This window comes from Halomonas binhaiensis, assembly GCF_008329985.2.
Lineage (GTDB): Bacteria > Pseudomonadota > Gammaproteobacteria > Pseudomonadales > Halomonadaceae > Halomonas > Halomonas binhaiensis.
Map to the genome: position 1 here is coordinate 2,878,672 of NZ_CP038437.2, position 56,906 is coordinate 2,935,577.

At 58.3% G+C, this 56,906-nt stretch carries 57 protein-coding genes and 1 riboswitch (2 of these 58 only partly in view); of the genes, 21 read left to right on the forward strand and 36 right to left on the reverse strand.

Annotation, left to right across the window (positions count from 1 at the left end; all coding sequences use genetic code 11):
* The 4 genes from E4T21_RS12640 to E4T21_RS12655 form a co-directional block, all read right to left on the reverse strand.
* On the reverse strand, positions 1-536 hold the 5' end (the start) of the coding sequence (locus E4T21_RS12640; protein ID WP_187774993.1) for an aminotransferase-like domain-containing protein. The gene continues 580 nt to the left of window position 1, outside the view; only the first 536 of its 1,116 coding nucleotides appear in the window; the start codon lies at positions 534-536; its stop codon lies off the left edge, out of view.
* A gap of 147 nt (positions 537-683) precedes the next feature.
* Entirely contained in the window at positions 684-2,588 is a 1,905-nt protein-coding gene (locus E4T21_RS12645) for an SLC13 family permease (RefSeq protein ID WP_149285376.1), read from the reverse strand.
* A gap of 182 nt (positions 2,589-2,770) precedes the next feature.
* On the reverse strand, positions 2,771-3,337 hold the full coding sequence (locus E4T21_RS12650; RefSeq protein WP_149285378.1) for a carboxymuconolactone decarboxylase family protein: 567 nt from the start codon (positions 3,335-3,337) through the stop codon (positions 2,771-2,773).
* Positions 3,338-3,380: 43 nt separating this feature from the next.
* Positions 3,381-4,706 carry an aspartate aminotransferase family protein gene (locus E4T21_RS12655; protein WP_149285380.1) on the reverse strand — a complete coding sequence of 442 codons (1,326 nt, stop codon included), beginning with the start codon at positions 4,704-4,706 and terminating at the stop codon, positions 3,381-3,383.
* A gap of 176 nt (positions 4,707-4,882) precedes the next feature.
* On the opposite strand from E4T21_RS12655, the gene E4T21_RS12660 reads away from it, so the two are divergent.
* Positions 4,883-5,779 carry a MurR/RpiR family transcriptional regulator gene (locus tag E4T21_RS12660; protein WP_149285382.1) on the forward strand — a complete coding sequence of 299 codons (897 nt, stop codon included), beginning with the start codon at positions 4,883-4,885 and terminating at the stop codon, positions 5,777-5,779.
* A gap of 110 nt (positions 5,780-5,889) precedes the next feature.
* Positions 5,890-6,519: a LysE family translocator gene (locus tag E4T21_RS12665; RefSeq protein ID WP_149285384.1), complete on the forward strand. Its 630-nt coding sequence runs from the start codon at positions 5,890-5,892 to the stop codon at positions 6,517-6,519.
* Between the two features lie 91 nt (positions 6,520-6,610).
* On the opposite strand, the gene E4T21_RS12670 is transcribed toward E4T21_RS12665, so the two are convergent.
* Positions 6,611-7,603 carry an NADPH:quinone reductase gene (locus E4T21_RS12670; RefSeq protein WP_240349129.1) on the reverse strand — a complete coding sequence of 331 codons (993 nt, stop codon included), beginning with the start codon at positions 7,601-7,603 and terminating at the stop codon, positions 6,611-6,613.
* Between the two features lie 224 nt (positions 7,604-7,827).
* Between E4T21_RS12670 and azu the strand changes: the two genes are divergently transcribed.
* Positions 7,828-8,328, forward strand: coding sequence for an azurin (gene azu / locus E4T21_RS12675; RefSeq protein WP_149285386.1), 501 nt, complete (start codon positions 7,828-7,830; stop codon positions 8,326-8,328).
* Positions 8,329-8,503: 175 nt separating this feature from the next.
* On the opposite strand, the gene E4T21_RS12680 is transcribed toward azu, so the two are convergent.
* The gene (locus tag E4T21_RS12680) at positions 8,504-9,118 is read right to left on the reverse strand and encodes a hypothetical protein (RefSeq protein WP_149285388.1); all 615 of its coding nucleotides are present in this window, start codon (positions 9,116-9,118) and stop codon (positions 8,504-8,506) included.
* Between the two features lie 156 nt (positions 9,119-9,274).
* Here E4T21_RS12680 and E4T21_RS12685 point away from each other — a divergent pair, with 156 nt between their 5' ends.
* The gene (locus tag E4T21_RS12685; RefSeq protein ID WP_149285390.1) at positions 9,275-10,015 is read left to right on the forward strand and encodes a glycerophosphodiester phosphodiesterase family protein; all 741 of its coding nucleotides are present in this window, start codon (positions 9,275-9,277) and stop codon (positions 10,013-10,015) included.
* A gap of 69 nt (positions 10,016-10,084) precedes the next feature.
* Here E4T21_RS12685 and E4T21_RS12690 read toward each other — a convergent pair whose 3' ends face one another.
* From E4T21_RS12690 to cobT, 13 genes are all read right to left on the reverse strand, one after another.
* Complete coding sequence (locus E4T21_RS12690) at positions 10,085-11,542, reverse strand: cobyric acid synthase (RefSeq protein ID WP_149285392.1); 1,458 nt, start codon at positions 11,540-11,542, stop codon at positions 10,085-10,087.
* 1 nt (position 11,543) lies between these two features.
* A complete protein-coding gene (gene cobO, locus E4T21_RS12695; RefSeq protein WP_149285395.1) occupies positions 11,544-12,155 on the reverse strand; it encodes a cob(I)yrinic acid a,c-diamide adenosyltransferase in 612 nt (203 codons plus the stop codon).
* Between the two features lie 57 nt (positions 12,156-12,212).
* A complete protein-coding gene (locus E4T21_RS12700) occupies positions 12,213-12,986 on the reverse strand; it encodes an ABC transporter ATP-binding protein (RefSeq protein ID WP_149285398.1) in 774 nt (257 codons plus the stop codon).
* A gap of 18 nt (positions 12,987-13,004) precedes the next feature.
* The gene (locus E4T21_RS12705) at positions 13,005-13,991 is read right to left on the reverse strand and encodes a FecCD family ABC transporter permease (RefSeq protein ID WP_205423528.1); all 987 of its coding nucleotides are present in this window, start codon (positions 13,989-13,991) and stop codon (positions 13,005-13,007) included.
* 1 nt (position 13,992) lies between these two features.
* On the reverse strand, positions 13,993-15,018 hold the full coding sequence (locus E4T21_RS12710) for a cobalamin-binding protein (RefSeq protein ID WP_240349130.1): 1,026 nt from the start codon (positions 15,016-15,018) through the stop codon (positions 13,993-13,995).
* Positions 15,015-16,856, reverse strand: a complete 1,842-nt coding sequence (locus E4T21_RS12715) for a TonB-dependent receptor domain-containing protein (RefSeq protein WP_149285400.1) — start codon at positions 16,854-16,856, stop codon at positions 15,015-15,017. The genes E4T21_RS12710 and E4T21_RS12715 overlap by 4 nt, the downstream gene beginning before the upstream one ends.
* 117 nt (positions 16,857-16,973) lie before the next feature.
* A riboswitch (cobalamin riboswitch) is annotated at positions 16,974-17,240 on the reverse strand.
* Between the two features lie 103 nt (positions 17,241-17,343).
* A complete protein-coding gene (locus tag E4T21_RS12720; protein ID WP_149285402.1) occupies positions 17,344-17,775 on the reverse strand; it encodes a bifunctional adenosylcobinamide kinase/adenosylcobinamide-phosphate guanylyltransferase in 432 nt (143 codons plus the stop codon).
* Positions 17,727-18,452, reverse strand: a complete 726-nt coding sequence (locus E4T21_RS12725) for a histidine phosphatase family protein (protein WP_149285404.1) — start codon at positions 18,450-18,452, stop codon at positions 17,727-17,729. The genes E4T21_RS12720 and E4T21_RS12725 overlap by 49 nt, the downstream gene beginning before the upstream one ends.
* Positions 18,404-19,237 carry an adenosylcobinamide-GDP ribazoletransferase gene (gene cobS, locus E4T21_RS12730; protein ID WP_149285406.1) on the reverse strand — a complete coding sequence of 278 codons (834 nt, stop codon included), beginning with the start codon at positions 19,235-19,237 and terminating at the stop codon, positions 18,404-18,406. The genes E4T21_RS12725 and cobS overlap by 49 nt, the downstream gene beginning before the upstream one ends.
* Positions 19,234-19,875, reverse strand: coding sequence for a bifunctional adenosylcobinamide kinase/adenosylcobinamide-phosphate guanylyltransferase (locus E4T21_RS12735; RefSeq protein ID WP_149285408.1), 642 nt, complete (start codon positions 19,873-19,875; stop codon positions 19,234-19,236). Before E4T21_RS12735 ends, cobS begins: the two co-directional genes overlap by 4 nt.
* Entirely contained in the window at positions 19,872-20,972 is a 1,101-nt protein-coding gene (cobD, locus tag E4T21_RS12740; RefSeq protein WP_240349131.1) for a threonine-phosphate decarboxylase CobD, read from the reverse strand. The genes E4T21_RS12735 and cobD overlap by 4 nt, the downstream gene beginning before the upstream one ends.
* Positions 20,969-22,018 (reverse strand): adenosylcobinamide-phosphate synthase CbiB, encoded by a 1,050-nt coding sequence (cbiB, locus tag E4T21_RS12745; RefSeq protein ID WP_149285413.1) that lies wholly within the window; start codon positions 22,016-22,018, stop codon positions 20,969-20,971. The genes cobD and cbiB overlap by 4 nt, the downstream gene beginning before the upstream one ends.
* 3 nt (positions 22,019-22,021) lie before the next feature.
* Complete coding sequence (gene cobT / locus E4T21_RS12750; RefSeq protein WP_149285415.1) at positions 22,022-23,203, reverse strand: nicotinate-nucleotide--dimethylbenzimidazole phosphoribosyltransferase; 1,182 nt, start codon at positions 23,201-23,203, stop codon at positions 22,022-22,024.
* 194 nt (positions 23,204-23,397) lie between these two features.
* Between cobT and E4T21_RS12755 the strand changes: the two genes are divergently transcribed.
* From E4T21_RS12755 to E4T21_RS12765, 3 genes are all read left to right on the forward strand, one after another.
* The gene (locus E4T21_RS12755; RefSeq protein WP_149285417.1) at positions 23,398-24,465 is read left to right on the forward strand and encodes a PA0069 family radical SAM protein; all 1,068 of its coding nucleotides are present in this window, start codon (positions 23,398-23,400) and stop codon (positions 24,463-24,465) included.
* A 201-nt stretch (positions 24,466-24,666) separates the two neighbouring features.
* Entirely contained in the window at positions 24,667-25,302 is a 636-nt protein-coding gene (locus E4T21_RS12760) for a DUF1326 domain-containing protein (protein WP_149285419.1), read from the forward strand.
* Positions 25,303-25,308: 6 nt separating this feature from the next.
* Positions 25,309-26,172, forward strand: coding sequence for a DUF2182 domain-containing protein (locus tag E4T21_RS12765; RefSeq protein WP_149285421.1), 864 nt, complete (start codon positions 25,309-25,311; stop codon positions 26,170-26,172).
* Between the two features lie 58 nt (positions 26,173-26,230).
* Here the strand turns inward: E4T21_RS12765 and E4T21_RS12770 are convergent, their stop codons facing one another.
* From E4T21_RS12770 to E4T21_RS12790, 5 genes are all read right to left on the reverse strand, one after another.
* A complete protein-coding gene (locus tag E4T21_RS12770) occupies positions 26,231-26,485 on the reverse strand; it encodes a formate dehydrogenase subunit delta (RefSeq protein ID WP_149285423.1) in 255 nt (84 codons plus the stop codon).
* Positions 26,486-26,646: 161 nt separating this feature from the next.
* A complete protein-coding gene (gene fdhD, locus E4T21_RS12775; protein WP_149285425.1) occupies positions 26,647-27,462 on the reverse strand; it encodes a formate dehydrogenase accessory sulfurtransferase FdhD in 816 nt (271 codons plus the stop codon).
* A complete protein-coding gene (fdhF, locus tag E4T21_RS12780; protein WP_149285426.1) occupies positions 27,459-30,338 on the reverse strand; it encodes a formate dehydrogenase subunit alpha in 2,880 nt (959 codons plus the stop codon). Before fdhF ends, fdhD begins: the two co-directional genes overlap by 4 nt.
* Positions 30,335-31,903 (reverse strand): formate dehydrogenase beta subunit, encoded by a 1,569-nt coding sequence (locus E4T21_RS12785; protein WP_149285428.1) that lies wholly within the window; start codon positions 31,901-31,903, stop codon positions 30,335-30,337. Before E4T21_RS12785 ends, fdhF begins: the two co-directional genes overlap by 4 nt.
* The gene (locus E4T21_RS12790) at positions 31,900-32,394 is read right to left on the reverse strand and encodes a formate dehydrogenase subunit gamma (protein WP_149285430.1); all 495 of its coding nucleotides are present in this window, start codon (positions 32,392-32,394) and stop codon (positions 31,900-31,902) included. Before E4T21_RS12790 ends, E4T21_RS12785 begins: the two co-directional genes overlap by 4 nt.
* Positions 32,395-32,579: 185 nt before the next feature.
* Between E4T21_RS12790 and E4T21_RS12795 the strand changes: the two genes are divergently transcribed.
* The 8 genes from E4T21_RS12795 to E4T21_RS12830 all read left to right on the forward strand — a co-directional run bounded on the left by E4T21_RS12795 (position 32,580) and on the right by E4T21_RS12830 (position 40,938).
* Positions 32,580-33,650, forward strand: a complete 1,071-nt coding sequence (locus E4T21_RS12795; protein WP_149285432.1) for a substrate-binding domain-containing protein — start codon at positions 32,580-32,582, stop codon at positions 33,648-33,650.
* 335 nt (positions 33,651-33,985) lie between these two features.
* A complete protein-coding gene (locus E4T21_RS12800; protein WP_149285434.1) occupies positions 33,986-34,981 on the forward strand; it encodes a TRAP transporter substrate-binding protein in 996 nt (331 codons plus the stop codon).
* Positions 34,982-35,121: 140 nt separating this feature from the next.
* Complete coding sequence (locus E4T21_RS12805) at positions 35,122-35,658, forward strand: TRAP transporter small permease (protein ID WP_149285437.1); 537 nt, start codon at positions 35,122-35,124, stop codon at positions 35,656-35,658.
* A gap of 2 nt (positions 35,659-35,660) precedes the next feature.
* Positions 35,661-36,932: a TRAP transporter large permease gene (locus tag E4T21_RS12810; RefSeq protein WP_149285439.1), complete on the forward strand. Its 1,272-nt coding sequence runs from the start codon at positions 35,661-35,663 to the stop codon at positions 36,930-36,932.
* Positions 36,933-37,029: 97 nt separating this feature from the next.
* Entirely contained in the window at positions 37,030-37,803 is a 774-nt protein-coding gene (locus E4T21_RS12815) for an SDR family oxidoreductase (RefSeq protein WP_149285441.1), read from the forward strand.
* A 34-nt stretch (positions 37,804-37,837) separates the two neighbouring features.
* Positions 37,838-38,767, forward strand: coding sequence for a 3-hydroxyacyl-CoA dehydrogenase (locus tag E4T21_RS12820; protein WP_149285443.1), 930 nt, complete (start codon positions 37,838-37,840; stop codon positions 38,765-38,767).
* Positions 38,768-38,875: 108 nt separating this feature from the next.
* The gene (gene kce, locus E4T21_RS12825) at positions 38,876-39,808 is read left to right on the forward strand and encodes a 3,5-dioxohexanoate:acetyl-CoA acetone transferase (RefSeq protein ID WP_149285445.1); all 933 of its coding nucleotides are present in this window, start codon (positions 38,876-38,878) and stop codon (positions 39,806-39,808) included.
* A 116-nt stretch (positions 39,809-39,924) separates the two neighbouring features.
* Positions 39,925-40,938 (forward strand): LacI family DNA-binding transcriptional regulator, encoded by a 1,014-nt coding sequence (locus tag E4T21_RS12830; RefSeq protein ID WP_149285447.1) that lies wholly within the window; start codon positions 39,925-39,927, stop codon positions 40,936-40,938.
* A 136-nt stretch (positions 40,939-41,074) separates the two neighbouring features.
* On the opposite strand, the gene E4T21_RS12835 is transcribed toward E4T21_RS12830, so the two are convergent.
* Positions 41,075-41,773, reverse strand: a complete 699-nt coding sequence (locus tag E4T21_RS12835) for a glutathione S-transferase family protein (protein WP_149285448.1) — start codon at positions 41,771-41,773, stop codon at positions 41,075-41,077.
* 211 nt (positions 41,774-41,984) lie between these two features.
* On the opposite strand from E4T21_RS12835, the gene E4T21_RS12840 reads away from it, so the two are divergent.
* The gene (locus E4T21_RS12840; RefSeq protein ID WP_149285449.1) at positions 41,985-43,313 is read left to right on the forward strand and encodes a sulfite oxidase; all 1,329 of its coding nucleotides are present in this window, start codon (positions 41,985-41,987) and stop codon (positions 43,311-43,313) included.
* Positions 43,314-43,324: 11 nt separating this feature from the next.
* The gene (locus E4T21_RS12845) at positions 43,325-43,741 is read left to right on the forward strand and encodes a hypothetical protein (protein WP_205423386.1); all 417 of its coding nucleotides are present in this window, start codon (positions 43,325-43,327) and stop codon (positions 43,739-43,741) included.
* 91 nt (positions 43,742-43,832) lie between these two features.
* Here E4T21_RS12845 and gltS read toward each other — a convergent pair whose 3' ends face one another.
* From gltS to E4T21_RS12895, 10 genes are all read right to left on the reverse strand, one after another.
* Positions 43,833-45,038 carry a sodium/glutamate symporter gene (gltS, locus tag E4T21_RS12850; protein ID WP_205423387.1) on the reverse strand — a complete coding sequence of 402 codons (1,206 nt, stop codon included), beginning with the start codon at positions 45,036-45,038 and terminating at the stop codon, positions 43,833-43,835.
* Positions 45,039-45,121: 83 nt separating this feature from the next.
* Complete coding sequence (hutG, locus tag E4T21_RS12855) at positions 45,122-46,072, reverse strand: formimidoylglutamase (RefSeq protein ID WP_149285451.1); 951 nt, start codon at positions 46,070-46,072, stop codon at positions 45,122-45,124.
* A complete protein-coding gene (locus E4T21_RS12860) occupies positions 46,069-46,779 on the reverse strand; it encodes an IclR family transcriptional regulator (RefSeq protein WP_149285452.1) in 711 nt (236 codons plus the stop codon). Before E4T21_RS12860 ends, hutG begins: the two co-directional genes overlap by 4 nt.
* 397 nt (positions 46,780-47,176) lie before the next feature.
* On the reverse strand, positions 47,177-48,013 hold the full coding sequence (locus E4T21_RS12865) for a DUF2797 domain-containing protein (protein WP_420827708.1): 837 nt from the start codon (positions 48,011-48,013) through the stop codon (positions 47,177-47,179).
* On the reverse strand, positions 47,997-48,281 hold the full coding sequence (locus E4T21_RS12870; protein ID WP_149285453.1) for a YeaC family protein: 285 nt from the start codon (positions 48,279-48,281) through the stop codon (positions 47,997-47,999). Before E4T21_RS12870 ends, E4T21_RS12865 begins: the two co-directional genes overlap by 17 nt.
* A 13-nt stretch (positions 48,282-48,294) precedes the next feature.
* Complete coding sequence (locus E4T21_RS12875) at positions 48,295-49,137, reverse strand: rhomboid family intramembrane serine protease (RefSeq protein ID WP_149285454.1); 843 nt, start codon at positions 49,135-49,137, stop codon at positions 48,295-48,297.
* 229 nt (positions 49,138-49,366) lie between these two features.
* On the reverse strand, positions 49,367-50,368 hold the full coding sequence (locus E4T21_RS12880; RefSeq protein WP_149287203.1) for a metallophosphoesterase: 1,002 nt from the start codon (positions 50,366-50,368) through the stop codon (positions 49,367-49,369).
* A 16-nt stretch (positions 50,369-50,384) separates the two neighbouring features.
* Positions 50,385-51,266 carry an NAD(+) kinase gene (locus tag E4T21_RS12885; RefSeq protein WP_149285455.1) on the reverse strand — a complete coding sequence of 294 codons (882 nt, stop codon included), beginning with the start codon at positions 51,264-51,266 and terminating at the stop codon, positions 50,385-50,387.
* A gap of 124 nt (positions 51,267-51,390) precedes the next feature.
* Positions 51,391-52,263 (reverse strand): carboxylate/amino acid/amine transporter, encoded by an 873-nt coding sequence (locus tag E4T21_RS12890; protein ID WP_149285456.1) that lies wholly within the window; start codon positions 52,261-52,263, stop codon positions 51,391-51,393.
* A 163-nt stretch (positions 52,264-52,426) separates the two neighbouring features.
* Positions 52,427-53,020, reverse strand: a complete 594-nt coding sequence (locus tag E4T21_RS12895) for a YqaE/Pmp3 family membrane protein (protein ID WP_149285457.1) — start codon at positions 53,018-53,020, stop codon at positions 52,427-52,429.
* A gap of 421 nt (positions 53,021-53,441) precedes the next feature.
* On the opposite strand from E4T21_RS12895, the gene E4T21_RS12900 reads away from it, so the two are divergent.
* Positions 53,442-53,864, forward strand: coding sequence for a CBS domain-containing protein (locus tag E4T21_RS12900; protein WP_149285458.1), 423 nt, complete (start codon positions 53,442-53,444; stop codon positions 53,862-53,864).
* 413 nt (positions 53,865-54,277) lie between these two features.
* Here the strand turns inward: E4T21_RS12900 and nfsA are convergent, their stop codons facing one another.
* Positions 54,278-55,012, reverse strand: coding sequence for an oxygen-insensitive NADPH nitroreductase (nfsA, locus tag E4T21_RS12905; protein ID WP_149285459.1), 735 nt, complete (start codon positions 55,010-55,012; stop codon positions 54,278-54,280).
* Positions 55,013-55,517: 505 nt separating this feature from the next.
* Between nfsA and E4T21_RS12910 the strand changes: the two genes are divergently transcribed.
* The 3 genes in view from E4T21_RS12910 to E4T21_RS12920 are tightly spaced (each overlapping or abutting the next) and all read left to right on the forward strand, a layout consistent with a single transcriptional unit that may run on beyond the window.
* A complete protein-coding gene (locus E4T21_RS12910) occupies positions 55,518-56,051 on the forward strand; it encodes a helix-turn-helix domain-containing protein (RefSeq protein ID WP_149285460.1) in 534 nt (177 codons plus the stop codon).
* Positions 56,048-56,767 carry an AzlC family ABC transporter permease gene (locus tag E4T21_RS12915; protein WP_149285461.1) on the forward strand — a complete coding sequence of 240 codons (720 nt, stop codon included), beginning with the start codon at positions 56,048-56,050 and terminating at the stop codon, positions 56,765-56,767. Before E4T21_RS12910 ends, E4T21_RS12915 begins: the two co-directional genes overlap by 4 nt.
* Positions 56,764-56,906: the start of an AzlD domain-containing protein gene (locus E4T21_RS12920; RefSeq protein ID WP_149285462.1), read on the forward strand. 199 nt of this gene lie beyond the right edge of the window; the window shows 143 of its 342 coding nt (coding positions 1-143); the start codon lies at positions 56,764-56,766; its stop codon lies beyond the right edge, outside the window. Before E4T21_RS12915 ends, E4T21_RS12920 begins: the two co-directional genes overlap by 4 nt.

Here is a 56,906-nt window from a genome sequence, read left to right on the forward strand (position 1 = left end):
CCATAAGGGTTATCTTCGATGATATAAAAACCATACTTTTCAGACAGTTCAATAAGGGCTCTACGCCGTTCCAGTGCCATGACCCGCCCAGTTGGATTGGCGAAGTCCGGCACGACATACACCGCACCGACCTTCGAAGATCGAGCCAGGTCCTCGACTTCATCAAGCGCTATTCCATCCTCGTCGCCACCAGCACTTGCCATCTCGATGCCTGCAATATCCAGGATCTGCAAGGCGGCAAGGTAGGTCGGGCGCTCAACAATGACTTTCTCTCCAGGCGCAACAGCAACATGGAACGCCAGCTCAAGTCCTTGTTGAGATCCCGTCGTTATCAGCACGTCATCGATGTCCACCCCTTGGTCATAGGAGAGAAACCGATCACTTATCATTTGCCTGAGCGAAGGTTCTCCTTCTGTCAGGCTGTACTGATAACGAGACTTCGCTGGCGAATCGGACAACCAGGTCCGGCAGGCTGCATCCAATCCCTCGATATCCATCAAATCGCTATTCGGCATGCCGCCCGCCAGCGATATCATGCCCTCCTTTCTGGCCACTTCCAGGAGGTCACGAACCGGGGATGACCTCAAACGAGGTGACTTAGTTATCTCTTGCATGATCCTCACACTCCTTCATCGTCTCGCTCCTTGTTCCCTGTGACGGGTTAAGCTGCACGCAACCGAAAGTCATAGCGGCCAGACCCACAGAATCATCGGAATAGACACTGCCAGCACCAGCAGCTCCAGTGGCAACCCCATGCGCCAGTAATCGCCAAAGCGATAGCCACCCGGCCCCATGACCAGCGTGTTGGACTGATGTCCAATCGGTGTCAGGAAGGCGCAGGAGGCGCTGATGGCCACCACCATCAGAAAGGGGTCCATGGATACGCCAAAACCGCTGGCCAGACTGACCGCAATGGGCGCCATCAGTACGGCTGCAGCGGCATTGTTGATCACATCCGAAAGCATCATGGTGATCACGAACAATGCCACCAACGTGACCACTGGCGGCCATTGGCTACCCAATGTCAGCATCCACTCGGCTACCATGGCCGCCCCGCCACTGCTCTCCAGAGCTTGCCCCACGGGCAACATGGCGGCAAGCAGCACGATGATCGGCCCATCAATGGCCTTGTAGGCGTCACGCAATGGCAGTACCCCGATCAACAGGGACACCACTGCGGCCGCGGACAATGCAACCGCCGACGACATGAAGTCGAGCAGCATGGCCACGATGGCAAGTACGAAAATGCCAATCGACATCAGCAACAATCGAGGTTGCCCAATCGTCAGGTCTCGGCTGGCCAGGGGCAGACAGTCCAGTGCAGACAGGCTCTCGGCAATGTCGCCTTCATCCCCTTGCAGCAGCAGGACATCTCCTGGCTGGAAACGAATGTCACGTAGGCGTTGCTTGAGACGCCCCCCGTCGCGGGCCACCGCCACCAGATGCAGCCCATGTTGATTCTGCAGACGCAACTGACCGACAGTCCGGTTGACCATCACCGAGTCATTGCGAATCACCGCTTCGATCAGCTGCAGCCCCTCGGTATCAATCTTGTTCTTGTCTTGCTTGTTCTTGTCTTGCTTGTTCTTGTCTTGCTTTCTGGCCTGCTTATCATCGCTGTCACTGCTATTGCCTGGCGTTCTTCCTGACTCGCCCTCATCTTCGCTGGCCACCGCATCGACCTCCTCTTCATCACGGCGCCCCAGCTTCAGGCCGGCCTTGTCAGCCAGAAGCTTCATCTCGTCAGGACCAACTTCCATCAGCAGGACATCTCCTTCCTGCAAAGCCCCCATGAAGGCATGTCCTGGCCGCCGCTTGTCATCACGGATGACACCCAGGATCGGCATCGGCTCCTCAAGTGACTGACGAAGTTCACGCAATGACCAGCCATTAGCCTTGGAATCTTCGTCGACACGCAATTCCACCAGATATTCCGAGGTCTCGAACATGGCCTCGGTGCTCGCCTTGCTGGCTCTCTGGGGCACCAGGCGCCACCCCAGCAGAATGATGAAGGCCAGGCCCGCAACGCCCACGACAGCACCCACCGGGGAAAAGGAGAACATGCCGAAAGCTTCCCCCGTCTGGGTAGCGCGGAAGCTGGCGATGATGATGTTGGGTGGTGTGCCGATCAGGGTCATCAACCCTCCCAGCAGTGATGCAAAGGCCAACGGCATCAACAATATCGACGGCGAGATGTTGTGCTCTCTGGCCATGCGCAGAGCAACCGGCAGCAGCAGTGCCAGTGCTCCGACATTGTTCATCACCGCCGACAACACCATCACCACACCGGTCAGGACCAGCAGTTGCAGTGTCAATTGACTACCGACCTTCAAGGCCTGCTCAGCGATCACATCGACCAGCCCCGAGCGCTCGAAGCCCTTGCTCAACACCAGTACGGCCGCCACCGTGATGACTGCAGGGTGGCCAAACCCCATGAAAGCTTCATCGGCAGGAACCAGCCCGAGCACTACCGATACCAGCAGCGCACTGATGGCCACCAGGTCATAACGAAAACGCCCCCAGATGAACGCTGCCAGCGTCAATCCGAGGACGATGAAGATTTGCGTGCTGTCCGATAACCCCGCCATGCTGCACCTCCCTGTGTCGTCACTTCAGCATAGTTGCTGAATGACTCAGGCAGTGCCGCTACACGCCCCACTTAGCGAAAAAACGGCAAAAAAGCAGCCACAAGACAGCAGGAAATGACAGCAGGAAATGACAGCACGGAAGGACAGCAAGAAGACTGTCGGAGATGAAAGTGCTGTTCAGATCACGCTGCCGGCTCGGAAAATGGCAAAGGCGCTTCCCCCCGCCGCACTTCAAATACATTAAGCGTCATGGCAACCAGGGCGTAATATCCCAGTACGCCGACCAGCTCGACGACAGCCACCTCACCAAGGCCATCCACGGCGTCACGATACAACTCATCACTGACCCGACGAGTGTCATACAGCTCACGCGCCACCCGATAGACCAGGGACTCATCCGCAGCACTGAAATCAGGCGCCTTGCCAGTTCTCAGCGACTCGATGATATCCGCGGAAACACCAGCTTCGCGGGCAATGGGCTCATGTATCTGCCATTCCGCCTGGGAGCGCCACCATGATGCCGTCGCCAGAATGGCCAATTCCGTCAGCCGCAAGGACAACTGCGTGTGATAACGGCAGAAGGCCCCGAGACGCTGCGCATGGTCAGCCAATTCCGGGCTATGGATCCAGGCAAGGAAGGGGCCATCGAGGTTTCCCCGGGGGCCACTGAGAATGTCCTTGAGCACCGCGCGCTGAGCGTCACTCATCTGCTCATCATCGAGCGAAGTAAGACGAGACTGAATTTTCATGAAAGCTCCTTGAGAGGTCCTTGAAAGCTCCTTGGTGACTATCTCAACGGGAAAGCACTTGATCGATGGCCGTCCCCAGTTTGTCGACGACTTCATCGAGGTGCTGCTCTTCGAGAATGAAAGGTGGTGCCAGCAGGATGTGATCGCCCTGGCGGCCATCCACCGTACCGCCAGCGGGATAGCACATCAGGCCAGCCTGCATGGCCGCGGCCTTGATGCGTCCATTGATACCGCGCCCTGCATCGAAGGGCGCCTTGGTCTCACGATTCTCGACCAGTTCCAGCCCCCAGAAGAGCCCGCGCCCTCGGATATCACCGACATGAGGATGCTCGGCAAAGCGATCGCGCAGACGTTGCTCCAGTCCTTCTCCCAACCCTCTTACCCGTGCCAGCAGGTTGCGCTCTTCAATCACCTGCTGCACGGCAAGGGCTGCCGCACAAGCGGTGGCATGACCGATATAGGTGTGGCCATGCTGGAAAAAGCCGGAACCAGCAGCGATGGCGTCGCGAATCCTGCCACTGACCAAGGTGGCGCCAATCGGTTGGTAGCCCGCCCCCAGGCCTTTGGCCACGGTCGTCAGGTCTGCAGCGATGCCTTCCTGCTCAGCGGCAAACAAGGTACCCGTGCGGCCCATGCCACACATCACCTCATCGAGAATCAACAAAATGCCATAGCGATCGCAGATCTCGCGCACCCGACGAAAATATCCCGGAACTGCTGGTACCGCACCAAGCGTCGCTCCAACGACCGGCTCCGCGACGAAGGCCATGACGCTATCAGGCCCAAGACGCAGAATCTGGGCATCAAGCTCCGCCGCCAGGCGCTCTCCATAGGCCTCCGGGGTTTCCGTAGACTCCTGCCCCCGGTAGGCATAACAAGGGCTGACGTGCGTCATCTCCATCAACAACGGCTCGAACGGCCGGCGTCGCCAGGCATTACCGCCTGTGGCCAAGGCACCCAGCGTATTGCCATGGTAGCTCTGGCGCCGGGCGATGACGTGGCGTCGCTGTGGTTGGCCAATCTCGAGGAAGTACTGGCGTGCCATTTTCAGCGCAGCTTCTACGGCCTCGGACCCTCCTGATACGAAATACACCGATTCGATGCCTTCAGGCGCCCGCTCGACCAGAAAGTCCGCGAGTTGCTCCATCGGCTGCGATGTAAAGAAGGAACTGTGCGCATAGGCCATGTTCGCCACCTGTTCAGCAATGGCGTTGCGGACCTGGGGATCACTGTGGCCCAGGCAGGATACGGCCGCACCACCGCAGGCATCCAGATAACGGCGCCCTTGTGCATCGATCAGGTAAGGCCCATCACCGGCTACGGCAGTGGGATATTGGTGGTGCAGGTGACGATGGAAGACATGGCTCATGTGGGACTCCCGGTATTCGGATCGGCAAAAAGCATCCATGCACGTCAAAAGGCACTTTATGCAAATTTACAATGCATTTTTAAATACGGCAATTGAAATTTGCGCGAAAGATCGTCACGCAGCTGGCAAAATACGCTAACCTCTTGAATGTCGGCCCATACTTCACAGGACTCTCGATGACTGACGCCCCTGCCACGCTGGATGCCTTGCAAACCCGTCTCGAAGATATCCGTACCGGACACAGCGAGACACGTCTCGGCAAACGCTCTCAACGGGTTCTCGCCACCCTGCTCGACACCCCCCAGCAAAGTGCAGTATCGTCCATCAGCGACCTGGCTCAGCGCCTCAGCGTCAATGCCTCTACCCTGACCCGGCTGGCCCAGCGCTTGGGCTATGGTGGCTTTTCCGAGCTACAAGAGGTGTTTCGTCGCGAACTGACCGATGGTGGCCGACATTTCTACAGTGACCTGGCAGCAAAGCTGGCCACTGACCGTCAACAAGGAGGAGGACTCGAGCGCCTGGTACGCATGGGACGCCAGGAAAGCGCCAACTTCTCGGGTCTGCTGGCACGACTGGATGCGGATACCTACCAACGCAGTGTCGAGAAACTGGCGACAGCCAAAAGAGTGAGGGTGCATGGCCAGCGGCAATTCGCATCGCTCGCCAGTTTCCTGGCCTATGGCCTGGGGATGCTGCGTTCGGAAGTGTCCATATTGAATCCTGGCAATCATGGCACTGCCGATGCCCTGGCTCAGATGGAGCCCGATGACGTGTTGATTGCCATCAGTTGCTTTCCTTACACCACCAGCGTGGTCACCACGGCTCAGGTAGCGGCCCGTCATGGCATCAATGTCATCGCCCTGACCGATGGCGAGCATTCCCCCCTGGCCCAGGTCGCTACTGAAACCTTTCATGTGCCCAATGACAGTCTGTTCTTCTCCAACAGCATGTGTGCCTTCATGCTGCTCGCCCAGGGCCTGCTCAGCGAAGTGGCAGACACCCTGGGCGACAGAGGCCTGGAAGCGCTCAAGCAGCGCGAAAAAATGATTCAGGAACTCGGCGCAGCGTTATAGCTGTACTTAACCGCGTACAACGCGACTAAAGTCAGCTCACAGCTGATATTGTCGTCAGTCTTCTTACCGGTAGACTAAACGGCAATGAACAGGAAACAGAGGCTGGCCGAATGGATCTCCACTACTGGGTTATCTTCGTTGTAACCGTCCTAGGCGTGTCGTTGATTCCAGGACCAAGCACCCTCATCGCATTTGCGCATGGGGCTGCAAACGGAAGTGGTCCCGCCATGTTCACCGCGATTGGAAACGCTACGGCTTCAACGTTGCAGGCCATTGCGGCATCGGCCGGTCTTGGCCTCGCCATTACCAGTTCAGCCATGCTGTTCATGGTCATCAAGTATGCAGGCGCAGCTTACCTGGTCTACGTAGGCATCCAGATATGGAGAACTGCTGCGCAGCGCGTCTCGCTCAGCTCGCAAGGGAATACTCTGGAAAGTCAGCCACAACGTTTGTTCATGAGCGGCTTCACAGTGGCAATCAGCAACCCGAAAGCCATTGCATTCTTCACGGCGTTTTTTCCACAATTCCTATCGCCTGCTGGCAACAGCACCGTACAACTCGCCATCATGGTAATCCTTGTCGCGCTTTCCGCTTTCATCGTTGCACTATTCTACAGTTGCCTCGGGGCTTGGGTTCGCGGGCTAGCACTTTCCAGAACACTAATGAGACGAATCAACAAGACCACAGGAGGATTATTCGTGGCCAGCGGTTTCGGTCTTGCGATATCGAAAAGTAGTTAGGCTTCCTGTTATTCCAGTGCCCTTGGTATTTCCTCGACATGGGCCGCAATAGCCGAAATGTGGCTGCTCAGGGGAGCAGCCACATTTCGATTCAAGGCAGCAGGATCGTGGAACCCGTCGTCTGCCGACCTGCCACAGCATCCTGCGCCTTGCCGGCTTCGGCCAGGGAGAAACGCTGGCTGACATCAACCTTGAGCTTGCCACTGGCGAGCATGTCGAACAGTTCCTCGGCCATCGCCTCGAAGCGTTCCCGGGTATCGGCATAACCGGCCAGGCTGGGACGCGTGGCAAACAACGAACCCTTCTGGTTGAGAATTCCCAGGTTCACGCCTTCTACCGGGCCTGAAGCATTGCCGAAGCTGACCATCAAACCACGCTTCTTGAGGCAGTCCAGAGAAGTCAGCCAGGTATCCTTGCCGACAGAATCGTAGACGACATCCACCATCTCCCCGCCCGTCAGCTCACGAACCCGTTCCACCACATCTTCGCGGGTGTAATCGATGGTCGCCCAGGCCCCGTTACGCATGGCGATCTCGGCCTTTTCCGCGGAACTGACCGTACCGATCAACCTGACACCCAGTGCCTTGGCCCACTGGCAGGCCAACGAGCCTACGCCCCCGGCAGCGGCATGGAACAGAATGGTTTCGCCGCCCTTGAGCGGATAGGTCTGGCGCAGCAGGTACTGCACCGTAAGGCCCTTGAGCATACAGCCAGCCGCGGTATCGAAGTCGATACTGTCGGGTAATCGCACCACTTTTTCTGCGGGCATCACGTGTTGTTCTGCATAAGCCCCCAGAGGTGCCTGGGCATAAGCCACACGATCGCCTACCTTGAGATGTGTGACGCCCTCGCCAATGGCATCGACCACACCGGCACCTTCGGTACCGAGCCCAGACGGCATCACGGCAGTCGGGTACAACCCGGTACGGAAATAGATATCGATGAAGTTCAGGCCAATCGCTTGATTGGCCACCCGAACCTCACCGGCCCCAGGCTCTGGCGTCGCAACCTCGACGAGCTCGAGCACTTCAGAGCCACCCGTACGAGAGAACTGGATTTGCTTGATCTGGGTTTGCTTGACCACGGAGCATTTCCTTTAGCTGTTTAATGAAGTTAGGGTTAATCAGTCAAGCGCCGAGCGGGAATGTGGTCAAGCACCAAGTCACCAGAGACCCGCCGTCAGGAGTTGACAATCAAAACTGCATACATAAAACTCAGGAAAGTGTATACATATTGGAAGGGATAAAGTCCTCACCAATGATGCCACTTACGACAACTCGATTCAGGATGTCATACAGGAGCGACACCATGACTTCTCGCAAAACTGCTCTTAGCCTGCGCTTCGCTCTCGCTGCAGCCGCGCTGGCCGCCCTGCCTCTGATGGGTTCTTCCGTCGCCATGGCCGAAGAAGGTGAAGGTGTACCCGAAGAATGTGCCCTGACCATCTCTGGCGATGATCAGATGCAGTTCGACAAGAAAGAACTCAGCGTTCCTTCAAGCTGTGAAACCGTCAGCCTGACGCTGGAACATAGCGGCAGCATGGATGCCACTGCCATGGGTCATAACTGGGTGCTCGCTCCAACCGACGCCTATGAGGAAATCGCTCAGGCAGGCATGCAGGCGGGCCCGGATGCCGGCTATCTGCCCGAAGATGACCGCATCATTGCAGCCACTGACATCATTGGTGGTGGCGAAAGCACCACTGTCGAATTCTCCACCGCAGACCTGGCCGGCCAGGACCTGACCTTCTTCTGCTCCTTCCCGGGCCACTACTCCATGATGAACGGTACTTTCACTGTCACAGAATAAGTGGCCACAAGGTAAGTACCGTATCGGGCACACCTCACTGCTGGAGCCCCACGTCAACGGTCTCCGCAACAAAAATGCCCTCGCAGGAACTCCTGCGAGGGCATTGTCTTGTTCGCCGGCATCAGCACAGCGGCGACAGCGGGCAAACGTCATCAGGCAAGCATCATCAGACCAACTACAGCGTGGTCGGAAATGTCTCCAGTCCACGTATAAAGCGGCGCTTGTAATCCTCGAACAACGCCTTGTCGTGCTTGAAGTTGGCCACCACCGACTTCTGATCCACCGTCAATGCACGGGGCAGATCCTTGAAACCGGTCGAGGGATGCTTGGGCCCCAGCCCCACTTGCAGCCCGCCTGGCCCCTTGAGCCAGCGCTGAATGCCTGCAGCAGCAAAGCGGGCCTTGTCGGCATCGCTGACCACATCGACACGAATAGGAGCACGCAGCGCTAGTTCTGCCACCAGGCGCAACGCTGGGTTGAGTCCACGCGCCTTGGCTTTGGCGGCATCTTCGGACACCTGGTCATCGGCATCCGGATCGAGCGACACCATGTGCACGACACTCATGCTTTTCCCGGCTTCATCGCTGACCAGCAGTGCCAACGCGATAGGTCGAGACTGATCATCCACCAGCGCAAGCAGGCGTGCAGCATCCTGCTTGAACAGCACTCCGATCACGCCAGCGAATGTCGCCAGAGGAGCGATACCCGCCTGATGACCATAGACTTCGGCACACAATCGAGCCAGGCAAGCCTCACGCTGCTGTGGCTGGTTGATTTTCACGACCTTCATTGAGATTCCCCGGGAAAGCGGTTCAAACGAATCGCGGGAGACTAGCACATTATGCTGCCAAGCTCTCCCCAATACCGCACCAAAGCGTCTTGAGCCTGTCATACTGGCACCTGCATGATGCTTGCTGCTCATATTGGCTGTCACCAAGGAGATGCCATGACATCACCCTCTCCCCACCTGCCTCGACTGATTGCCCACCGCGGATTGTCTGCCCATGCTCCGGAAAACACCCGGGCTGCGGTTCGTGCAGCCCACCGTGCGGGTTTCCACTGGGTCGAGCTTGATGTGCAGCTGCTTGGAGACGGCACGCCAGTCATCTGGCATGACTCAGGCATGAAACGCTGCTCCGATGGGCGTGGAAAACTCCACAAGATGCATCTGGAACAAGCCAGGGAATACGATGTGGGTGCCTGGTTTTCCGCGGAATTTCGTGGTGAACGCATGGCCACGCTGGAAGAGATGCTGAGCCTGATCTCACGTCTGGACATGGGACTCAACCTGGAGCTCAAGGTATGTCGCGGGAGAGATCCGATAGCGCTGGCCAAGGCGGTGGTTCCCCAGTTGCTGGAAGCCCTCCCTTTCGAGCGCCGTCTACTGTCCTCGTTCAATTACCATGCCCTGAAGCAGGCACGCCACATGGCGGGTCCGGATGAGCTGGCACTGGGCGTCCTGTGCAAGAAACTGCCGCAACAGTGGCGCGAGAAGATGGATACGCTCCAGGCATACAGCCTGCATACTGACTGGAAGCAACTGAAGGAAAAGCGGGCGCGCATGGTGAAGGAAGCAGGCATTCCCCTGCTGTGCTATACCGCCAACGACCCGCTTGCTTTCGGGCCGCGCTGGGACTGGGGCGTGACCAGTGTGATCTCGGACGACCCTCAGCGCTTCATGGATTAGGCTTTCATGAACCAGCGCCTGATGCCGGAATCACCTCATCCCAGCATCAAGCCGCCATCATTGAACGGTTCAACTGATCAGTTCAATGATGGCATCCATATCCAGATGATATTCAATGCTGTCGGCCAGGCGTTCAAGCTGCTCCTCGCGATGGACATTCAGATCGATGCGCCGGGCCTCGCCTTCGTTCAATCCCAGCCAAGCCAGCAATGTCGTGCAGGCATCCGGTGTATCGAACAGACCATGCAGGTAGGTACCCATCACCTGGCCATCCTCGCTGACAGCGCCTTCGTCGCGTCCTTCCAGTGTCATCAGCGGCCGTGTCAGTGCCTCGCCCCGACTGATGCCCTGATGGATTTCGTAGCCATGGATGCTGCAGGAGCCATCAACTGTCGTGATGCGACCGCTGATGCGGCGCAACTGCTTGGTCGGGCGCAATACGGTTTCCATACGCAACAGGCCAAGTCCTGGAGCACCGCCCGGCTCACCTTCCAGGCCATCAGGATCATCGATCCAATCACCCAGCATCTGGAAACCGCCGCAGATGCCCAGCACCCGCCCGCCATAACGCAAGTGGCGCTGCAGGCGCTCCTCCCACCCCTGCTGCCGCAACCAGGCAAGGTCAGAGAGCGTGCTCTTGCTCCCTGGCAGGAGGATCACATCGGCTTCCGGCACAGGGGCACCTGGTCCGACAACATGCAAGGACACACCGGGGTGCAGGCGCAATGGATCCAGGTCGGTGTGATTGCTGATTCGAGGCAACGCCGGCACGACCACCTTGAGCACGCCGCCACCTTCGACACGTTGCTCAAGGGACAGGCTATCCTCGGCATCCAGCATCAATCCTGGCAGATAGGGCAAGACTCCCAGAACGGACTTGTTTTCTCGAGCCTCGAGCCAGCTCAAGCCCGGTTCCAGCAGGGAAATATCTCCCCGGAAGCGATTGATGATGAGGCCTTTGATGCGCAGCCACTCGCTGCTGGATACCAATCCCAGGGTGCCGCACAACTGCGCAAAGACACCTCCCCGGTCGATATCCCCCACCAGTAATACAGGGCAATCCACTGCTTCGGCAAAGCCCATATTGGCGATGTCACCCTGGCGCAGGTTGACCTCAGCCGGACTCCCGGCACCTTCTGCGATGATGACGTCATAACGGCGCGACAAGCGCTCCCAGCATGCCATCACGGTTTTCTGCGCCGTGGTCTTGTAGGCGTGATAATCCAGCGCCTTCATGCTGCCATGCACACGCCCGGCAAGGATCACCTGCGATCGCTGGTCACCTTCGGGCTTGAGCAGCACGGGATTCATGTCACTGTGTGGCTCGACGCCTGCCGCTTGAGCCTGCAAGGCCGTGGAACGCCCGATCTCGCCGCCGTCGATGGTCACCGCACTGTTGAGCGCCATGTTCTGAGGCTTGAACGGCGCCACCTTGAAGCCGCGCCGATACAACGCCCGACAAAGCCCTGCCACTACCGTGCTCTTGCCAGCATCCGACGTCGTTCCTTGAATCATCAACGTCGGCATATCACCACTCCACGCCTTTCTGGGCCTTGATACCCTGTTCCTTGAAAGCGTGCTTGACCACTCGCATTTCCGTCACCGTATCGGCCAGCTCGATCAACGCATCCGGGGCGTGACGACCGGTCACGACCACATGCTGCATCTCTGGCCTGGCCTGAAGATCATCCAGCACTCGGTCGAGCTCCAGATAACCACGACGCAAGGCAATATTCAGCTCATCCAGCAATACCATGTCGACATCGGGATCACGCAGCAGCTCCCGCGCCTTGTCCCAGGCCGCTTCGGCGGCCGCCATGTCACGCTGGATATCCTGAGTGTCCCAGCTATAGCCTTCCCCCATGACATGAAAGCTGACCCCAGGCTGGGCACGGCAGAAGGCGGCCTCGCCTGTGGCAAAGGCTCCCTTGATGAATTGCACGACGCCCACGTTCATGCCATGGCCCAGTGCCCTGGCCAGCATGCCGAAGGCCGATGAACTCTTGCCCTTGCCAGGCCCGGTGAGCACCAGCAGAACGCCCTGCTCCTTGTCGGCATTGGCGATACGTTCGCGCATGATGCGCTGCTTGTTCGCCATCCGCTGCGCATGACGCTCGGAATTAACTTGAGGACGACTCATGAAACCTCCAGGAATTTGAAACTGGCCAGAAGTGTGAAGCTAGACAGAAATGTGAAGCTAGACAGCGCTTGAAAGAGGCACAAAGACTCTCACTCCATCGATGATGGCCGAGGTCAGGGATTGGCCATAGAGTCGCTCCAGTGCCGGAATGCTGAGCATGGCATCGCGCTCGCCCCAGCAGACCTCTCCATCGGGATACAGCAGCAACAGATAATCACACCAGCGAGCCGCCATGTTCAGGTCATGCAAGCACATGACGACGGCATGCCCCGAGGTCGCCTGCTCATCGAGCAATGCCATTACTGCCATCTGATGGTGCAGGTCCAGATGGTTGGTCGGCTCATCCACCAGCCACACCGCCGGTGACTGCGTCAGCACCGTGGCAATACCCACTCTCTGCCGTTCACCGCCCGACAGGGTGGCGATGGAACGCGCGGCCAGATGATCGACCCCAAGACGAACCAGAGCCTGCTGGGCCAGTTGGATGTCTTCGGCGCTTTCGTTTTGCCAAAGGTGCAGAAAAGGATGGCGTCCGATCAAGGCTGTCTCGAGCACGCTGGCCGGAAAATCGTCCTGGTGATGCTGGAACACCATCCCCAGGTGCTGGGCAACATGACGCCGACGTAGTTGCCCCAGAGGCACCCCATCCAGGCACACCCGGCCACGACGCGGTGCCTTCAAGCCTGCCAGGGTATGCAGCAACGTTGTCTTGCCGGTGCCATTAGGGCCGAGAATTCCCCAGCGCGAGCCGGGCGGGATCGTCAGGGAAAGCGCACTGCCATCTGCGCGCTCCGGTATATCAATCACCAGTTCCTGGGTACTCAAGTGCATGTCCGTCTCCTCACCCCATCAACCACGGCTGCGATGCAGCAGGTACAGGAAACTCGGAACACCGAGCAACGCCGTAATGACACCGACGGGCAGTTGCTGGGGAGCAATGACCGTACGCGCCAGCGTATCGGCCAGAGTCAGCAGCGCCCCTCCGGCCAGCAAGGAGGCCGGCAGGATGATGCGTTGATCGGAACCCAGGCGCAGACGCAGCATATGCGGCACCATCAAACCGACGAAGCCGACGCTGCCTGCTGTCGTGACAGCAACAGCCGTAGCAAGGCTCGCTGCTGCATACAGCCCCAGTTCAACCGGACGAACCGCCACCCCCAGAGCAGCAGCCTGGAGTCCACCTCGGGCCAGCACATTGAGGCTGCGCCCGAAAGGTGCCAATGACACGGCAGCGATGGCGGCCAGGCTGAGTACCGGCCAGGGGCTTCCGGCATAGGCCATGTCCCCCATCAGCCAATACAGCATGCCGGGCAACTGCTCTACCGGACTGATGGTCAGGAGAAAAGTGATCGTCGCCCCCCAGCCGGAAGCCAGGACAATGCCGGTCAGCAGGAGCCTGGCCGGCGTCCAGCTACCGCCGCCATGGGCCAGGCCGAAAACCAGCAGTGTGGACAACAGGGCACCAGAGAAAGCCGCCAAGGAGACCAGCGCAGCCCCCAGGCCCGCCAGCATGGCGAGCAAGGCCGCCACTGCCGCCCCACCGGATAACCCCAGCACATAAGGGTCAGCCAGTGGATTGCGCAGCAGCACTTGCATCAACGCGCCGGCCAGCGCCAGCAGCGCACCGGTACCGAAAGCGGCCAGGGCTCTCGGCAGGCGCAGCTCCCAGAGCAAGGTCTGGTGCAAGGGGCTGCCATTCCCCAGCACTGTGGCCCACAGTTCCTGGGGTGACAGATTGATGCTGCCCAGTGCCAGCGCCAATAGAATAGCGGCCACGGAGATCAGCCCCAGCACACATAGCGGCGGCCAGACCCGAGGCATGTGGCGCAATGACATATCAGCGGCGCTCACGGGCGCTCTCCAGGTGACGGCATAGAGACTTGGTGCCTTCCACCAGGCGCGGAGTGGCCCTTTGCACCAGGTCGGGATTGATGAAGAACAGGTTATCGCGCTCAACCGCCTTGAGGTGCGGATAAGCCTGCCAGGCATCGAGCCAGGAAGAGTCCGCCTTGCCCATTCCCCCGGTGATGATGGCTTCAGGGTTCGCTGCCAGCACGGCCTCCTGGGAAATACGCGGTACCATGGGAGCCTCATCGGCAAACAGATTGACGCCCCCGCACAGTGCCAGTGACTGGCTGATCCAATGCTGGCCATTGATGGTCATCAGTGGTCTTTCCCAGACTTCGTAGAACACGCTCACAGGTTCGGAATCTGCATAACGCTGGGTAAGATCACGAATGTCATCACGCAGTGCCGTAGCTGCCTGTTCCGCCTTATCCTGGCTGTCGGCCAGTACACCCAGACGTTCCAGAGTCGAAGCTATCGTCTCGAAGCTTTTCGCATCGGAATGAAATACCTTGATTCCAAGCGCAGACAGTCGCTCTACCTGCTCACGGGGATTGCCGCCATCCCAGCTCACGACCAGGTCCGGCTCAAGCGCCAGCAAGGCTTCGAGGTCGATACGGTCATAGCTTCCCACCCTCGGCAGGGCTTGAGCCGCTTTTGGATAGTCGCTGAAACTCACTGCGCCGACGACCTTTTCACCGGCCCCGGCAGCGAACAACAACTCCGTCACACTGGGGGCCAGCGCGACAATGCGTTGTGCCGGTGCAGCAAGACAGACTTCGGTTCCACTGTCATCCACGACACACCGCGAGGCTTCTTCGGCGCTCACCACCGACATGCCAAGCGACAAGCTCACTGCCAGCAGTACGATGCTGCCTGCAGTCTTTATCGCCCGTGTCGGCCACTTGATGTTTATCGGGCGTTCAAGGCCCCCCATGCGCTCAGGAGCATGTTTCATGCGCTCAAGGCTGTATTCCATTGGCTCAGGGCTGTATTCCATTGGCTCAGGGCTGTTCATGGCTGGAAGCCAACGCTCAAGTAGGCTGCGCGCCCGGGGTTGATATAGTCCCAGCCGTTGAAGCTGTCCCGCGCGGTGGCATATTCGCGATCGAGGACATTCTCCAGGGTCAGGTTGGCCTTCCATTGAGGGGCGAAATTCCAGCCTGCCCGCAGGTCGATGGTGCCATAGCCTGACAAGCGTTCTTTATTGTCTGCATCGTTGTAGCGATGGTTCTGTGCCACGAAGGATGCGCCGAGATTCCAGTCGCCGATGCGTCGATCTGCATCCAGGCGTACCCCTTGGGTCGCACGGCGCACCAAGCGCTTGCCACTCTTGCGGTCTTCGGGGTCGGTGTAGGTGGCAGAGGCAGCCAGAACCCACTGGTTCCACTCCAGTCCCGTGGTCAGCTCAACACCCCGAATGCGGGCGCGATCCACATTGAACGGCGCATAATGCGAGTCCTGCACCGTATATGCCACCATGTCGTCGATATCGCTCTGGTACACGGCCACATCCCAGAATCCCCGGCCATACTGCCCACGCAGGCCAAGCTCGACACTTTCCGCTTTCTCGGGGTCGAGGTCAGGATTGCCGAAGTCGGGGAAGTACAGCTCATTGAAAGTCGGTGCCCGGAATGCCGTGGCGTAACTGGCTCGCAGGGTATAGTGGTCATCCAGGGCATAACCCAAAGCAAGGTGCCCGGTGGTCTCGCCGCCGAAGGCCTCGTTGTCGTCATGGCGCAGGCCGACCTGCAGCGAGAAGGGAGCGAAGTCCAGCAGGGTCTGAGCGAACACCGCCACATTGTCACGGCTGTCTTCCGCGTAATCGGTAGTGCTGTCGATCTTGTCCTGCTGATACTCTGCCCCGGCGACCAGTTCGTGATTGCCCATCAGCACAGAGTTGTCCCAACGCGCCGTGTGTGTCGTGGTATCGAAAGTGGTGGCGCCAAGGTCGGAAAAATCATCCAGCTCATCGCGGGCTTCGCTGATGGTCAAGCGCGAAGTCCAGTTGCTCGTGACAGGTATCTCGCCATACACCCCGGCCACTTGCTGCACATAGTCGGAATCACCGCCTTCGTACTCGGTATTGCCTGACGCACGCAACGCGGTGACGCCCATGACAGCACCATTGTCGAAGTCGTGCGCCAGCCGCACCAGGCCCGTGGTGTTGTCGTAGCCCTTGTCTTCCCCGCCCTTGCGTACTTCCGAGCCATCGCTGCTCAGGTGGCTGGCACTGAACTGGTAGCGGGTCGCATTGGCCTCCCCGCTCAGGTTGGCCTGGGCCCTGGCCGTGCCAAAAGAGCCTCCTCCCAAGGTGATGCTGGGAGTCGGTCGTTCACCTTCGGGTTCGAGGGTGAACAGTTGCACAACGCCGCCTACCGCATCGGCACCATATAGCGCACCACGCGGGCCACGCACGACTTCGATGCGTTCGAACATGCGCGGGTCGAGAAACTGCCAGGCCGGGCCGCCGTTGGTGGCCGAACGCAGGCGCATGCCATCGATCAGCAACAATGTCGATTCAGGGCCGGTACCACGCAGATAGAGACTGGTGTTCTTGCCGAACCCACCACTGGATGAAAAATCAACGCCGGCCTGGCCACGCAGGGCATCGATCAGACTGATAGGGTCGCGCTGGCGCAGCGTCTGTTCGTTGATGACACTGACCGAAGACAATGTCTCACTGGCCGTGCGTGGTGCCAGGGTCGCAGATACGACCATGGGATCGAGGTTCACACTTTCATCATCGCCAGTGCTCTGGGCACTGGCCTGGGCAACGAATGCCAGCGGCATGGCAGCAAGGCTGAGAACAGGCAGGCCTGATACCGCTCGGGCAGGAAGAAAGGAGCGCAACATGATGAAGTATCCCCTGGTACCATGCGCACCCGCACGGCACGAAGCCTTGAATGACCAAGAACGGGGAAATGAGGAAGGAAGGCGTAACAACGCGCCCAGCTTCGGGAGCCCACCGCCCCTGGCATGGAATTTCAGGCCGGTCTCCGGGCTGACGAGCGAACATCTGCATGTTCCACGCGACCACCTTCCCGTGCCGGGCAGCAAGCCCGCGTGAAAGTGCCGACGAGCCTGTTGCTCAAGTCGACAGTTCTAGATATGCACAGTGGTGTGTCAGGCCGCGCTTTACTCGATCACCGTTGCGGGGGCAGCGTCGGATTGTCACCGACTTCCCGTTTCACCCCGACGCATCACATGCGTTCAGGAACGTCATATCTCCTTGCCGCTCGCTACACAGCGAGTGATATGCCGCTCCCTCAGGGGCACCTGAGAACCCAGGTAAACTACCAATGCCGGCCATGAGCGTCAATGTGACGCTTTGTCATCAAGGTCATTTCAATGCCATGACCAAGCCATGGCGCACATGCCATACGCTGCTGCTGGCCTCTGCTGCATCCTGTGCCAACCAGCCCGCCAGATCACGTAGCTGACGCTGGAATGGCTCGACAGGCACGATCCCGCGTCCGACTTCCGGGACAATCAGCACCACTTCTGCTGACTCGCGACCGGCCCAGTCCTTGAAGGCCTGGCGCCAGCATTCACGCAGCGCATCGTTCTCCAGCTCGGCGCCATTCCTGTTGCAGCAGACCTCTTCAAGCCACTTGAGCCAGCCATGAACCACTACCTCAGCGTGGGTCTCAGCCAGACGCGGATATCGCATCCGCTCCAGCGCTTCGCTGGCCTGAATCCAGCTTGCCTGAGGAAAGCGTTCGCTCACACGTTCGCGTTTGCCGGCGCAGGCACCGCCGAGGAAGAGTTGCATGTCACACCCTCTGTGGTGGTTGTCAGATACCAGCGCCGCCCGGAGGCCTGTTCCACAACGCCGTCCCAGAACGAGACCTGTTCGAAGCCACGCCGCCATTCACGAATCACACCACCATGGGTGACTACCAGAACCTTGTATCGCGGCTCCCCAGCCACTTTTTCTACAACTTCTCCAACAACTCTTTCTTCTCCAACAACTCTTTCTTCTACAACAACGCTTTCTTCTGCAACTTCTCCAGCAGCGTCGGCAAAGATATCGTTCAATGCGGCTTCCAATCGTTCGCGCAGTTGCTGGGCGGACTCGCCACCCGTCGGAGCCAGCTCTCCGGCACTGTCGATCCAGGCACGATAGGCAGGGTCATCCTTGAGTTCTTCCCAGGTACACCCTTCGAAGTCACCAAAGTCATTTTCGCGCAGGCGGTTATCCAGGCGCGGACGGGGCCAGTCACGACCTTCCGAGATATGCGCCAGCGTCTGACGGCAACGGACCAGGTCACTGGTGACCACGGCATCGAAGCGTTCGCCTTCCAGGTAGTCGCGCAAGCGATCCATTCCCTCCAGGGCATCGGGCATCAACAGCTCGATATCACGCTGCCCCTGGTAGCGCTTTTCCAGATTCCATTGGGTCACGCCGTGGCGAACCACCACCAGCTCGAGGCCCACACCAATAGCCATAATTCTCCTCCTTCGATTGCGGCCCCCAGCAGATCGCCGCTGATACCGCCAAAGGTCCGTCTTGCTCCCGCGGCAAAGATGACAACAAACAAGGCTGTCGCCAGTCCCAATGTCAGCATGCTCCACGCTTGCCCTGAGCTCATCAGCACAAACGGCAGCACAGACAGCAACACGGGCAGTGCCGTCGCCAACACCAGGTCACGCGGCCCCAGGCTCTGTTGCCATAGATGAGCCAGCCCCTCTGGGCGTGCCGCTGGCACCCGGACCAGCAGGAACACCGCCATCCAGCGAGCCAGGGCAGGAATGGCAACCAGCCACCAGATACCCGCTTCAAGCTCGAGCAGCCACCACACCAACGCCAGCTTCCAGGCTAGATGAAATACCAGCACCACCACCGCAAAACTGCCTACCTGCGGATCCTTCATGATCGCCCAGCGCTTTTCCAGCGGGGCATTACTGCCCAGGGCGTCGGCAAGATCCATCAAGCCATCCAGATGCAACCCGCCACTCAACCCGACCCACAGGCTGACGATCAGCAATGCCTGTAGTGGCAACGGTAAGCCCAGGGCTCCACTGCCCCAACTCACCATGCCCAGCGCTACCCCGATCAAGGCGCCTACCAGCGGATATGCCCGCGCCGCCCAACGCCGCGACGCCTGGTTCCAGTCGCAGGCCACGGGCAGCGGGATACGCGTCAGGAACTGAATGGCGAGGCCCAACCCGTGAGCAGCATCACGCCTGTCACCCTGTGGCTTGTGTGTCTCCTCACGGGTCGACTGCGTCATGTATGCCTCTTTGTATCAATGCGTTTTCCGGTGTCAATGCGTTCCCCGGAGGCAATACGCTCCTCAGCGTGAAGGCGCGTTTCATCCTCAAGCGCACATGGCGTGGCCTTCCAATCGATTACCTGTCCTGCTACCACTTCCACGACCCGGTCGGCAACGCCTGCCAGATGACAATGGATGCGCTGCAGGAAGGCCAGGTAACGCCACACCATGACATCTCGAGGAGGCAACTCTTCATTGAGATCATTGGATACCACGACCAGGGCGATGCTGCGTGCCCGAGCGTCTTCCAGCAACTCAGCGAACATGGCCAAAGCCTGATCATCGTCCAGTGGGCTGTCGAACATGACCTGGCTGACCCATAAGGTCAGGCAATCAAGCAGCAAGGTATCGCCACTGTTCACCTGCTGCCAGGCAGCACCCAGATCCCAGGGCGCCTCCAGGGTCACCCAGCCATCACCGCGATCGCAACGATGGCGTGCGATGCGCTCACGCATCTCCCCATCTGCCGCCTTGGCCGTGGCCAGGTACCATAGCCTGCCGCCACATCGATCGGGCTCTTGGTGCAATGAACGAGCCAGTGACTCGGCCACGCGACTCTTGCCACTGCGCACTCCTCCGCTGACGAAGACGATCACTCGGCAGCTCCTGCAAGGGCGGCAAGCCAGGCGTCATTGGTCGCCGGAAGCCCCAGGGCCAAACGCACCCAACTGCCATCCAGACCCGCAAAGGTATGCGTATGGCGGGCAATGAAGCCATGTTTCACCAGTTGCCGCAGCATGGCTTCACCACGCGCAGGACTGGCGACGCCCCCAGGGCGGCACAGGACAAAATTGGCATGCGCCTCGGGGACGACATAACCGAGCCGTCGCAGGTTTTTGCCCACGCGAGAGCGTTCCCCGGACACCCAGTTCAACGTGCGTTCGACATAGCCTTGGTCGTTCAGCAGGTGCGGTATCAAGGCGGCAGCCAACGCATTGAGGCTCCAGGCCACTTGGTATCCCGAGATCTGTTGCACTCGCTCAGGTTGTGCCAGCAGATAGCCCAAGCGCAGCCCAGGCAAGCAGTAAAACTTGGTCAACGAACGCAGCAGCACCAACGGTGCCCCCCGTCTCACCCAATCGACGAGAGACGCCTGTTCGCCATGGAATTCAATGAAGGCTTCATCGACGACCAGCAACGTATTCGCTGCCTCGGCATGCTCCAGCAACGTCTCGATGGCCTGGCACGACACCAGGGTACCAGTGGGGTTGTTCGGGCGGCAGAGAAAGACCACATCCACTGCCACCAGCGCCTGACACAACCCATCCACATCAAGACGAAAGTCATCGCCGACAAGGGATAGACGTCGAACCTCCATGCCATTCAGTTCACAAGCCCGCGCGTACTCGCCGAAGGTCGGCTCAATGACCAATGCGCGTTTGCTACGGTATGCCTGAGCGATCAGATGGATCGCCTCTGCTCCCCCATTGGTGACACGCACCTGGGCCGCATCGAGAGCGTGATGATGCGCCAGCGCCTCACGCGCTTCCTGTTGCTGGCGGTCAGGGTAATGGGTAAGCAGAGGCAACGAACGGGCCAACCAGTCGCCAAGCCAATCCGGCGGTCCCAGTGGATTGAGGCTGGCACTCAGGTCGGTCAGGGCGTCATTGTCCGAAATCCCCAGCCGCGCCAGCAAGGCATCGCCTTCGCCACCATGTTGTGGCCACGGCTGTGGATAGCACTTCGATCTCACACTGCCCCTCCTCGCCATATGGCCAATATTGCTTCCAGCAAGGTGGTGATCATTGGTGTTGCGATCACCAGCATGACGACTACCCCCATGGTGCCAGCATGCAGGCACAAGATGGCTTCCTGGATATGCCCGGCATGTAGCGCCTGCAGTGGTCGCCCCAGGCGTGCGCGTTCGGACACCTGGCCAGCATAGACATTGCGTCCCCCCAGCTGTATCCCCAGCAGATTGGCCACCATCGCCTCGGGCCAGCCACTGTTGGGGCTGGGGTGGCGTGGTGCTTCCCGGCAAGTGGTCCGCCATGCCTCCTTCCACAGATGCATGCGAGTACGACGCCAATGACCGCTCAGCAGTACCGGAGCTGTCAGCCACATGGCAAACGCGGTGAGCCGAGCCGGCAACCAGTTGACGATGTCGTCCAGACGGGCCGATGCCCAGCCGAAATCCGTGTAGCGTTCATTGCGATAGCCGACCATGGAATCCAGGGTATTCACTGCCTTGTAGGCCATGGCCATGGGTGCCCCACCGACCAATACCCAGAATAACGGCGCGGTAATGCCATCCACGGTGTTCTCCGCCACACTCTCGACACAGGCTCGGGCAACCCCGGCTTCGTCCAGCTCGCGGGTATCACGCCCGACCAGAGCAGCAACCGCCTTTCGCGCCGCTACCAGGTCGCCCCGACGCAGTGGAATGTAGACCTCCCGCGCAGCCGCCACCAGGCCATGGGCGGCCAGGCATGTCGCCAGCAGCAGCACTTCCACCATCAGTGCCAGCCACGTGTTCACCATTGCCACCAGTGCCAGCACCAGCGCCGTCAGGCTCCAGGCAAGCACGACCACGACCAGCACCAGGGCAACCCCCTTGATGCGCTTGGCTCGCGCACGTCCATGATTCCAGAGCTTGTCCAGCAAGGCGATCAAGCGGCCCAGGGCGACAACGGGATGGGGCAGCCAACGCGGATCTCCGATCATCAGATCGAGCAGCAATGCCAGCAGAGTCAGCCACAGAATCTCACTGGCGAATGGAGCAGAAAGCGCAAATGGCATGGGTCACTTTCTCTCCATATTTACTTGCTCCATATTTACTTGCTCCATATTCACTTGCTCCAGGCTTGCCTTCTCCGCAGCAGACCCTGTAGCCTCCACCATGGCCTGCTCTTGTTCCTCGTCGCCCTTGGCGACTCCCGCATCATCGAAGGTGGCCATTTCCGCCAGCATGCGGCAAGCCGCGTCGAGCAGCGGATAGGCCAAGGCCGCACCACTGCCCTCCCCGAGACGTAGATCAAGCTGCAGCAGAGGGTTGCCGCCCACTGCTGACAGGGCATGTCCATGCCCCGCTTCCTGGGACAGATGACCAAAGATCAGATAGTCGCGCACGGCCGGACACAGGCGGCACGCCGTCAAGGCCGCCACCGTGGCAATGAAGCCATCGACCAGCACGGGCAAGCGCGCTGCTGCACCTGCCAGGAACGCCCCCACCATCGCAGCGATCTCCAGCCCACCGAGCCGCGCCAAAGTGGCCAAGGCATCATCGGCGCAGGTTCCCCTACCCAGGGCCGTGGCAATCACATCACACTTGTGCTTCAAGCCCGCATCATCGATGCCTGTACCGCGCCCGACCACCTGCTCTGGCGCAACCCCCGTGAAGGCTGCCAGCAGGGCACTGCTCGACGTGGTATTGGCGATTCCCATCTCGCCGAGGATCAGACACCGGCACCCCGCCTCTCGTGCTCGATCCACCGCGCGACTACCGACCATCAGCGCAGCCAGTGCCTGCTCTCGCGTCATGGCGTCTTCTCTGGCAATGTTGCCGCTTCCCGCCCTCACTCGATCGACGACAACCGCACCTCGATCTTCACCAGGTCGCATTTCGTATGGTGTCGCCACCCCCACATCGATGACTTCCAGACGCGCGCCCACCTGGCGAGCGAAAACATTGATGGCCGCTCCACCGTTGGCAAAATTGGTCACCATCTGTGCTGTCACTGCCTGGGGAAAAGCCGACACCCCCTCTTCCGCCACACCATGATCTGCGGCAAACACCAGTACGGCCGGGGGATCGACACGGGGCAGCCCTTCTCCACTGATGGCCGCGAGATCTGCTACCAGGTGTTCCAACCTGCCCAGGCTGCCAGGCGGCTTGGTCAACATGTCGAGACGCGCCTGCGCACGCTCCCGGGCACTTGCATCGGCTGGCTGAATTCGCTGAAGAAGGGTGTTCAAGTCACTCATGCAGGCATTCCTTTCCAGGTGGAGCTGTGAGCCATTCAGCTCAGCAATGCCGCGCAGCTTACCAGATCATCGAACGTCCCTGATAAAGCCGAAACAGAATTCCACCGTCGATATGGCAATATCGGCCAAACACCACTACTGTATATACGTACATATAAAATCATACCCATTCACTTGCCATCAGCTCATTTGCCATGACTCGCATTCACCCGATACTCAAAGGCCGAGGTACCAACAAGGCACCTGCCAACCGCTATGCGCCAACGCATGTTGAAGATGCCGACGATGGCTGGTGGCAAGAGGCATGCCCCGACACCCTGGCAACAGTCGTCACCACAGAAGCAACAAAAAGCGCCCTGTCATGGAACCGTTCGCCTGACCTGCCCTTTGACCGCTCTCTCAACCCTTATCGTGGCTGCGAGCACGGCTGCATCTACTGCTACGCCAGGCCCAGCCATGCCTATTGGGACCTGTCACCAGGTATCGACTTCGAAACCCGGCTGATTGCCCGCAGTGGATTGGTCGAGAGACTGCGCGAAGAACTGTGCAAGCCAGGTTACCAATGCCAATCGATCAACCTGTCCGGCAATACCGACTGCTATCAGCCCATTGAAGCCAGATATGGCACGACACGAGCGCTGCTGGAACTACTGCTGGAATGTCGCCATCCCGTCACCATCGTCACCAAGAGCAGCCTGATCCTGCGCGACTTGGATCTTCTGAAGGAGATGGCACAACATCGCCTGGTTCGGGTATTCATCAGCCTGACCAGTCTCGATCGTGAATTGAAAAGACATCTGGAACCCAGGGCCGCCTCCCCCGAGGCCCGTCTCAAGGTCATCTCCAGCCTGAGCCAGGCCGGCATTCCAGTGGGCACACTGCTGGCCCCCATGATTCCCGGGCTCACGGATCATGAAATGGAACGACTACTCGAAGCCGCTCGAAACGCTGGCGCTCTCAGTGCCAGCTGGATGCTGCTGCGCCTGCCCCTGGAAGTCGCACCGTTGTTTGAAGACTGGCTGGCGGATCACTACCCCGAACGGGCCGCCAAGGTCATGAGCCTGATCCGCCAATGCCGCGGCGGGTCGGATTACGACAGCCGCTTCGGTCATCGCATGCGCGGCGAAGGCGTGTTCGCGGAGCTGTTGTCACAACGCTTTCACAAGGCCTGTCGCCGCCTGGGGTTGAATGAACGCCGGGATGAGCAGCAACTGAACACGACAGACTTCCGGCCACCGCACCCTCAGGGTGAGCTGTTTTGAGGCAGGCGAACCCCCAGTGGACAGCGTGGTCATCGGGTATCCCGGGCCACGGCATAGGCGTGTTTAATTCCGGCCGGCAAAACCAACCTCACATATACTATTGAAGCAACGGAAAGCAATAAAATGTAGGGAGATGAAATGCAGGGAAATGAAATGTAGTCCAGAAAGCCTTTCACGAACCTGCTCTGGAGGAGATATGCAATGACTTATGTCGATTGGATGATCCAAGGAGCGGAGATTACTACCTGCAACTGCAATTGGGGGTGCCCTTGCCAGTTCAACGCACTGCCTTCCTATGGCAACTGCCGCGCGGCGGTGGGCATACGCATTGACGAAGGACACTTTGGCGACGTACAGCTCGACGGGCTGAAAGCAGTGGCCATAGTGGCCTGGCCCGGTGCTATCCATGAAGGACACGGCGAGGTTCTGCCCATCGTCGACGAACGTGCCACACCCGAGCAACGTGAGGCGATGTTGAAGATCCTCGGGGGTGAGGAAACCGAAGAGTTCGCCACCATCTTCAACGTGGTCAAGGCGACCACCGACACTGTTCACGAGCCGCTGTTCAAGGCAATTGAGTTCGAGTCAGATGAAGACGCGAGGATCGGGCGTTTCTCGGTAGAAGGCATCGTCGAAGCTACCGCCGAACCCATTCTCAACCCCGTTACTGGACAGCCACACCGCGCAAAAGTCGTACTACCGCAGGGTTTCGAATATTCAGAAGCAGAATACGCAAGCAGCAATACAAGGACGGCTGGCCCCATCGAGAATGAATGGAGCAATCGTCACGCGCACTTCTGCATGCTGCATCTAGGGCCTCACGGCATCATTCGGTAAGGCGCCATGGCCGCCTCCCCGCTTGAACTTGTCCTCGCCCGCGACCGCATTCTTGTCGTCGCGAGCGTGGTCGGGCTATGTCTGCTGGCCTGGCTGTTCCTGGTTCATCTGACGCTGCAGATGGAGACGATGGATGGCATAGCTGCACGCATGATGGGCATGCAGACCGACGATTCCCTGTCAGCCTTCATTGCCACCACCATGGGACCAGGTGCCGCCACACTTACCGATGCAAGCGTCAACTTCACTCTCGTCACCCTGATGTGGGCGGTGATGATGATCGGCATGATGCTGCCAAGTGCAGCACCCACCATTCTCCTGTTTGCCACACTCGAACGGAAAAGCAGGCAACATGGGATCTCAGGACGGACAGCAGCCTTCGTTGGCGGATATCTCGCTATCTGGAGTGTCTACTCCGTCGCCGCAGCAGCGGTGCAGACGCTACTCTCCCATACACACCTTTTATCAATGCAAATGGCAGCAACAAGCACCTTCCTTGCTGGCCTGGTCTTTATTGGTGCCGGACTGTATGAATTGACACCACTGAAAGACCGTTGTCTCACGCAATGCCGCTCGCCCATTGAGTGGCTTCCACGCCACATGCGTCCAGGCCGCCTGGGTGCACTGCACATGGGCATGGAGCACGGCATTTATTGCCTCGGCTGCTGCTGGGTCCTGATGCTTCTGCTCTTCGTCGGGGGAGTGATGAACCTGATCTGGGTTGCCGCCCTGGCTCTGCTGGTTCTAGCACAGAAACTTGTACCGGGCACACTTGTCCTGACCCGCATCACTGCTGCCGTTCTTGTCGCCAGCGGCATTGTGCTTCTGGTCCATCCACTGCTGCCAGCCCACCTCTTGCCCTGGCAATGAGAGCGGCGGCCATTGCATCACGCAAGACCGCCAAGCCATTGGCAAGGTGAAAAGTTGCTTACTGGGCGCTGTCCTGAGCACCGTTGCGATAGCGACCGGCCAGTTCCACCACGGCACGCTGTGCCAGCGGAGACAGCTCTGTATCATCCCTATCAAGACAAGCGACCAGGCGCTGCTTCATGGAGCGCGCCCAGAAGCTTTCCAGGTGCCTGCGGATGCCCTGCACGACCTGGTCTTCATCGCTGGCACCGCTGAGATTAGTGGCGATCTGATTGACCATACGGATCAGAGTATCATCCTGGTTGTGTGACATATTCCCTCCCGACACTTGAGGAAACGCTGAATAAATCGACGAGCATGCTCAATCACAAGGCGCCCGGAGCACAGGAACCGGAACCTATGGGGTATAGGTGAGGATTCCGCGCACCGCGTAACGCAGTGATTGAGTCGCGCAGGCATTTATGCAGCATTTCCCTAAGACGTGGCCATGGCCGACAACCCGCCGGCCTCTGGACGATGATAGACAAGGTGACGTCCCGGACGGCAGAACCCCACCAGCAACATGTTGGCTTCCCGTGCCTGCTCCACGGCCAGGGTCGTGGCTGCTGAAACCGCCACAAGCGCCCCGATGCCTGCACTGGCGCTCTTGTGGACCATTTCATAGCTGGCGCGACTGGACACCAGGACGAAGCCATCGGCAACACTCTCGCCACGGCGCGCCAGCGCCCCGATCAGCTTGTCCAGCGCGTTGTGTCGCCCCACATCTTCGCGTACCAGCTCGATGCGACCTTGAGCATTACACCAGGCTGCACCATGCGTGGCCCCGGTCATGGCCTGCAATGCCTGATGCTGGGCCAGGGACGCCTGGGCATGCTGGATGGCGCTGTCCCGGATGGTAGGTGCAGTGACCTGAGAAATGGGCCGGATGGCCTGTTCCAGGGCTTCGGTTCCACACAGGCCACAGCCGGTACGCCCCGTCAGGTTGCGCCGTTGCTGCTTGAGTACATCAAGCCGCTGGCCAGCAATCTTCATGTGCACCGCCAGCCCATGCGCTTGTTCCTGCACCTCAAGGTCGTAGCACTCATGAGGATGCATCAGGATGCCCTCGGATAGACTGAAACCGAGAGCAAAATCCTCCAGGTCCGCAGGGCTTGCCATCATCACTGCGTGGGAAATGCCGTTGTAGACCATGGCCACGGGCACTTCACTGGCCAGGGCATCCTCGGCCTGAGCCGAGATATGCCCTTGTTCCCCTCGACGTACCTCTAGCGAGTAGTGCTGGTAGGTCATGGTGCCACTGCCTTGCCCGACACCTGCTGGGCTGATGCCAGGTGGTCGCGCTGCTGCCGGTCAAAATCACTGAAGCGCTGCTGCCAGGCCGAGGGCTGACTGACCTTCTCCACCTGTACCGCCGTGACCTTGTACTCAGGACAGTTGGTGGCCCAGTCAGAATTGTCGGTGGTGATGACGTTGGCGCCACTCCCCGGATGGTGGAAGGTGGTATACACCACACCCGGCTGCATGCGTTCGCTGATACGCGCCCGCAGCACCGTCTGGCCGGCTCGGCTGGTGATACCCAGCCAATCGCCATCACGCACACCACGCACCTCCGCATCAGAAGGATGCAACTCCAGCACATCCTCGTCGTGCCAGTGCTGGTTGTCGGTACGCCGGGTCTGTGCACCGACGTTGTACTGGGAAAGAATCCGCCCGGTCGTCAGCAACAGAGGGAAACGACGGTTGGTGCGCTCTTCCGTCGCGACATATTCGGTGATGGCGAAGCGTCCCAGGCCAATCGGGAAGTCGACCTCATGCAGCGTCGGTGTACCCACGGGGTACTCGGCATTGCATGGCCACTGCAGGCTGCCTTCTGCTTCGAGTCGCGCATAGCTGACACCGGCAAAGCTCGGCGTGAGACTGGCGATCTCATCCATGATCTCGGACGGATGGCGATAGTTCATCGGGTAGCCCAAGGCCTGGGCCAGCTCCTGGGTGACTTCCCAGTCTGCCTTGCCTGCCAGGGGCGCCGTGACCTGTCGAACCCGGTTGATACGCCGTTCTGCATTGGTGAAAGTGCCATCCTTCTCCAGGAAGCTCGATCCGGGCAACAGTACGTGAGCGTACTTGGCCGTCTCGTTGAGGAAAATATCCTGAACGATGAGACATTCCAGGGAAGATAGCGCCGCCTCGACATGCTGCGTATTGGGGTCGGACTGGGCGATATCTTCACCCTGCACATACAGTGCCTTGAAGCTGCCTTCGATCGCCGCATCAAACATGTTGGGAATGCGCAGACCTGGCTCGTCATCCAGATCGACACCCCAGGCCGCTTCGAAACGTCCTCGTGCTTCGGCATTGGATACGTGCTGATAACCTGGCAACTCATGGGGGAAAGAGCCCATGTCGCAGGAACCCTGCACGTTATTCTGACCACGCAGCGGGTTCACCCCGACGCCTTCGCGGCCAATATTGCCGGTAGCCATGGCCAGGTTGGCGATGCCCATGACCATGCTGGAGCCCTGGCTGTGTTCGGTGACACCCAGGCCGTAGTAGATGGCGCCATTGCCTACAGTGGCATAGCTGCGTGCAGCACGGCGAACGGCCTCGGCGTCCACTCCCGTGATGGCCTCGCTGGCCTCGGGAGAGTGACGCGCATCGCTGATGAAATCACGCCAGGCCCGGTAGGCCGCCGTATCACAGCGCTTGGCAATGAACTCATGATCTTCCAGATCTTCCGTCACGACCACGTGAGCCAGGGCGTTGATCAGCGCCACGTTGGTTCCCGGGCGCAGTGGCAGATGCTGGGCCGCCTTGAGATGCGGCGTCTTGAGCAGATCGATGCGGCGTGGATCGGCCACGATCAGCGTGGCACCTTCGCGCAGACGGCGACGCATCATCGATCCGAATACCGGGTGGGCATCGGTGGGGTTGGCACCGATCACCAGGATGGTATCGGCCTGCATCACGGAATCGAAGGTCTGAGTGCCGGCAGACTCGCCCAGCGTCGTCTTGAGGCCATACCCTGTCGGAGAATGGCAAACCCGGGCACAGGTGTCGGTGTTGTTGTTGCCAAAGGCGGCACGCACCAGCTTCTGTACCAGGTAGGTCTCCTCGTTGGTGCAACGCGAAGAGGTGATCCCGCCAATACTTTCACGGCCATGCTTGGCTTGAATCGCCTTGAGGCGCTGGGCAGCAAAATCGATCGCTTCCTGCCAGCTCACCTGACGCCAGGGTTGGTCGATGGACTCTCGCACCATCGGGCTGGTCAGGCGGTCAGGGTGTGTTGCATAACCGAAGGCAAAGCGTCCCTTGACGCAAGAATGACCATGGTTGGCATCGCCTCCCTTGTAGGGAACCATGCGCACCAACTGGTCGCCCTTCATCTGGGCTTCGAAAGAGCAGCCCACACCACAGTAGGCACAGGTGGTGACGATGCTGTGCTCAGGCTGGCCGGCCTCGATGACGCTCTTCTCCATCAATGTGGAGGTGGGGCACGCCTGCACACAGGCACCGCAGGAAACACAGTCGGATGCCAGGAAGGATTGCTCCGGTCCCACAGAGACCTTGGAGTCAAAGCCCCGGCCCTCAATGGTCAGGGCAAAGGTACCCTGAACCTCCTCGCAGGCCCGCACGCAGCGCGAACAGACGATGCACTTGCTGGGATCGAAGCTGAAATAGGGGTTGGAATGGTCCTGCTCGGCCTGCAGGTGATTTTCGCCCTCGAAGCCATAGCGCACCTGGCGCAATCCAACCGCCCCAGCCATGTCCTGCAGCTCGCAGTCACCATTGGCCGGACATGTCAGGCAGTCCAGCGGATGGTCGGAGATATACAGCTCCATCACGTTGCGGCGTAACTTGGCCAGGCGTTCATTCTGGGTCGTCACCTGCATGCCGGCTTCCACCGGCGTTGTGCAGGCTGCAGGATAGCCACGCTTTCCTGTCACCTGCACGGCACACAGACGACAGGATCCGTAGGCATCCAGGCTATCCGTGGCACACAGCTTGGGAATCTGGATTCCCGCGAGAGACGCAGCACGCAACAACGAAGTGCCTGCCGGTACCGTGACATTGATGCCATCGATCTCGAGACTCACAGGGGGGCCTTGGGGGGGCTCTGGAGTACCAAGGTCCTGGGCATGCTGTCGGGGGTCGAAGTGCTCGATCATGAGCGGCCTCCATCTGCGGGGCGCCGGAAATCAGCGGAAAAATGCGTCAGGGCACTCTGCACCGGGAAAGGCGTCATGCCCCCCATGGCACACAGGGAACCATCCACCATGGTCTCGCAGAGATCTTCCAGCAGGGCGAGGTTGGCGTCTCGGTCCTCGTCGGCGCGGATACGGTCGATGACCTCCACCCCACGGGTGGAACCGATACGACAAGGGGTGCACTTGCCACAGGATTCCACTTTGCAGAATTCCATGGAAAAGCGGGCCTGTTCGGCCATGTCGACGCTATCGTCAAACATCACCACACCGCCGTGCCCGAGTACGGCTCCAGCAGCAGAGAAAGCCTCGTAGTCCAGTGGCAGTTGCCATTGGGATTGTGGCAGGTAGGCACCCAGTGGCCCGCCTACCTGCACGGCACGCAGAGGCCTGCCGGTGAGCGTGCCGCCACCAAATTCTTCCATCAATTCGTGCAGGGTGGCACCAAAGGCCAACTCGACCAGCCCGCCGCGCTGCACATTGCCTGCTAGCTGCAGCGCCAGAGTACCGCGCGAGCGCCCCATGCCATAGTCGGCATAGGCTTGGCCGCCCTCGGCGAGGATATAGGGCACAGCCGCCAGCGACAGCACGTTGTTGACCACCGTGGGAAGACCAAACAGCCCTTCGATGGCAGGCAACGGAGGCTTGGCACGCACCAGTCCCCGCTTGCCTTCGAGACTCTCCAGCAACGAGGTTTCCTCGCCGCAGATATAGGCGCCCGCACCCAGGCGCACTTCCAGGTGGAAGCACTTGCCGCTGTGGCGGATATCATCTCCCAGATAACCCGCTGCTTCGGCACGAGCAATCGCCGTTTGCAGGATTTCCAGGGCCAGAGGATATTCCGAGCGCAGATAGATGTAGCCTTGAGTCGCCCCTACCGCGAGACCGGCAATGGTCATGCCTTCGATCAGCATGTAGGGATCACATTCCATCACCAGCCGGTCAGCGAAAGTCCCGGAGTCGCCCTCGTCGGCGTTACATACGATATATTTCTGCGTTGCCTCGGTATCGAGAACCGTCTGCCACTTGATGCCGGTGGGAAAGGCTGCCCCGCCACGACCACGCAGTCCCGAAGCCTTGACCTCTTCGACGATTTCCCGCGGCGCGCGGGCAAGCGCGGCTTCCAGGCCACGAAAACCATCATGGGCCAGGTAATCGACAATCGACAACGGATCGGTGACACCGATACGGGCAAAGGTGAGGCGTTGCTGCCTGGCGAAGTAGGAAATCGCTTCCGTTGCCCCTAGCGCCAGTGCATGCTCTTCACGGCCTTCAAGCATTCCGGCATCCAGCAGCTCAGGAATGTCGTCCGCGCTGACCGGCCCATAGGCCATGCGACCATTGGCAGTTTCTACCTCTACCAGGGGTTCCAGCCAGGCAGCGCCTCGAGAGCCGTTACGCACAAGGGTGATGGACAGGCCACGGGCCTGCGCCTCTCGCTCTAGGCGCGCCGCGACATCATCTGCGCCCAGGGAAAGGGCCGTGGTGTCGCAAGGTACGAATACACGAACACCGACACGAATACTCATCCGGCCACCTCCAGAATCTGTGTCCGCAACGCATCGGTCAAGGCATCGAAGCGCTCAGGGGTAACTCGGCCCAGCACTCGATCATCGACCCTCACGGACGGTCCGCAGGCACAATTGCCAAGGCAGTAGACAGCTTCCAGGGTGATCTCGCGATCCGCGGTGGTGTGATGGTAATCAATGCCCAGGCTTGCCTTGGCATGAGCTTCCAGACTGCGGGCACCAACCGCCTGACAGGCCTCTGCACGACAGATCTGCACCACATGGCGGCCTGGCGGTGTCGTGCGAAAATGGTGATAGAAACTGATCACGCCATGCACCTCAGCCTTGGTCTGGCCGAGGGCATCAGCGATCTGTGCGATAGCCGCTTCAGGGATGAAGCCGAGGCGATCTTGAATGGCGTGCAGGATAGGCAACAAGGCCCCTGGCTTATGCTTCAGGGCGTCTATCTCGGCCTGAACTGACTGAGGGTTGCCCTCTCGAGGCTTGCTCATTGCACTCCCCCTGATTGTTATCTTGCTGTATCAAATATGCACGACAATTCATATTTAGAGTTGGTATTCATGCCTACAGCAGTTTCGCTATAAAACAGCCATGAAGGGTCTATGAAATACGTGCGTCACGGTGCGATCAAAGCTACCATTGTGCGAACAAGCATAAAATATGAAACTTTGTTCATATGAAACGTATTCAAATCACCCCCGCCTGGTACTTCAGTGACGAATCCGGCAATCAGATCGATCCCACGCTATTCGCCCTGCTCGAGGCCATCCATCGACATGGAAAGCTGACCCAGGCTGCCGAGGATGCTGGTGTCTCCTATCGCCATGCCTGGAATCTACTCAAGAAATGGGAACAGTTCTTTGGCACACCCCTGGTCGAACTGACTCGTGGACGGGGCGCACAGCTTTCCCCATTGGGCAAGAAACTGCTTTGGGCCGAGCAGCGAGTGATTGCCCGCCTGGGCCCTCAGCTGGAAAGTCTTGGGTCGGAACTCAACCTGGCTATCCAGCAGCAACTTGAGGGTGTTCAACCCGTCCTGCGACTGCATGCCAGCCATGGCTTTGCCGTCGAGTTGCTGCCTAAATATCTTCAGGAATTGAGCCTTGATCTGCAGTACTGCAGCCCGCGGGAGGCACTGGCAACGCTCAATCGCGGGGCCTGTGACCTGGCAGGTTTCCATCTTCCCCAGGGCCCCGTGGGGCAACAGGTCATTCGCGACTATCAAGGCTTGCTCAAGCCACGCAGTCACCGCGTCATCGGGTTCATTTCGCGCAATCAGGGCCTGATGGTGGCACCAGGCAACCCCTTGGGAGTCGATGGGCTCCCGGCCTTGGCTGGAAGAAAAGTGCGCTTCATCAACCGCCAGGCGACATCTGGCACCCGGGCACTGCTGGATGGACTGCTGAACGAGGCAGGTATCAGGCCAAGTGCCATCCCCGGCTATGAGGTAGAGGAATACACCCACTCTGCCGTAGCGGCATATGTGGCGGCGGGCATGGCAGATGCGGGGTTTGGTGTCGAGGCAGCAGCGCAACGCTTTGGCCTGGATTTCGTTCCTCTCGCACAGGAAAACTACCTGCTGGTCTGCCAGCAACGCAGCCTTCAGGACTCTCGCTTCATGCGCCTGCTGGAGATATTGCGCAGCGAAGACTTCCAGAAAGCCGTATCGACCTTGCCGGGCTATGCCCCCCACCGTTGCGGCCAGGTGATCGAAACCACTGAGCTGCTGCTCAGCCCGCGTTCATGATGACATGCCGCCCATGATAAGGGCGGCATGTCCTGTCTTTGCATCACACCTTCACTACTTAACGATCTGCCAATCCACTGATCAGCCAATTCGCTTATCAATCAGTATACCGACTCCGTATTCAATCCATTAAACCAAAGTATATTTACTTTAATATCAATATCTTAATAAACACATATCAACTTTCTTAATTTATCTTATTGCATCCGGATGCATTCAAGGTGAACACTGGTTCCGCGAGCCTTGGATCAGTGCCTCCCTGGCTCCCCACTTTCAACAACAAATCTCACGCAATCACAAAACGAGAGTCCACCTCTCTCGCTGGGAGTCTCGACATGCTAACCACGCGTTACCTTCCTTCCCTTCGTCTCATGGTATGCATCACCGCCCTTGGCACCTCTCTGGCAGCCAATGCCGGGACAGAAAAAACCATCGACGTCAGCCTGCCTCTCGGTCCGGATTCCCAGCAGGGAATCGGCGTCCTGAAGTTTGGCGAGGAACTCGAGCGGCTGTCCGAAGGAAGACTCACTATCGAGCCACACTATGACAATGCACTTGGTGCTGAGCGGGAAGTCGTTGAAGGCATGGGGTTTGGCACCATTGACGCAGGAATCTCCTCAACCGGCCCGATGGGAGGATTTGTCGACGAATTCATGCTGTTCGACCTGCCCTATGTGTTCAATGACCATGCCCATGCTTATGCGTTTCTCGATAGCGAATACGGAGAGCAGCTGGCACAACTCGCCGAAGATCAGATGAACGTGAAGATTCTGGCCTGGATGGAAAATGGTTTCCGCCACGAGACCAACTCCGTGCGTCCGATCCATGAACCGGCAGACCTCAAGGGAATCAATCATCGCACCCAGGAAAGCCGCGTTCAGGTCGATACCTGGGAGGCACTGGGTGCCAACGCTACTCCCATGGCATGGACCGAGGTCTACACCGCGCTTCAGCAAGGCGTCATGGACAGTCAGGAAAACCCTCTGGCAACCATCTATGACGTCAACTTCTTCGAAGTGCAGAACTACCTGAACCTGACCAAGCATGTCTACTCACCTGCGCCGCTGATGATGAGTCTGGACCTGTTCAACTCTTTCAGTGAAGAGGACCAGGCCATCATTCTCGAGGCGGCGCAACTTGCTCTTCCCGTACAGCGTGAAGCAAGTCAGGAACTGGAAAACCGCTACCTGACTCAGCTCGAGGAAAAGGGCATGACGGTCACTGAGCCTGACTTGCCTGCGTTCAAGGCAGCTGTCCAGCCTGTGATCGATGAGTGGTCGGAAACCGTCGGCAAGGACCTTGTCGATGCTGCGGTGAACTTCAACGACTAGTTCCCGCCTGCCGCCCGGTTCATCGCTGTCACTCCATGGCTGATGACTGCCATCACGCATGAACCTTGCCACATAACCCTGGTAGCCGCCGCCGGGCACTACCGGCGGCGAGACTCCCCCAGCATCCAGGAGGTCCTTTCATGAGGCGTTCACTGTCGGCTGTACGCAAGGGCATTGATAGATTCAACTGCATTCTAGGCTGGTTTTTGGCCTTCACGCTGCTGGTCATGACGGTTCTTATCTTCTGGCAGTTCTTTGCCAGGTTCGTCATTGGAAAACCGCTCTATTTCTCTGAAGAAATTGCCAGGTTCTGCATGATATGGCTGACCTTTCTCGGTGCAGGATTCGCCTTCAGAAAGGGGTTGCTGATATCGATAGATATCGCACTGGAACATGCCAGCCCCGTGCTTGGAAAGATGATACGAATTCTGATCATCCTATCTTCCATCTGCTTTGCATTCATATTGACGTATTTTGGTTTCGATATTGTCGACCGCGTTTCCCACCAGACAGCGCCAAGCACCAGAATATCCATGATGTGGCCATACATTGCCGTCCCGCTTGGCGGCATCGTCATCATCATCAATTCCATTGACCTGCTGTTAAAAGAATGCGTGTCGGAAGAATGCGCATTGCAAGAACTCGCACATAAAGAACCCAGAAGCGAGGAGGCATAATCATGGCATTATTACTCTTCGGATCATTGATCGTCTTTTTCATCATTGGCGTCCCTATCGCCTTTTCTCTTGGCCTCGCTTCTGCCATCACTGTCTGGCAGGGTGACTTGATGCCCATGCTGATCATTGCTCAGCAGTTCATTGCTTCCGTCAACTCCTTTCCCTTGATGGCTATTCCATTCTTCATTCTTGCCGGATATCTCATGCAGAGTGGGGGCATTTCCAAACGCCTGGTCGATTTTTCCAATACCCTCGTGGGCAGCATGACCGGGGGACTGGCGATGGTGGCCATTCTCACCTCGTTGTTCTTTGCCGCCATATCCGGCTCTGGAGCAGCCACCACTGCAGCGATTGGCTCCATTCTTATTCCTGCCATGGTGGCAAAAGGCTATGCCAGCGACTATGCCGCTTCCAATCAGGCTGCCTCCGGGGCTTTGGGTGTCATTATTCCCCCAAGCATTCCATTGATTCTTTATGCCATCGCTGCAGATGTTTCAGTAGGAGACATGTTTGTCGCTGGCGTATTACCGGGCCTGATGCTCACCTTCAGCCTGATCGTCTATGCCTATTTCTATGCCAGACGCAAGCACCATGGAGGAGAAGAAAAGAGTTCCTGGCACGACATCTATCAGGCTGGACGCAAGGCACTGTTGGCCATTTTCATGCCCATCATCATTCTTGGCGGCATCTATGGTGGCTTTTTCACACCAACAGAAGCTGCAGTGGTCGCGGTGGTCTACTCCTTCATCATTGGCACGCTGGTCTACCGGGAAATCCACTTCCGAGAGCTACCGAAGATCTTTCAGGAAGCTGCCGTCATGACGGCTGTGGTATTGATCATCATTGGCGCCGCAGGAGTGTATGGAAGAATCCTCCAAAGCCTGCGTGTCCCTACCATGATCTCGGAGTTTGTCATAGGCACCATTGACAGCCCCTTGCTCTTCATTCTGCTTGTCAATCTTCTGCTTCTGATTGCAGGAATGTTCATTGAAGCCGCTGCAGCCATTCTGATCCTGGTGCCTATCCTGCTCCCCATCGCCATCAACTTTGGATTCGACCCGATTCACCTTGGTGTCGTCATGGTCGTCAACCTGGCCATGGGCATGTTCACCCCGCCGGTAGGACTGAACCTGTTTGTGGCTTCCCAGATATCCCAGGTCAGCGTGACACGCCTTTCCTATGCCATCGCCCCCTTTGTTGCCATTGTGCTGGTCAACCTTCTGATCATCAGCATGGTTCCGTCCCTGTCGACCTGGCTGCCCTCGCTGCGATGAAACGCTGTCGGTCTTAAGAACCGGTCTTGAGAGCCGGTCTTGAGAAAAAAGGAATTTCACTCATGCCCCGCCCCATTCAATGCAAAAGGATACACCTATGACCGTTGTCGAAAGCCTTGTTCCTCAACCTGGATTACGTGTTCTGGTCACCGCTGGAGCCAATGGCATCGGGTTTGAAATCGCCCGGGCCTTCCATGAGTCCGGCGCCCATGTTCATGTCTGCGATCTGGATGAGGCTGCCATTGCGGCATTACCCGACGGTATTGCTGCAACGCATGCCGATGTCAGTGATGAATCTCATGTCACACGGTTGTTCGATGACCTGTCTTACCTCGGCGGGCTCGATGTCGTCGTCAATAATGCGGGTATCGCCGGCCCCACCGGGGGCATCGATGAAATCACTTCGGAGCAGTGGCGCAGGACCATCGATATCAACCTCAACGGCCAATACTACGTTGCCAGCCGCTCAGCCAAGGCGCTTCAGGCTTCCAGGGGGCTCCTGATCAACATGGCCTCTGTGGCGGGACGTCTGGGATTTGCCTATCGCACGCCTTATGCCGCCAGCAAATGGGGAATCGTCGGTCTGACCAAGAGCCTCGCCTGTGAATGGGGCCCCGCCGGGGTTCGAGTCAATGCGATTCTGCCGGGCATCGTGCGCGGCCCCAGGATCGAGCAAGTGATCAGGGATCGGGCAGCAAAACGAGGCATTGGCTACGACGAGATGGAAGCGGAGAACCTGGCAAAGATCTCCATGCGCAAGATGGTGGAACCGAGTGACATTGCGGCCATGGCGCTGTTTCTGGCCGCACCCGGGGGCAGCAACATCTGTGGCCAAGCGCTCAGTGTCTGCGCCAATGTCGAATCACTCTAATCCCCCCTGATTCCCCAAGCTTGAGGACATCTAGATGACACCACATATTGCTGTCGTGGGAGCAGGACTGATTGGCCGGGCCTGGGCCATCGTGTTCGCCCGGGCAGGCCATGCGGTACGGCTTTACGACCCTAGCCAGGCGGCTCTGGAAGAAGCCCATTCGGCAATCCAGCAGTCGCTTGCCGATCTGGTGGCCGCTGACCTGCTGACCTCCGCCACAGAGACGTTTTCCTGCATCCAGTTCAATGATTGCCTGACCAAGGCTCTGGAAGGCACCTTGTATGTGCAGGAATGCGGCCCGGAACAGCTTGATGTCAAACGCGACCTGTACCAGCAGATGGAAGCACTCGTCGCACAGGAAACGATACTGGCAAGCTCGACATCGGGTATTTCGGCCTCACATTTCAGCCACCATCTCTCCCACCCTCAACGCTGTCTGGTGGCCCACCCTGTCAATCCTCCTTACTTGATTCCATTGGTCGAGGTTGTACCCAGCCCCTTGACGTCGGAACAGGTGGTGGAGAGCACCATGCGCTTGCTGTTCGAGACAGGCCAGCAACCCGTACTGGTAAGAAAGGAAGTTCAAGGCTTTGTTCTGAATCGATTGCAAGGCGCCCTGCTCAATGAGGCCATGAGACTTCTGCAGGATGGCGTGATATCGGCAGAAGATCTCGACAAGACCGTCAAGCATGGCCTGGGGCTGCGCTGGTCATTCATGGGGCCTCTCGAGACTATCGACCTCAATGCGCCTGGCGGCATCTGTGACTATGCCAAGCGTTATGGCCCCCTCTACCAGGACATCGACAGGCAGCGCAGCGATACAGCGCCCTGGCATCCAGAACTGCTGGCGACGATAGAAAGCGAACTCCGTCAACAGGTGGCAGCCAGCGACCTTTCCCCACGCCAGCAGTGGCGGGACCAGAGCTTGATGGCCCTTATCAGCCATCAACGAACCCGTCACTGAAAGGTGCTCTTTCCATTGAAGGAGCTCTCTTTCCGTAAAGGTTTTCTTTTCCAGCAAAGGTTGTCTTTTTTCAGTAAAGGTTATCTTTTTCCCGCAAAGGAGCCTCACATGGCCACTCCACGCAAGTCCATCATTACCTGTGCTGTCACCGGAGCCATCCATACTCCTTCCATGTCTCCCTACCTGCCGGTAACACCAGAGGAGATCATCGAAGCCTCCATTGCCGCCGCCGAGGCAGGTGCTGCCATCCTCCACCTGCATGCACGGGACCCTGAAACAGGAAAACCCACCCAGGATCCTGCCGTCTTTGAACGCTTCCTCCCGCAAATCAAGGAAGCCACGGGTGCCGTCATCAATCTGACGACGGGAGGCAGCCCCCACATGACGGTCGAGGAACGCATGCGACCCGCCATCGAGTTCCAGCCAGAACTTGCATCCCTCAATATGGGCTCCATCAATTTCGGCCTGTTCCCCATGTTGAATCGTTACACGGAGTTCGAACATGAATGGGAGCGGGAGCATCTGGAAAACAGCCGTGACCTGGTGTTCAAGAACACCTTCTCGGACATCGAAAAAATCATGACACTGTGCGGGAAGAACGGCACCCGATTCGAGTGCGAGTGCTATGACATTGGCCATCTCTACAGCTTGAAGAACTTCGTTGACCGAGGCGTCATCGAAGGACCGATTTTTATCCAGAGTGTCTTTGGCATACTGGGGGGGATTGGTCCCCATCCGGAAGATGTCATCCACATGCGGCGCACGGCGGACAGACTGTTCGGGAGTGACTATGCCTGGTCTGTGCTGGGCGCAGGCAGCAGCCAGATGAGAATTGCTGCACAGTCCGCCGCCATGGGAGGCAATGTGCGAGTAGGGTTGGAAGATTCGTTATGGCTAGGTCCCGGCAAGCTTGCAGAGAGCAATGCCAGCCAGGTTGCCAAGGCCAGGCAGATGCTCGAATCACTGTCGCTTGAAGTCGCCAGCCCTGACGATGCGCGACAGATGCTGCAACTCAAGGGCGCGAACAACGTCGCCTTCTAGGACAAGTTTCCTTCGCAACCTCGATATCGCGTCATCTACAATGCGAAGGACTGCCAGGGGCCGGTGCCTCTGGCAGCGAGGCTTACAGCGAGGATAGATTGAGGACAGTACCAACGGTGAAAAAGAAAGGAGTGACCTCTCGAGAAGTCGCAAGACTCGCGGGGGTCTCACAGTCAGCGGTCAGCCGGTGTTTTTCTCCAAAAGCCAGCGTATCCGAGGCAACCCGGCAGAAAATCCTCGATGCAGCCAAAGAATTGGGATACCGCCCCAACTCTATTGCACGCTCACTCACCACTCGCTCAAGCCGTACCGTGGCAGTCGTGATTCATAGTCTTGAAAGCCCCTTCTACTCGATGGTGCTGGAACGAGCTGCACGCTTCTTTCAAGGACAGGATTATCATCTGCAGCTGTTCGTCGCCAGCCCAGGCGAAAGCATCAATGATGTGATCGACAGCCTGATCCGCAGCCAGGTGGAAGGCGTGCTGATGCTGGCCATCACCCTCAGTGTCGATCAGGCATCCATGCTCGCGGATGTCGGGATACCAACGGTCATCATCAATCGCACCGTGGATTATGCAGGCATCAGCCAGGTGGGCTGCGACAACTTCCATGGTGGTTTCTGGGCGGCCACGCATCTGGCCAGGGCTGGCCACCACAGAATCGCGTTCGTGGCCGGCCTCGCAGGCAGTTCTACCAGTGAACAGCGCCGTGATGGCTTTGCAGCAGGACTCGAAGCAGCCGGGCACACATTGGCCTATCAGGACATCGGCCATTATCGCTACGATGATGCACGCCAGGCGGCAAGGCGCCTGCTTTCCCGTGAGTCTCCGCCTGATGCCATCTTTTGCGCCAATGACCTGATGGCCATCGCCGTCATGGAAACAGCACGTCATGAGTTCGGGCTACGCATCCCCGAGGATGTTTCCGTGATGGGTTTCGACAACGTTGCCATGGCAGCATGGCCCAGCCATGACCTGACAACCGTTGCACAACCCATTGATGACATGGTGATCAAAGCCACCGAGCTATTGATGCACCAGGTTCGTGATGAGGAAACTCAGCCACAACACATCAAACTGCCGATCGTCCCCATGGTACGCGGAAGCACTCGTCCTCCTCTCAAGTGCTAACCGATCCCCGGGCGTACTGGCACTTTCTTGCGAGTATTCAGCACCCCGCCCTCACGGGGTGCTCTTCATCGACGGTTCTCAACCCACCAGCTGTCTGTATGCCAGTACAGCAGGTATACCAATGCGCGCACAGGATTCATCGCGCCACATCCGATGCCCGCAGATCCTCGACAATGTCGCAGTGTTCCATCAGATAGGTCTCGATGCCAGCCTCACGCCATTTTTCCGCCACTGCCAGGCGCTGCCATTCCTGCATGGGAGGATGTAGCACCAGACGCTCCACATAGTCTTGTGCCATGCGGCTCAGCGGCAATCCATAGGACTTCGCACGCAATGCCACAGGGGCAAAGAAGGCATCGGCGGCCGTGAACCTGTCTCCACAGAGAAAAGCTCCGCCCCAGCGTTCAAGCCCTTGCTTGAATATTTCATCGATACGTTGAACATCCTTGTCCAGCGCCATGGATGGCTGCTTGAGCTTCAATGTCACACCACAACACATGGGACACTGGCTACGCAATGCTGCAAAACCTGCATGCATCTCGGCACAGATACTACGAGCCCAGGCTCTCGCGCTGTCATCTTCAGGCCAGACACCGCCATGACGCTCCGCAAGATACTCGACTATCGCCAACGATTCCCAGACATGTATTTCGCCATCGATCAGACAAGGCACCTTGCCCGTTGGTGAAAAGCGGCGGAATCGCTCTGCGCTGCCACCCTCCTCGGCAAAAGGCGTCAAGGTTTCATTGAAGGGGATCTGTAATGACTTCATCAGCACCCAAGGGCGCAATGACCAGGACGAAGTGGCGCGATTGGCAATGTGTAGTTGATACATTGTTGCTCCCAGCGCAGCGTGTATTGGCTCAAAGGAAGAGTGGTGCCCTTCCGATCCTAGAGGTCTCGACAGTTCATGGGAACCATTCACCCGCCAGATGAGCCATCTGGTTCCATAGAAAACCCTCGACTGTCTCTCGCACGCTGCGTGGACGGCATCTAAACTAACCATCTCCTATTAACTAATAATTTTTCAACATAAGGAGGTCGTCATGAGTCGCCGAAATGGAGATCAGCACCGTGGCATCCACTCACTATATGCCGAGGACTCGGCCGATGCTGACCGCCGCCTTTGGGGGCGTGAAGTAGACCCTGTCACGCGCCGGGGTTTTCTCAAGCGATCAAGCCTGCTTGCCATGAGCGCAGTACTCGGCGCCAGCATTCCCTTTGCCCGTTTCATGCCGGGAGGATTGATTCCCGCAGCACTGGCCCAAAGTGAGGAACCCTTTGCCATTGATGGGAAGGATGGCCTGGTCGTCCTCAATGACCGTCCCATCAATGCCGAGACGCCTGCCCATCTGCTGGATGACGATGTGACACCCGCGCGCCACATGTTCGTGCGCAACAATGGCCTCCCTCCCGAGCGCGACAGTATCGACACCAGCCAATGGACGCTGGAAATCACCGGAGAATCCTGCGTCACCCCTACCACCTTCACGATAGACGAGCTGAAAGAGCGCTTCGACACCCATACCTATCAGCTGCAAGTGGAATGCGGTGGCAATGGCCGTTATGAATTCGTGCCCGCGACTGGCGGCAACCAGTGGACTACCGGAGCCGTGGCCTGCCCTCGGTTTACCGGCGTGCGCCTGCGCGATGTACTGGAGGCCTGTGGTATCGCCGAGGATGCCGTCTATATCGGCTACTATGGTGCCGACCGACATGCCAGTGGTGCTGCTGGAAAAGTCGCCATCTCGCGCGGTGTCCCCATGAGCAAGGCACTGGAAGACGAATCCCTGATTGCCTGGGCCATGAACGACGAGGATATCCCCTACCAGAATGGCTATCCGCTGCGCCTGGTGTGTGGCGGCTGGCCAGGTTCCGTTTCTGGCAAGTGGCTGAACAAGATCGTCATACGCAACCAGAAGCACGATGGTCCCAAGATGGCGCCCCCCTCCTACAGCATACCGGCCACTCCAGTGGCACCAGGCAGCGAAGTTCCGGAGGACGAATTCGTCACCATTCACTCCATGCCAGTCAAGTCACTGATCACTTATCCCCGCTCGGGCATAGAACACGCTGCGGATCAGGTACTGGAGGTTCGCGGCCATGCCTGGGCAGGCGACCTGTCGGTTGCCAAGCTGCATGTGTCGATCGACTTTGGTGTCACCTGGCAAGAAGCTAGCCTCAAGGAAGCCCCCAATCGCCTGGCCTGGCAACGCTTCACTGCCGACATCAACTTTCCTCAGCCTGGTTACTACGAGATCTGGGCCCGGGCCGTTGACGAGAAAGGCCAGTCCCAACCCATGGTGGTACCTGGATGGAACCCCAAGGGCTACCTCAACAATGCCTGCCATCGCATTGCGGTTCAGGTCGTCTGAGGAGGGGCATCATGGTGATGACATCACGCAAGCATCAATGGTCATGGGCAAGGCGCATACTGGCTGGCCTGCTCGCGTCGCTGACCATCAGCGCACTGCTGGCCCATGCAGCCGTGGCACAGGATGTCGATTCGGACACTGGGCTAGTGATTGCCGACGGCTGGGAAACGGTCAAGAACAACTGCACGATCTGTCATTCTGCCAAGCTGGTGACGCAGAACCGCGGCAGTCGAGAGCATTGGGCCGATCTGATCACCTGGATGCAGGAAACCCAGGGGCTATGGGAATTTCCCCCGGAAATGGAGAACACCATTCTTGACTACCTCTCCAGCCACTACGGCCCCAAGCATGAAACCCGGCGCCAGAACCTGCCACCCGAGCTGATGCCTCCTGCTGCGCCCTCCAATAAATCTGAGTCTTCTTCATAACGTCTTCATAACGCCTTGACGACACCGTCATGGCACTGCGGCCCCTTTGATATCATCAAAGGGGCCGCATGTGTCTGTATCAGCTAGTCTGTCACGCCAGTACGTTGAGGCACCAGGTAATGGCAGGAATGGCAACTGCATCAATCAGCACCGCACCACATAATGGCACGATGATGAAAGCCTTGTGCGACACGACCTTGTAGTGCTCGCATACGGCGCTCATGTTGGCCACGGCATTCGGTGTTGCCCCGAGACCATGACCGACGAAACCGGCAGTGAGTACAGCGGCGTCATAGTTACGGCCAAGCAAGCGAAACAGCACCAGCAACGCAAGCCCGACGATAGCAACGGTCTGCACCAGCAGAATGATCAGCAAAGACCCACCCATCTCCTGCAGTTGCCAGATCTTCAGGTCCATCATCGCCATGGTCAGGAATACTCCAAGAGCCACATCTCCGATGGCAGCCAGGGCGTTGTCAGGAAGTTCAACCCAGGCAAAGCGATCGTTGAGATTACGCAACACGATGGCCACGAACATGGCGCCGACATAACTGGGCAGAATGATACCGAGATGACTTCCCAGGCTCTCCTTGAACCATGCGCCCAGCACCATCACCGGCAAGACAATGGCCAATACCTTGAGCAACACCGAACCATCAATGCGACCAATAGTGGGGCGCTCTTCTTCCTGTAACGTCTCCAGGCCATGCACATCCTCGGCTTCAATCCGCACGCGACGACGGTCGATGATCCAGCGTGCCAGGGGGGCGCCGATAATGCCGCCGACGATCATGCCGAAGGTGGCCGAGGCAATCGCTGCAGTCGTGGCTCCCTGTGCCCCCAGTGCTTCAGCTTCAGGCCCGAAGGCCGCCGCTGCACCAAAGCCACCTTCCAGCGACGTCGCACCTGCCATCAGGCCGATCAACGGATCGAGCCCCAGCATATGCGCCATGCCAATGCCGATGCCATTCTGCATCAAGGCCAGGGTCCAGCATGCCAGCAGGTAGACCAACAGCGCCTTTCCTCCTTTCTTCAACAGGGCCAGGCTGCCTCCCAGTCCTACGGTGGTAAAGAAGGCAACCATCAGTGGCGACTGCATGGCCATGTCCATGTCTATCTCGACCAGCCCCAAGTCACGCAATAACCAGGCCAGCAGAGCAAAACCGAAGCCACCGATGACAGGGGTGGGAACACAGAAATGTTCCAGCCAGTTCAGGCGTCGTTTCAGCCAGGCGCCCAGCATCAGCAACAGCAAGGCCAATGCCGTGGTTGTCACGGCATCCAGATGCAGATTCATTATTTCGCTCCAGAAGGGTTATGCGGGCACAAGAAGACCAGCTGTCTGCAGCCGAGCCCGGTTTCAAGAAAGTGTCGACGGCCTCAGCGGGCCAGGCGTTCGACAATACGAGCACCGACCCGGGCGGTGCGCTGGTCGATATCCCGTTCAGGATTCAGCTCTGCTACATCACATACCGGCAGTTCGACACGGGCACGTACATAATCAATGACGTCCTCGACAAGACGCAGGGAGATACCCCGTGCCGAAGGTGCACTTACGCCTGGCGCCACATAAGCCGGCAACGCATCCAGGCACACGGTGAGATAGACGGCATCCACTTTGGCCAGCAGGCGATCGACAGCCTCTTGCACGACTCCGGTACATTCATCGAGGCAGTCTTCGTCCATGACCCAGTCAACTCCCAACTGGTGTGCTCTATCGAACAATGCCCGGGTATTGCCGCTGCGACTAACTCCCAGGCAGGTGTAATGAAACCCTACCTGATGCTCCGCACAATGTTCGGCACACTGACGGAAAGGCGTTCCCGAGCTGGGGCGTGCCGCCTGACGCAGGTCCAGGTGCGCATCCAGGTTGAGAATGCCCAGGCGCGGCAATGCCGAGGACTGCAGGCGTTGACGCAATAACCCAGAAAAGCTGGCGAAGGCGATCTCATGCCCTCCTCCCAGGCCGATGACGCGATGCCCCTGGTCGAGCAGGCTTGCAACACGCTGAGCAAACAGCGCCTGGGCGTCTTCCAGAGCATCGCCGTCGCAGACAATATCTCCGGCATCGAACAAAGGAGCATCAAGGTGATAGGCCAGATTAGCCAGTTGACCACGCAAGGCGCCGGGCCCTTGTCTGGCCCCGGCACGTCCCTGATTGCGTGCGACACCTGCGTCGCAGCTCAGGCCAAGCAAGGCATGTCCCGGCACGGACTTTTCGTTACAGGGCTGCATGACCTGATGCCAACGGCGCGTATCGCCATTTTCCTCAGGATCTTCTCGCCCACGCCATAAACGGTGGCACTCTGTGCTGTACCATGCTGATGTCACTGCAGAAGTTCTCCTAAGCGTTGAGCACTGTCACGGGTCTGGCAGGCGAGCCATTCCTCACGCCCGGACACTCGGCTTTGCGGTGCCATGACGCTGACCACCGCTTTCAACTGACCACGTGGTGTCAGCACTGGGGCACTGGCTCCCCACACGCCCTCATCGATCTCACCAAGGCTGACAGCAAAGCCATGCTCGCGGATGTCTGCCAATCCCTTCAGGGCCTCATTGCGCTCCTGCTCATCCCGCAATGCCAGCGCCATCTCGCGTTCTGCATCCGACATCCAGGCCAATAGCGCTCTCGCACTAGCACCCTTCACCAGTGGCTGGACCTGTCCCTGTCGGTAGCAACAGCGTAGTGGCTGGGGGCTATCGATCATCTCGACGCACAAGGCATGGTCCCGCAATGCCACCAGCAAGGCAGAGCTTTCCTGAGTTCGCTCGGTCAGTTCCATCAGCACAGGGCTCGCCCAGCGCATGAGTTCATTGCTCCGCAGAAAACCCTGCTGCAAACGCACCGCCTGAGCGCCGGGCGCATAACGGCCATTGGCACGCTCGCTGACCAGCCCCCAGGCCAACAACTGGCGAAGATGCCGGTAGGCAGTGGAAACCGGCTGAGCGGTACTATCGGCCAATTGCTTGACGGTCATCGCTTCATCGCCATTAGCCAGGCAACACAGCAGCGCCAGCATGCGGTCGGATGGTCCCATCGCTTTCTCCCCACCTCTCAAGCACTTCTCAAGCACTTCTCAATGCACATGTGTCCAACTGACATGTCTGTGCGGAGTTCACGTTTGGCAAGAGTGCTATCGACAAGAACGATTTCGATAAAATCGTATCCCAACTAATGAATATTCCGAAAACTTATTATCAATTTTCGAGAAACCAATAATGAGACTTTAGTCTAATTCGGATTCATCAATAGAATGCGTCCCCCGCCCTGGCTACCAGGACGGGATGAGGGAAAAAGAGAAAAGGAAAGGGAAAGGGAAAGGGAAGGCAATGATGCGGGAGGGAAGACACAGCCAGGTCGTGGGAAGCCACGGGCTACGGGCAACCGACACAACCTGACAGGAAAATAGATAAAACGGCGGACCTGGGGCGGCCTCACGCCATCAGCTCAATCTCGTAACCCGTGTACTTGCGCAGATTGATCACACCGCTATCAAGCATCAGGTACTGGCCCTTGATGCCCATCAGCACTCCTTCGATTTCCGGAGTCTTGTCGAGGTTGTGGGAAACTACCTTGGTGGGATACTCGAGCACGGGGTAGGTGAAACGCTGCGCCGGCTCGTCAAGCACACGGATGGCATCCTGGCCAAAACGCTCATGCAGTTCCTCAAGACCAGGAGCCAGAGTATCAAGCAGCCGATCACGCTCGGTAGCCAGATCGATCTCCGCAGTATCGTTCTTGAGCATGGCTCGCCAGTTGGTGCGGTCCGAGACTTCGTTCTTGAACAGCACTTCGACAAAACCGGATTGCTGACGACTATCCACGGCAATGATCGGCAATGCCTGGACCGCGCCCTGGTCAAGCCAGCGGGTAGGCATCTGATTGGCACGTGTGATACCGACCTTGAGTCCGGAGGCATTGGCCAGATAGACGATATGAGGCTGGAAGCAGAAGCGCTCGCCCCACTCTGGCTCGCGGCAGGTACCTTCGTGGAAATGGCACAGTTCAGGTTTCATGATGCAGGAATCGCACTGCGCCAGACGCTTGAAGCAGGGATAACAATACCCCTGGCCGAAGCTTTTCTTGCTGGGCCGGCCGCAATGGGTACAAGCGATGGCACCTGTCCATCTCAGGCTCAAGGGCTTGCCGAGGTAATCATTGAGCGGCAGACGCGCCTCCCCCGCACGCAAGGTGTAACGAGCGGGAGTGGCCGGTTCGATGGACATCTTGGTCAGGCAACCACTGGCAAGCATGTCAGTCACGACTGGCATCCCGGCCCAGACCTGCCAGTTCAGCAGGAATATCGGTGCCACTGGATGAACCACCGCACGTGCGCTGTTCCAGATACCCCACGCGCTGCTGCGGCGGAACATTGTTCTCGACTTCGTAGCGAATCACTGCTTCCAGGGAAAGTTCGGTCTGCTCCTGGGTGAGGCGACGCCCATCAGGCCATTTGCGCAGGGCCACCGCCTGCTTGAGGCTCTCGTAAATGGCCGGTGTCATCTGGGAAATCATTCGTTCGAAGGTCATGTCACTCATCGAAACATCCACACTAAATGGCTGGTTTGCGTGAATGATACCAGCCGAGCGCCAAGCCCACGAGCAGCCCGCCCAGATGAGCGGCATTGGCAACGTTGCCAAAGCCGACCAGCCCAGCAAAACCCGTCATCGTGAATACCATCCACAGCAGCATGAACACGACAAGCATCTGCGGTACAAAGAAGCCACTTTGCGGAGCTCTGCGCATCATCAACCAGACATAGCCCAACAGCGCATAATCGACTCCCGACATGCCACCGAAGAACACGCTCCCCGTGGCGTACTGTGCCAGGTTGCTTGCCACCCCGGCCACGATGACCAAAGTGAACATGCGCAAAGGGCCGTTGAGCAGCTCGATCTGGCGCCCGAAGTACCATAGCCACATCATGTTGAAGATCAGGTGCATCCAGCCAAAATGCAGGAAGATCGGTGAGATCAGCCGCCACACTTGCCCGGAGGCCATGCTATCGGCGAGTGTTCCCACCGCCAGGGCCCCTCCGCTGATACCTACCGGGACGATCGTCATCCAGATCAGCGCCATGTCACCCCACAGCGCCTGGGCGCCAAAGACAACCAGGCTCAGCACCAACGTCAGTACCGTGACGGGTAGATGGCGCAGGACACGCTGCCAATCCAGTGAAGTTCCAGCCTGTGCCTGCGGAGGCGGGGTCAAGGCCTCTCCCCGCTGCCAGCGACCCAACAGTTCTTCCACTGCCCCCTGCTGCCCTGGATCCGCCAGCCACAGCACCTGTCCATCTTCTTCATTGGTGAAGCGGTGGCCAATCCGGTGTGCCCACAGCGCCTGGCGCAACTCGCGGGTATCGATATCGTGAGGGATCAGCAAGATCCGATACATGGTGCCTCCTGCACGCTGGCTGTCTTCACGCTCATGGCTGTCTTCACGCTCTTTACGTCAGGATCACACCCTGATCCTGGCGCGGGAAGGGAAATCATACACATACAAAAAGTCCGGCGGAGGGGGCCGCCGGACAAGAGCAAGGGATCATTCAAGGGAACACCTACTCTGACGCTGACCTGGGGAAAAGGTTTCACGACTGGACAAAAATAATTTGTAATGTTTTGTATCAGTCAAATTCCATCTCTCGGGGAGTAAGCCGCGCATTGGCATCCCGGGGAACTGGCACCCAGATAAAGTTATCGGCATCAAGGCGCCCCGTCTTTGCGTAGCTGGCGAAACTATGGCGATAGGCCACAAGTCGCCCGAACTTGACCGCGCTATAGTCAAGGCAAGCAATATTAGGCGCAGGCAATGCAGGAATGCCCTCGCACCAGTAGTGCCCGATGAACAAGGGGGGTTCATCAGGCCCATAATAGCTCAGCGACGCCTTCTCCTCACCCGACAACGGCCGCCCCTCCAGCCCCTGAGGCAAGTTATCCGGTTGGAACACCACGTCTCCCCAGGTAATGGGATCCTGGGCCCAGAAATGCGTCCTGAAGGTACGCCGGGAGAAACCATCCCCGGAGTGAATCACCACTCCCTGCGGCAACTTGATCGCCCCGCCCCGCGTCAGACGCTCGAGAATATCAAACTCCTCGGTGTCCGGAATCGAGGCCCTGACCAGAAATTCCGCGTCGATGCAGGTATCGGGATTCAACTCACGAAGCCTGTCGACCCTGGCATGATCCCAACACGCATGAACGACGCGGATACCATCGATGTCGAGGCACAAGGGCAGGCTGGCGAACCAGCTCAGCGCGTCATCCCATTCCTGCGGATGATCGTGATACTGATCCAGCGTTTCCTTGATGATGCGATTATGCCGAGGGGTATGTGGCCGAAGCCATTCACGTTCCAGCCCAGGTGGAGCCTTCTGGGTATAGCTCAGGGCATTGATTTCATGGTTGCCCAGCACGATATAGGCTTCGCCCTCCTCCACCATGCGCTTGGCAATGCTCACGGCCAGCCGAATACGCGGTCCCCGGTCGATCAAGTCACCAAGAAAGACCACCTTGCGCCGAGGATGCCGATAAACCCCGCCCTTCAGGTGATAGCCAAGGCGTTCCAGCAACACAGCCAAGGTTGCGCCACAGCCATGCACATCACCAATCAGGTCATAACCTTCCAATACGTTGGCCGTCACCTCAATCTCCCAACCGGTGGCTCCAGCCCAACTTGCTACGCAGCACATCGTAGAAGTTGTGGCCGAGCGGATGCACCAGTTGCACACACTTCGGTTTGCGGCGGATCACCAATACATCGTCAGGCTTGGCCACAGCCCGAGTCTGACCATCGCAGCTGATATGCGGGTATGTCTGGTTGGTTTCACCGATATGTACCCGAATCTCACAGGCCGCATCAATCACGATAGGCCGGCTGGACAGGGTATGAGGAAACATGGGAACCAATGTCAGAACATCCAGCTTGGGATGCATGATAGGACCACCACCGGACATGGCGTATGCCGTGGAACCCGTGGGCGTGGCCACAATCAGGCCATCGCTGCGCTGGCTGTAGACGAACTGACCATCGATGAACAGTTCAAACTCGATCATGCGCACGGCCTTTCCCGGGTGCAGCACGATCTCGTTCAGAGCATCACCGCTACCCACCAGGTCATCGCCCCGGTAAAGTTCTGCATCGAGCAGGAAGCGCTGTTCCACTTCATACTTGCCCTCCAGGACCTCACCGACTCTTTCTTCCAGTTCGTCCGGCGAGATATCCGTCAGGAAGCCAAGGCGTCCGCGATTCACGCCAAGCACCAACGTACCGCTATGACACAAAGTACGCGCAGCTCCCAGCAGGCTGCCATCGCCTCCGACCACAATCACCAAATCGCATAACTCGCCGAGCAGCCGACGGCTGGCTTCGGCATGGCCTCGTTCCAGCAACGTCGAAGCGGTCCTGTCTTCGACGATGACATGGTAGCCCTGGTTATCCAGAAAGCGGATCAGGCGCTTGAGAGTCTCCAGTACCTTGGCACTCCCCGGGCGACCGATCAGACCAATATTCTTGAACGCTTGCATGCACGCATCCTTCGCTAGGCAAGCGCTCATTATGGCGACCTGCCGGGAAGCGGGCAAACCCGCCGCATGATCAGATGGCTTCAGGTTTCCTGATGCACCTCAGGACGCCTGATTTACCTTCACCTCAGGACACCAAGGCAGCTTCCTTGCGTTTCTTCCACCAGTGGTTGAGCCACAAGGAGACGCCGATGATCACAGCTCCCAGTGCCAATCTCATCAGATCGGCATCTCGGTTCCAGATCACCAGATTGACCAGCAGCCCTGCCGGTATCAGTGCATTGTTCATGATCGCCAGCGTTCCGGCATCAACCTTTACCGCCCCCAGGTTCCACATGAAGAAGCCCAGCCCGGAAGCGACCAGCCCGAGCCACAACAGCACTCCCCATTGCAGCCCGCTTGTCGGCAACGCCTCTACGTTGCCCAGCAGTAAGAAGGCAGGCAGTGCTACCACCAGGGCACCGAGATAGAACCAGGCGAAGACACTATGACGCGGCAGTTCGTCAGGCAGGGTCGCCGAGAAACGACGATAGCCGACCTGCCCCAGGGCAAAGCACAGATTGGCTCCCTGCACGACCAAGAAACCTGCCCAGAAGCTTTCACTGACGCTCTGGTAACGAATGACCGCAGCACCAATGACAGCCAATATGGCAGTCAACAGATAGAACGGCGTAAAACGACCAAACAACAGGTCGTCGAGCAATGCGATGTAGATGGGCGTGAAGATGGTGAACAGCAGGACTTCCGGAACCGACAGCAACAGGAAGGACTGGTAGAAAAAGATGTACATCACGCCCAGCTGGAGCGCCCCCACCCCCAGCAGCACCACCATTTGCCTGGGACGCAACAGGCGCGGCCGGAGCAATGGCAAGAAGACAAGAAATGCCAGTCCTACACGCATCAGCACAGCAAAGTAGCTGTCCACCTGACCAGACAGGTAGACACCAATCAATGAGAACGAAAAGGCCCAGAGGGCTGTCACCAGGACAAGCAGGCTCACCGTCAACTCCATAAGCAACATCAAGTTGACGGCAAGTATACGGCAACCTGCATGCACTGCTGAACAAGGGAAATACGGAGGCACCCTCGCCACTCTGATTTCTCATGAGCAGCAAGGCATCATGTGTAGGTGCCACACCTCAAGGAAGATAACGGTATAATCGCTATTCTTCCTGATGTCGACGATACAGCTTCAGCAGCCACCACACTGCATAGGCCACTCCGGGCAGCCATCCCACCAGCATCAGCATGAAGGCAATGGCCGTACGTCGAGGTCCTCCTTCGCTCACGGCAACTGCCAGGGGAGGCAGCAAGACCGCCAGCAACAGCAGCGCCATGCGCGCTGAAGGCGATGCCACCAACGCCCGGGCCATTCCCTCTCGGGAGTGTATGCTTCCTGGCTGGAGAGGCTCATGCGCTGCGGTTTCAGGAGAGACTGAAGCCCGAGTGGCGGCCCCCTGAGAGGGCTCAGGTGTAAAGTGCTCCACACCTCCTGCAGCCTTGCCGCTGCCAGAAAGTGGTTCGACAGCATCGTGATGCGCCTGATGATCGATCTTCTGCTCCAGCTGTTCTGCACCTTCGGCGAGCACGTCATGGTAGCGCTCCCAGTCTTCCCAATCATGGGGCGTTCCTGCCTTGGGGCGATGGTCATGAGAGCCACGAGCACGCTCCCATGCCTTCTCTTCAAGGGTTGTGGCTTTCTCCTTGTCTTTCTTTCCATCAAGCCCTTTTCGGGCCAGGTACTCTTTCGCATCCATAGGCTAGTCTCTCGCTTTATGCCGGAGCATGGGTTCGCACAAGGCGCACGGAGCGCAACAACCGGAGCCTATAGGGTATAGGTGAGGATGGTGAGCACCGCGCACCAATTCGCCGGGAGCGAATTGGAACATCCCTCGGATGGCCCGTAGGGTAACCGCCATGGATGGCGGCTATAGCCAAGTGATTCGCACGCGCAGGCATTAATGCAGTGTTTCCTTTGCCGCCCAGATCCTATGGTCTCTGATGCAGGACCAACAAGTATATTTCAGCATTCTCTTACCCATATTTCATGCTGTAGTGAGCTACGCTGAATTCATGCATTGACTGAACGGCTCTGCAAGCATCCTGCGCCGCCCGAATACCGGCCGTGTAGAACAGGACGGACAGAGGTAACCGTCCTTGACAACTAGGAGAGCAACCATGCCCCTGAAAGCCCCTCCATCCATTGTCCGCGACATCATGTCCCGTGATTGCTATCGGGTCACTGGTACGACATCGATTTCCACTCTGGCAGAAGGACTGGCGCTCCACCGCTTACCGGGGGCCCCTGTTGTCGATAGTCATGACCATGTCATCGGCTTCATTTCAGAGCAGGATGTCCTGGGCAAGGTGATCGAAAGCCTGTATCTGGATGTCGAGGCCCCATTGGTCAACGAGTTGATGCGCAATGAAGTGCTGACCGTCTCCCCGACCAAGAGTATCGTCGACCTGGCTCAGGAGATGCTGGGCGCCAAACCCAAGATCTACCCTGTCACTGAACAAGGACGGCTGATTGGCATCGTCACCCGGCGGGACGTTCTCAATGCGGTGCTGAGCATGCGTCGACAACTGCGTAGCGCCTGACGTCGCCACTCTTGTCCTGCCACTCTTATCACCCTATGGTGCTTGCCACTCAGGCCCTGGTCACCGGTGACCAGGGCCTGAGTCATGCTCAGGACAGGCTGTCCTTCTTTTCATACACCTCATGAACCGACTCGGCCCCTGGCAGTTCACTGCGGCAGCCCACAAAGGCCTCTCTGTAAAAAAAACGCCCCATGCAGAACATGGGGCGCAAAGATCGATTTAGCAAACCAGAACAACACTGCTAGCGACTGCCATCGCGCATGTTGTCTGTACTTACTCTGACAACTTTGTTCAGAAAAGTTCTCTCAGTGTTCAGATTTTTTTCATTGCGCCGAGCAAGGCGGGCATTCGCTGTCCTACATCACGTCTAGAAACAGTATCCTGCTCTTCTGATCACTGAATCGGCACTCGGTTCACTTCATCTCAAAGCCACGCTCGATCAGAAACTCACGCATGTGGGCACGCAGCTTGTCATCGAACAGAGGTCGCAGGTTGCGTGACCAGTTGGAGTCCTTGTTGCCACCACCCTTGCGCGACTGATAGTAGGCGTGAATGGACTCATCAAAGGCTTCTACCAGGGCTTGGTCATCGGTGTAGTAATCCTCCTTGAGGATCGCTTCCACTGGCAGGCGTGGCTTGATATCAGGTTGATGTGCAGGATAGCCAAGACACATGCCGAACACGGGATAGACATGCTTGGGTAGATGCAGGAGGTCGCTGATTTGCTGGGGATTGTTGCGAATCCCCCCGATATAGCAGAGTCCCAGCCCTTCCGACTCTGCTGCGATGGCCACATTCTGGGCAAACAACGCCGTATCCACACTGGCTACCAGCAGCTGTTCCGTCATCCCGCGCACGACGTGAGAGCCTGCGCGCTCCGAAGCCTCTGTGGGTCGTTTCATGTCTGCGCAGAACACCAGAAAAGCGGCACAGGATGCGACATAGGACTGTCCACCCGACAGTTCGGCGATCATCTCGCGATTCGCCTGATCCTTGACATGAATCACACTGTAGGCCTGCACATGACTGGAAGTCGCGGCAGCTTGGCCAGCCTGTATCAGCTCGACCAGCAGCTCCCGGGGAATCGGCTGATCAGTAAACTTGCGAATGGAACGGTGGGATTTCAGCAGTTCGATGGTCGAGTTCATGATGTTCAGTAAACCAAGTCGGTGGACGATGCTCTCCGGATGATGCTGAAGACATCTACCAGAGGTATGCGGCATAGGTTATCGCATTGAGAAAATCATTTCCCTGCTAATGATAATGTCATGGGCGCTCCGAGTCTGGAAATGGCGGCTACCCTCCGGCGCCGGCGGTATAAAAGCCGCCCTAGACAGCGTACCCCGGAATGCCTTTTGGTCTGTGGCCCGGTGCTGCCCTTGACCGAGCGTTGTCCTTGACCAAGCGCTGTTCTTGATCAGCGATGTCCTCGACCAAGCGCTGCCTATGGCCAAAGACTAACTATGGCCAAAGACTAACTATCGCCAAGACTAGGCTTGACCTCTCCATATAACGCCTCTAATGTTCCATTTATAGAACGTTCGATAAATGGAACACTCTCAGGCATCAGCTTCAGACTACCAGCGTGATGCCTTACCGGGCGGCTGGATAGAGCCCGGGCGACTGAACAGCAAAATTCTGGACATATCACACATGGATACCCTTTCCCTCGGCACCTTGGGTGAGCACCTGCAGTCTCTGCGCATTGCCCAGGGCCTGTCGTTATCGCAGCTGGCCACTCAAGCTGGTATCGCCAAGTCAAATCTGTCACGTCTCGAACAGGGCCAGGGCAACCCCACCCTGGACACACTATGGCGCCTGGCCGTTCAGCTACAGGTGCCGTTTGGCACGCTGGTCAAGCCTATCGCCATACCGTTGGGTGAAGACGGTGTACAAGTCCAGTTGATTGACCAGGGCAAGGGAAGCCCCCCGGTGGATGCCTACTGGATGCGATGCGCGCCTCATACCAGCCGTCATGCGGAGGCTCATACCCCTGGTGCACGGGAAACCATCACTGTCATCAGCGGTGAGATCCAGGTAGGCCCTGAAGGTGCTCTGCAATATATCAAGGCTGGTGAAAGCACGGATTTCGAAGCGGACCGGCCACATCAATACATGACGGGAGAAAACTGGGCGACCTTGTTGGTCACCATCATCTATACCTCTTCAAGAGGAACAGCCCCATGAGCTCACAAGCCCTCTTGCAATCTTCCCGCCCCTGGCTTGCGGGCATGCGTGACGCCATCCCCTTGCTCGGTGCCTATATTCCGATTGCCATCTCATTTGGCTTGATTTCGGTTCAGGCCGGATTCAATGCCTGGGAGACTATCGTCATCTCGACGCTCATCTATGCAGGTGCCTCCCAGTTTCTGTTCGTTGGCATGGCTGCCGGTGGTGCGCCCCTCTGGCTAACGGTCGCCATGACGCTGCTGATCAATATTCGCCACATCGTTTATGCACCGAACATTGCACCCTGGCTGACCAGGAATCGTTGGTGGCCGTGGTTGATGCATGGATTGACCGACCAGATCTTCGCTCTCGCCCACAGCCGTTTGCCACACATGCCCGAACAACAACGAATCGGCTGGTACACAGGGGCCGCCGGACTGGCCTGGGGTAGTTGGGTAGCCGGGTCAGCCCTGGGCGCCATTGCCGGTGACTGGATGATCAAGAGCTGGCCACTGCTCAGTGAAGTCATGCCCTTTGCCCTGCCATCGTTGTTCCTGGTGCTGCTGATACCTCGCTGTACCTCCATCCGCTGGGTACTCGCCCTGTCAGTTGCGACCTTTGCGGCACTTGCCCTGGCGCTGTTCGGTTACAGCAATGTGGCCATTCCGCTGGCTGCTGTCTTGGGTGCTGCAGCGTTCTATACCATTCAACCGCGTGGAGGAAGCACGACATGAGCAGCGCACTATGGATCGCTGTACTGGTCACGGCACTGGGCACCCTCGCCATGCGCATGCTGCCTTTACTGTGGATGCGCAGGCACTTGCGCCAACAGGCCAATAGCGATGTTGACGCACTTCCCCAATGGCTCGGCAT

Excerpts from the sequence above, each read along its gene's own strand:
- E4T21_RS12645 (WP_149285376.1), bottom strand. The coding sequence starts at position 2,588 with ATGGCGGGGTTATCGGACAGCACGCAAATCTTCATCGTCCTCGGATTG.
- E4T21_RS12650 (WP_149285378.1), bottom strand. The coding sequence starts at position 3,337 with ATGAAAATTCAGTCTCGTCTTACTTCGCTCGATGATGAGCAGATGAGT.
- E4T21_RS12655 (WP_149285380.1), bottom strand. The coding sequence starts at position 4,706 with ATGAGCCATGTCTTCCATCGTCACCTGCACCACCAATATCCCACTGCC.
- E4T21_RS12660 (WP_149285382.1), top strand. The coding sequence starts at position 4,883 with ATGACTGACGCCCCTGCCACGCTGGATGCCTTGCAAACCCGTCTCGAA.
- E4T21_RS12665 (WP_149285384.1), top strand. The coding sequence starts at position 5,890 with ATGGATCTCCACTACTGGGTTATCTTCGTTGTAACCGTCCTAGGCGTG.
- azu (WP_149285386.1), top strand. The coding sequence starts at position 7,828 with ATGACTTCTCGCAAAACTGCTCTTAGCCTGCGCTTCGCTCTCGCTGCA.
- E4T21_RS12680 (WP_149285388.1), bottom strand. The coding sequence starts at position 9,118 with ATGAAGGTCGTGAAAATCAACCAGCCACAGCAGCGTGAGGCTTGCCTG.
- E4T21_RS12685 (WP_149285390.1), top strand. The coding sequence starts at position 9,275 with ATGACATCACCCTCTCCCCACCTGCCTCGACTGATTGCCCACCGCGGA.
- E4T21_RS12690 (WP_149285392.1), bottom strand. The coding sequence starts at position 11,542 with ATGCCGACGTTGATGATTCAAGGAACGACGTCGGATGCTGGCAAGAGC.
- cobO (WP_149285395.1), bottom strand. The coding sequence starts at position 12,155 with ATGAGTCGTCCTCAAGTTAATTCCGAGCGTCATGCGCAGCGGATGGCG.
- E4T21_RS12700 (WP_149285398.1), bottom strand. The coding sequence starts at position 12,986 with ATGCACTTGAGTACCCAGGAACTGGTGATTGATATACCGGAGCGCGCA.
- E4T21_RS12705 (WP_205423528.1), bottom strand. The coding sequence starts at position 13,991 with ATGTCATTGCGCCACATGCCTCGGGTCTGGCCGCCGCTATGTGTGCTG.
- E4T21_RS12710 (WP_240349130.1), bottom strand. The coding sequence starts at position 15,018 with ATGAACAGCCCTGAGCCAATGGAATACAGCCCTGAGCCAATGGAATAC.
- E4T21_RS12715 (WP_149285400.1), bottom strand. The coding sequence starts at position 16,856 with ATGTTGCGCTCCTTTCTTCCTGCCCGAGCGGTATCAGGCCTGCCTGTT.
- E4T21_RS12720 (WP_149285402.1), bottom strand. The coding sequence starts at position 17,775 with ATGCAACTCTTCCTCGGCGGTGCCTGCGCCGGCAAACGCGAACGTGTG.
- E4T21_RS12725 (WP_149285404.1), bottom strand. The coding sequence starts at position 18,452 with ATGGCTATTGGTGTGGGCCTCGAGCTGGTGGTGGTTCGCCACGGCGTG.
- cobS (WP_149285406.1), bottom strand. The coding sequence starts at position 19,237 with ATGACGCAGTCGACCCGTGAGGAGACACACAAGCCACAGGGTGACAGG.
- cbiB (WP_149285413.1), bottom strand. The coding sequence starts at position 22,018 with ATGCCATTTGCGCTTTCTGCTCCATTCGCCAGTGAGATTCTGTGGCTG.
- cobT (WP_149285415.1), bottom strand. The coding sequence starts at position 23,203 with ATGAGTGACTTGAACACCCTTCTTCAGCGAATTCAGCCAGCCGATGCA.
- E4T21_RS12755 (WP_149285417.1), top strand. The coding sequence starts at position 23,398 with ATGACTCGCATTCACCCGATACTCAAAGGCCGAGGTACCAACAAGGCA.
- E4T21_RS12760 (WP_149285419.1), top strand. The coding sequence starts at position 24,667 with ATGACTTATGTCGATTGGATGATCCAAGGAGCGGAGATTACTACCTGC.
- E4T21_RS12765 (WP_149285421.1), top strand. The coding sequence starts at position 25,309 with ATGGCCGCCTCCCCGCTTGAACTTGTCCTCGCCCGCGACCGCATTCTT.
- E4T21_RS12770 (WP_149285423.1), bottom strand. The coding sequence starts at position 26,485 with ATGTCACACAACCAGGATGATACTCTGATCCGTATGGTCAATCAGATC.
- fdhD (WP_149285425.1), bottom strand. The coding sequence starts at position 27,462 with ATGACCTACCAGCACTACTCGCTAGAGGTACGTCGAGGGGAACAAGGG.
- fdhF (WP_149285426.1), bottom strand. The coding sequence starts at position 30,338 with ATGATCGAGCACTTCGACCCCCGACAGCATGCCCAGGACCTTGGTACT.
- E4T21_RS12785 (WP_149285428.1), bottom strand. The coding sequence starts at position 31,903 with ATGAGTATTCGTGTCGGTGTTCGTGTATTCGTACCTTGCGACACCACG.
- E4T21_RS12790 (WP_149285430.1), bottom strand. The coding sequence starts at position 32,394 with ATGAGCAAGCCTCGAGAGGGCAACCCTCAGTCAGTTCAGGCCGAGATA.
- E4T21_RS12795 (WP_149285432.1), top strand. The coding sequence starts at position 32,580 with ATGAAACGTATTCAAATCACCCCCGCCTGGTACTTCAGTGACGAATCC.
- E4T21_RS12800 (WP_149285434.1), top strand. The coding sequence starts at position 33,986 with ATGCTAACCACGCGTTACCTTCCTTCCCTTCGTCTCATGGTATGCATC.
- E4T21_RS12805 (WP_149285437.1), top strand. The coding sequence starts at position 35,122 with ATGAGGCGTTCACTGTCGGCTGTACGCAAGGGCATTGATAGATTCAAC.
- E4T21_RS12810 (WP_149285439.1), top strand. The coding sequence starts at position 35,661 with ATGGCATTATTACTCTTCGGATCATTGATCGTCTTTTTCATCATTGGC.
- E4T21_RS12815 (WP_149285441.1), top strand. The coding sequence starts at position 37,030 with ATGACCGTTGTCGAAAGCCTTGTTCCTCAACCTGGATTACGTGTTCTG.
- E4T21_RS12820 (WP_149285443.1), top strand. The coding sequence starts at position 37,838 with ATGACACCACATATTGCTGTCGTGGGAGCAGGACTGATTGGCCGGGCC.
- kce (WP_149285445.1), top strand. The coding sequence starts at position 38,876 with ATGGCCACTCCACGCAAGTCCATCATTACCTGTGCTGTCACCGGAGCC.
- E4T21_RS12835 (WP_149285448.1), bottom strand. The coding sequence starts at position 41,773 with ATGTATCAACTACACATTGCCAATCGCGCCACTTCGTCCTGGTCATTG.
- E4T21_RS12840 (WP_149285449.1), top strand. The coding sequence starts at position 41,985 with ATGAGTCGCCGAAATGGAGATCAGCACCGTGGCATCCACTCACTATAT.
- E4T21_RS12845 (WP_205423386.1), top strand. The coding sequence starts at position 43,325 with ATGGTGATGACATCACGCAAGCATCAATGGTCATGGGCAAGGCGCATA.
- gltS (WP_205423387.1), bottom strand. The coding sequence starts at position 45,038 with ATGAATCTGCATCTGGATGCCGTGACAACCACGGCATTGGCCTTGCTG.
- E4T21_RS12860 (WP_149285452.1), bottom strand. The coding sequence starts at position 46,779 with ATGGGACCATCCGACCGCATGCTGGCGCTGCTGTGTTGCCTGGCTAAT.
- E4T21_RS12865 (WP_420827708.1), bottom strand. The coding sequence starts at position 48,013 with ATGCCAGTCGTGACTGACATGCTTGCCAGTGGTTGCCTGACCAAGATG.
- E4T21_RS12870 (WP_149285453.1), bottom strand. The coding sequence starts at position 48,281 with ATGAGTGACATGACCTTCGAACGAATGATTTCCCAGATGACACCGGCC.
- E4T21_RS12875 (WP_149285454.1), bottom strand. The coding sequence starts at position 49,137 with ATGTATCGGATCTTGCTGATCCCTCACGATATCGATACCCGCGAGTTG.
- E4T21_RS12885 (WP_149285455.1), bottom strand. The coding sequence starts at position 51,266 with ATGCAAGCGTTCAAGAATATTGGTCTGATCGGTCGCCCGGGGAGTGCC.
- E4T21_RS12895 (WP_149285457.1), bottom strand. The coding sequence starts at position 53,020 with ATGGATGCGAAAGAGTACCTGGCCCGAAAAGGGCTTGATGGAAAGAAA.
- E4T21_RS12900 (WP_149285458.1), top strand. The coding sequence starts at position 53,442 with ATGCCCCTGAAAGCCCCTCCATCCATTGTCCGCGACATCATGTCCCGT.
- nfsA (WP_149285459.1), bottom strand. The coding sequence starts at position 55,012 with ATGAACTCGACCATCGAACTGCTGAAATCCCACCGTTCCATTCGCAAG.
- E4T21_RS12910 (WP_149285460.1), top strand. The coding sequence starts at position 55,518 with ATGGATACCCTTTCCCTCGGCACCTTGGGTGAGCACCTGCAGTCTCTG.
- E4T21_RS12915 (WP_149285461.1), top strand. The coding sequence starts at position 56,048 with ATGAGCTCACAAGCCCTCTTGCAATCTTCCCGCCCCTGGCTTGCGGGC.